Origin of the sequence: Pseudoalteromonas sp. Angola-4, from assembly GCF_028599265.1 — a bacterium.
In the GTDB taxonomy this organism is placed as follows: domain Bacteria; phylum Pseudomonadota; class Gammaproteobacteria; order Enterobacterales; family Alteromonadaceae; genus Pseudoalteromonas; species Pseudoalteromonas atlantica.
This window is the reverse complement of sequence record NZ_JAQREK010000008.1, coordinates 115,343-167,571: the sequence shown is the minus strand read 5'-3', so window position 1 is coordinate 167,571 and position 52,229 is coordinate 115,343. Positions and strand designations below refer to the sequence as shown.

The window sequence follows — 52,229 nt, the reverse complement described above, 5'->3', positions numbered from 1 at the left end:
TGGACAATGCCAATCCATAATTGGAATCTGACATTGTCGCAATTGGCCATCCACTTCGAAGGTAGGTTAGATGGTGTGCTAGATATTTAGCAACTTAGGCTGACACAGAATTCTGAACGCTCTCTTTACCTAAGTTTCCATTTCAAAATAATCAATTAACAAGTAAACCGGAAATGAGTATCTTTTCTGGTGACGACACTTATAGTCCAATACCCTTTGAATCAATTTATAATGAAAAATGGCTCTTTGTTATTCCTCCTATTAGAAATGATATACATATGGAAGAGAAGTAGTTTATAAATGCTCTCCTGAGGAATCTATTAGACCAATAGTGAAAAATGTAGACGGGGGCTTTGAATTTAATTATTTTGATTTAGCTGCTTTTAAAAATGTGGCATGGGGTTACCAAAAAGAGTTTCGATATATTTTCTTCATTATACCTTCAAGTCCCGATGTTATAGCAAATTGGAGAAAAACAGGAGAACATGCTATCTATAGGCACCTCTTAAGATGGACTTCCCAGCTTTCACTAGACAGTTTCTAACTCAGAAAAATACGCTTCCTCAAACTTAGCAGGTGAAACACCGCCTGTGTGTGAATGGCGTTTTTTTGGATTGTAGAACATTTCTATAAAATTGAATATCTCAGCTTTCGCATCTTCCCTTGTCGAATATATCTTACGCTTAACTATTCGCTTTTTAATCGTCGCAAAAAAGCTTTCAGCAACTGCATTATCGTGACAATTCCCAGCTCGACTCATTGAGGGTACAAGGTTATGTTCTTTCATAAAGGCTAAGTAATCAGCGCTACCATACTGGCTTCCTTGATCACTATGTACCATTACGTCAGCTTTGGGTTGGCGCTGATAAACTGCCATGAGCAATGCTTTAATTACTAAGTGCTTGTCCATGTTTTTATCCATCGACCAGCCTACGATGCGCCTAGAGAATAAATCCATGACAGTTGCTACATACAAGAAGCCTTTATAGGTTCTCACATAAGTAATATCACTTACCCAAGTTTGATTCGGCGCAGGAGGATTAAACTGACGAGCTAGCAAGTTATCTGCAATGCGCGATGTTTTATCGCCTTTAATATGGCGACGTTTATAGCCTATTTGCGCTTTGAGTTTATGTTGGCGCATGATCTTAGCTACGCGATTAACACTACATTGCTCACCAGCTTCACGTAAATCTGCGTGTATCCAAGGACTACCGTAAGTGCCACCACTGGCAACGTAAAACTCTCTAATAAGCTTAAGCAAACGATTATCTTAGATTTCTCTGTCACTCAATGGCTTCTTTAACCACGCATAAAAGCCACTGCGGTGTAGCTTAAATAGTTTACACATCACAACAATAGAAAACTCATTTTGATGCTCACGAATAAAAGCGTACTTTACTCGGGGGTGCTGGCAAAGTACCTTGCGGCCTTTTTTAGAATGTCGCGTTCCTCCGTGACACGTTTTAGCTCGGCCTCAAGTTTGGCAATCCTTAGTTGTTCATCTGATGATTTGGTTTGTTTGGGTTTCTCTGATAACTGGCTTCGCCAGTGATATAACGTTTTGGTACAAATATCTAATCGTTCTGATACTTCAGCAACTGAATAACCACGTTCAGTTATTTGTTTAACTGCTTCTATTTTAAATTCTTGGGTATACCGTTTGCCTTTGCTCATAAAACACCTCTAATTAGAAGTTACAATGTAACTCATTGGGTGTCTAGCAAACTATGGGAAGTCCAAGATGCCTTCAGGATAATGTAGACAATACACTTGAATACTTCGACATACCTCTTGGGGATGTAATAGACAGCGTTGAAATAACACTAGGTCCATGCTGTAGTGAATCTGAAGTTTTAAAATAAAAAAGCTGCTAGATGAATACACTTCAAATGCAAAGATAAAACGAAGTGTGTTGACTGGATATGTATAAAATATTGGTACAGTGAAAAAGTTAATTTATTGGAATACTTTCAAGATATAATAGGCAAGCCATAGGGCGGCTTGCCAAGGAGTGTAAATACTAACTTGCTGAGGATGTAACTAATTTAGTGTAGTAATTTCATATGGTTTATCTGCGGATTTCTTAGTAACCATAATAAGCTTAAACCCTTTACCAAATGCATCAATTACCTGCCAGTCAATACGAATTATTGCATCTTGAGCTTTATCTTCATTGAAATCGCCTGTGGCAACAACGTTGTAAAACATTTGTTCAGTTTCAGTCTCAACTTTTATTGCTCCACTTATGTCTAATGATGTATTAAATTTTTTATGATATTCACTTAGCGTTTTATCTTGCCTTTGGCTTTTATCATACTTATTAACATAAGGGTAAGCTGTAGCCGGAAGATTGCTAATATCATTTTTATCAAGAATTTCCTGTAAATAACTGACGTTTGAGCTTTTAACTTGAGAGTATTTTTTCAATGCGATACAGTTTGCTTTCAACATCTGTAACAAATGAAATTCGCTTACAGCTATATCATGAGAAGTGGTTTCTTCTACTTGTTTGCAGTTAGAAAAGTGTACATTTTTCTCTGAACGTAAAGTTAAATCATAATTTAATTTAATATTCCGGTAATCCACCACAACTTCTGATTCTAAACCTGTAAAATAATTAACAAATAATTTAGGTTTTATTTCATTAGCAGATAATTTTGAGCAGGCAATACAGATAAATATCAATAATATCAATGATAAGCTTTTCATGGTGTCATCACCTTTATGTTGCTTACCGCAGATAGTTTTGCTCTTACGTAGTTATTTCTTTCTGCACTGAGTTGAGGGCGGTAGCTTTCTTTAGCTGCTTTAATCCAATCCCCAGTTTTGATTGCTTTATCAAATTCAGTAAACTTTGTGACAATTTTTACTGCGCCTAAGTTAAAAATCATATCAAATAATGCGACTTGTATATTTTTGTCTAATTTATCAAAGTCATCGTAATAACCATTAGATTTTTTATATAGAGTAGAAAGCTCTTTGTAAAAAGAATCCATATGTTTGTTTAATTGACGTGTAATTTCTACATCTTTAATTGTGAGTGAAGTAAATTGCTTATACCATTCAGCTTTATAGTTTCTTCTTTGTTTAGCTATTGTTTCAAATTCTTTTTGTTTTTCTAGAGGAGTCGCAGGAGGACCAGGTTGATTGTTAACTACTTTATTCATTGGGAGCAGGACTGCAGCTTGTTTGTTTTTTATCATATGACCTACGCCTATGGTTACATAGCCCTGAGAGTCTAGATAAAAGTGATTAATTTTTTTCTCATATTTTATAATGTTTTTAATTACTTCTGATTTCACCTGTGCATTTAATGGCATTTTAAATTCCTTTTATTAATAGTAATTACCTAATTGGCATACAAGAATACTCAGAACTACCCTAAAAAACAACAATCATGAACATAAGTAGTGCATACTAGTTCACTTAAAAATAATGGGCAGGCTCAAATTTAACTTTTAAGCGATTTGTTTTTCGGCTAGGTTTAATTCCATAATGGCTTTTAATAAACGGTATAAGTTTATTGATGCGTCAATTTCTTCTTTACGGTTTGTTAAGCTTTCAATATTTAAGCCCAGTGGCACATCTAGGTGCGCACAGCTTTTGAGTATTAGGTCGAGATTTTCTCGGCAAATACGTACAGATTCACTTAAGGTATTGTCTGCATCAAGCATGCGCCATTTAGTGGCCTCTGGCACTGAGATACCCAACCATTGCATAAACTCTAAGGTTTTATCGCCACCGCATGGCGTAAACGTTAAAATAATCCGTTTTGGTGTAATACCTTGTGCTTTACAGGTACGCGCATAACTTGTTATTAGCTCTATAGTTGCTTGCGCGTCGTAAACCGCTTGCGATATAAAAAACTGACAACCTTGTGCTGTTTTTTCTATAAGGCGTTCGTGCTCATTTCGCTTACTTGAATGTCGCTCAGCAATGGTGACGCCCCCTAAAAAGAAGTCATCACTTTGCTCTGCAAGCGTTTTATAGGCATCGGGCAAGCTTAGTTTTATATCACCTACCGATGAGGGGCTACCCACTAAAACGACATTTTTTAAATCGTAGTCGTTTTTAGTTTCATCCAACCAGCCTTTAAATTCCTCTACACCACGTTGTGCCACACTTTTGTAAGTAATGACATCTGGAGCAGATAAATTACGTAGTAAGTGGCTGTATTCACGTGGGTCTACAGTTTGTTTAAACGGAAATGGGCGTGCTTTATCTGTACGGCTACTTTCATCTTGAATGTCGTAAATTATCACGCCGTCGTATTCAATTTCGTGTAAGCGAGCAAGTAGTTTTTCTGCAATGATTTTTAGTTGCGCTTTATCAGTACCAATTTTAGGTGGAGTAGTACCAATAAGATAAACACCTTGATTGGTGTCTTCTATTTTTTCTTGTAGTGATAAAGCCATAATCCTCATTCCAGCTTAGTCCAATGTATGTAATTCAATATAACAGCCATTTAGACGTCTAGATAGATTTATTTAATGAAAGTTTTTCAATCAACTTGAGTTTTTTTCATACTTAAATGTTTTTAAAATAGGGAATTGACACAGTTGTTTACATTATAAATAGCCGATGGGCTCTTATATTTAGTGGCTTTGGGGCATAATCTAAGCGAGTTAGCATTAAACCTAATAACAAATTTGCTCAATTTAAAAAGGGACAACAATGAAATTTAAATTACTAGCAACAAGCTTAGCGGTATCGCTGGCACTAACAGGCTGCGCAACACAGCAAAGCGAAAACACCCAAACGGCACAACAACAGCAAACAACAAAAGCTGACGAACGTGTATTTTCGCAAGAGTACTTAATCGAAGAGCTTGATAACGGCTTACGTGTAATGGTTGTTAAAACCGATTACCCCGATGTCGTCTCGCTGCAAATTCCGGTATCGGTTGGCTCACGTAATGAAGTAAAAGCAGGTAAAACCGGTTTTGCTCACTTTTTTGAGCACATGATGTTTAAAGGCTCTAAAAAATTTCCGCAAGAGGAATACACTGCCATATTTAAAAATGCAGGGGTCGATAACCGTGCTTACACCACTAACGATTACACAAACTACCATTTAAACTTTTCAAAGCAGCACCTTGATAAAGTACTTGAAATTGAAGCCGATATTTTTCAAAACTTAACCTACACCGAAGAGCAATTTAGAACCGAAGCGCTAACGGTTAAAGGGGAATATTTAAAAAATAACGCCAGCCCAATTCGTAAGTTATTGAGCGCAGTACGCGAAGAAGCGTTTGATACGCACACTTATAAACATACCACCATGGGCTTTTTTGAAGATATAGAAGCCATGCCAGATCAAATGGCTTACGGTAAAGAATTTTTTGATAAGTTTTATAAGCCTGAATATGTATCGCTAGTGATTGTGGGCGATGTTGACCCACAAGCTACAATGGCTATGGTTAAAAAACATTGGGGTGGCTGGAAAAAAGGCGATTACGTTGCTGATATAAAAGCCGAGCCTGCACAACAAGTGCCTAAATATGTACATGAGAAAAACGAAGGTTTGCCTGGTCATTGGTTGCTTGTATCTTACAAGGGGGCTGCATGGGAGCCTGCTAAAAAGGACAGAGCCGCACTTGATTTAATCTCACAGCTTTATTTTTCTAATAACTCCGATTTATACCAAGAGCTAGTCGTTGATAAACAAATAGCGAGTCAAATGTTTACCTACAATCCAGAGACAAAAGATCCTGGCTTACTGCATGTGTTTGTAAAAGTAGAAAACGAAGATGATTTAGCAAAAGCACGCGATGCTATTAACCGCACTTATGCAAAAGCACGTACCGAACTTGTTGATGAGCAAAAACTAAGTGATTTAAAGTCTAACCTTAAATACAGCTTTATTAACGGCTTAGACTCATCGCAAGCGATTGCATCAACCCTTGCAAGTTACATGCATTTTGAGCGCGACCCAGAGGTTATTAACCAGCTTTATAAATCGGCCGACAACATCACAGCCCAAGACATTAAAGCTGTGGCTAATAAATATTTTGTAGATGACGCGCGTACTACCGTAACTATGTCGGCACTTGATAAAGCGCCAGGCTTTGAACAAGAAACAAGCTTAAACGCATTAGTCGCTAAGCGTGATAAAGCGCCAGAGGCACCCGTATTTAAAGTGCTTGATAAAACGAATAGCTCACCGCTGATTGATGTAAACTTTCTATTCAATACAGGGGCTGCTGCAGACCCGCAAGGTAAAAAAGGGGTTGCTGCGCTCACAGCCGCTATGCTTGCTCAAGGTGGCTCGCAAAGTACGAGTTACAAAGACATACAAAAAGCGCTTTATCCGCTTGCTGGCAGCTTTGGTTATCAAATAGATAAAGAAATGCTGTCATTCCAAGGGCGTATTCATAAAGATAACGCTGCCACATGGTATGCGCTTGTAAGCGATCAATTACTTAACCCAGGTTTTAGAGACGATGACTTTAAACGCCTTAAAAAAGAAATGATCGACGGTATTAAGTCGGGATTAAAAGCCTCTAACGATGAAGAGCTAGGTAAAGAAGTGCTTTACAGCGCACTTTACAAAGGCCACCCATACGAAAGCTACAATTACGGTGATATTTCGGATTTAGAAGCACTAACGCTTGATGATGTAAAAGCATTTTACAATACAGAGCTTACCCAATCTAAACTAACACTGGGTTTAATTGGCGCTGTGCCAAAAGCGCTTAAAACCGAAATTATGAGCGACTTAGCAACCTTACCTAAAGGCGAGCAAAGCCGTTTAAGTATTCCTGATGCGCCAGAGCTCAAAGGTCACCATGCCACGATTGTAGAAAAGTCGGCGCAATCTACCGCGGTATCGTTTGGTTTCCCAATTGATACTATTCGCAGTAGTGAAGATTGGACAGCCCTTTGGCTGGTGCGTTCGTACTTTGGTGAGCACCGTAGTTCTAACTCATACCTGTATGAGCGAATTCGTCAAACACGTGGTATGAACTACGGCGATTACGCCTACATTGAGTACTTCCCACGTGGCATGTTTCAAACTAAGCCTGATGCCAACTTAGGGCGCTCTGAGCAAATATTCCAAATTTGGTTACGCCCGCTGCGCTCTAATAACGATGCACACTTTGCAACACGTACCGCTTTGTTTGAGCTGGATAAGCTTATTAAAAATGGCTTAACCGAAAAAGACTTTGAAGCAACACGTAACTTTTTAATTAACTACGTACCGCAGCTTGTCGCAAGTCAAAACCGCCAATTAGGTTATGCACTTGATAGTGAGTTTTATAACACAGAGTCGTTTGTAAAATACGTGACAAGTAAACTTGAAAAGCTAACGCTTGCTGATGTTAATCGCGTGATTAAAGATAATCTGCAAACAGATAACGTACAGTACGTGTTTATTACCGGTGACGGCGAAGACATGAAAAAACGTTTAGTGTCAGAGCAAACATCGCCAATGGTTTACAACACAGAAAAACCAGCAGCGCTTGTTGCTGAGGATAAAGTCATTGCCGATTATAAATTAGCTATTCCAGCTAACAACATTGAAGTAATAGCTGTTGAAAAAGTGTTTCAGTAATTAATCTCTTTTTCTAACATATAAAAAATGCCCCAGTGCTTATAGCCTGGGGCATTTTTATTTAATTAGTGCTATTAAAGCGTAATATTAGTTAGTCGCTAAAAGCACTGAGCCTGCGCCTAGAGCAAAGCTTATTAAGGAACTAATAACCACTCCCGCTAAAAAGCTTTTAGTTGGCGTACTTTTAACGTCATTATTTATAGGCTCATCAAGTTTAATTAGCTCGCCTTGGCGTACTTCAAGTACCGCGCAAAGCGCCATAGTGGTTTCTTTAGAAGCGGCGCCTTCTTTTTCGACCCGTTGAATGGTCCGCAAACTTACATCGCAGGCATCTGCGAGCTGTTGCTGCGTCCAATCTAACTTACTTCTAAGCGATTTAACTGTTGTAGGATTTAATTGCACGTTAAAGCTTCCCTACAAATAGTTCAACAATTGTTGCCGTTGTATAGCCAAACACCGCGCCACCTAATGTACAGCCAGCAAGAAAAAATGCTGCTTTTTTAGGATCGTCTGAAAGACTACTTTGAACTTGTTTGGCTATCACACTGCTATTTTTATAAAGAGTGCACTCCAGACGCCCCGTAAGTATATTAAGCATGTCAAATTTTACTTGGTACTGTGAGCCCTCAAAAGCAAAAGAGTGCGTGCTTGCACAGTAGATATTTCGTTTTTTACTGAATAGGTCATCGTTTACAAAGACTTCTTCTTTACCAGTAAAGTAGCTTCCAAAACAGGCTATTTGATTGTCGCCATCTTGAAAGTAAAATTTATAACCAAGCTTTTTTGTATTTAATATATCGTTTTTCATCATCGTTATCCTTGTTGAGTTGATGATGCTAATTTAGCGTTTGTTTTTATTTTTTACGCCGTCAGTAGTATGCCAGTAGCTAGTTTGGCATATGACAGTAACCCTGTCATGCTACTTTAGTATCTGATTTTTAATGTAAAAGTAAAATTTTTTATATTTTTTATAGACTACTTAGCTGTCATACGGAGTATTACTTCACATTGATAAATTATGCAACTAACGTGAAGTAAAGTAACAATGTTGTGTTAAAAAATTGTTATTGATTATACTGATTAACAACAAAGCTAAAATGGAAAGCTCGTGATTGACGATAAAGCGTTTTTTAAGTTGGTACTAGATACCACGCCCGACCAAGTAGTGGTTATTAATTCTAACGGCGACATAGTCTATATAAACCGAAGCTGGCAAAACTTTGGTGAGCAAAACGACTGTGCCTGCTGTGATATGTGGGAGCAGCAAAATTACTTAGCAGAGTGTGAAAAAGCTGCTAAAAAAGGAGATAGCTTTGGTTTAAAGGCATTTAACGGCATTAAATCAGTTATTTCGGGGGCTAATGACGACTTCTATTTAGAATATCCATGCCATAGTGAAGATGAAAAACGTTGGTTTATGATGCGAGTAGTGTCGTTTAGCCATACAGATAAAGCGTATTACGCTATTAGTCATCAAAATATTACCGAGCGTAAACTGGCTGAAGAACAAGTACAAAAACTTGCCGCTATTGATGGCTTAACTGATATTGCTAACCGAGGCTTTTTTGATACCTTTTTAGAGCAAGAGTGGAATCGTTGTCAGCGTTTAGGTATGCCGCTTTCGTTGGCTATTATTGATATAGATGATTTTAAATTACTCAATGATACTTACGGCCACCAACAAGGCGATACATGCTTAAAAAGGGTGGCAAAAGTACTCAATGAATTTACTAAACGCCCAGGTGATTTATGTGCCCGTTTTGGTGGTGAAGAGTTTGTATTAGTGTATGGAAATACAAATTCAGATCAGGCCTTGTTAGTATTGAACGATATTTTAGAAAAATTAAAACAGTTAAACATTGAAAATAAACATTCATTACCAAGCAGAACCCTTACAGTGAGTGTAGGCCTCACTACTATTACACCTAATAGTGACTTTACCTGTGCGTATTTAATCAAAGAAGCAGACTATTTACTTTATAAAGCAAAAGATAAAGGAAAAGATGCTTTGTGTGTGAGTGATTTAGCACTCATATAATTTTTTTACTCTTAGTTATACCTAATAACCAGAACAAATAACTAAGGCGTTAACACCTTAGGCTTTAAATCCGTTAAACTTAGGAAAAGGCTCTTTTTATATCAATTTAAGGCAGTGTAGTATTATGCGTCATGAAATTTGGCAACAGCTTCGTAGTGAAGCGAATGAAGTTGTAACTCGCGAACCACTTTTAGCAAGTCATGTGTATTCATGCATTTTAAATCATGAGTGTTTAGGTTCGGCGTTAAGCTTTATTGTTGCTAATAAGTTGGCAGATGCTGTTGTATCGGCTTTTACAATACGTGAGTTGTTTGACCAAGCGTTTGTAAAGTGCGACCGTATGCTTACCTATGTGGCCGAAGATATTAAAGCCGTTAAAGACAGAGACCCGGCAGCCGAAACCTACCTTACGGTTATTTTAAACCTAAAAGGGTTTCATGCTATTCAAGCGCATCGTTTAGCTAACTGCTTGTGGCAGCAAAACCGTAAAGAGCTTGCTCGTTTTATTCAAAGCCGAACCTCAGAAGTGTTTGGGGTTGATATTCACCCTGCGTGTCAGGTGGGTAAAGGGATAATGTTTGACCACGCCACCGGTATTGTTATTGGTGAAACGGCGGTAATTGAAGATAACGTATCAATACTGCAATCGGTCACGCTTGGTGGTACGGGTAACGAGCAGGGCGACCGTCATCCTAAAATTAGAGCCGGTGTGCTTATTGGTGCAGGCGCTAAAGTGCTGGGTAATATTGAAGTAGGCGAGGGCGCACGTATTGGCGCAGGTTCAGTCGTTTTAACTGCGGTACCGCCACATACCACCGCTGTAGGCGTACCGGCTAAAATTATTGGCAGACCGGATTGTCCGTGTCCGGCGCAAAGTATGAACCAAAACTTTTTAACCACTCCAGAGCCTGAAAACGAATCACACACCAGCGCCATGCTGTAATAGCAGCCTGTATAAATAAAAATAATTTTAAAAGGAATTAAAATGAACAAAAATAGCTTATTAACACTAGGGATAGGATTTATTGCGGGTGTAGGTTTAACGTGGAGCTACTTTAATTTATCTTCAAGTGACGCAAACCCCGCAAAGTTACAACATGCTGATACAAAGCAGCAGGCACCTTTTGTTCAGCCAGTTAAAAGCAGTGAAGCAACAGCAAAGCGTGTTATACCAGCAGCCCCTGAGCAAAGCGCTCGTATAGAGCAAAAAGATAATCCCCCTAAACCAGAACCACAACCGCTAGATGAGCTTCCTTTAGAAGAGCAAGTATCGCAGCTTAAACAGCAATTAGCAGCGCAAAAAGCCTTGATGAAAAACGCGGCGCAGCAGCTGCGTGACCCCTCTGATGCACAAGCCGTTTTGCAAGCGCAATTTGATGAGCAAATACGTAATGAAGAGTGGGCTTATCAAACAGAAGTAGCTTTACAAGATTTTTTACTTACCTCTGATCTAAGCTCTATCCCAGAGATTGTTAGTGCAGCGTGTAAAACCACCGTATGTAAATTTGAACTTGCTGCACCTACTGATAACGACTCGTTTGATCATACCCAATGGCGAGAGCTAAACGATAAGTTAATGAAGCAAGAGTTTTGGTTGCAATTTAAAAGAACAACCTCAACGTCAAGCGACACCGAACTAACCTTACTAATGGCCACAGAGCTTTAACTGAAAGAGCTTTACAACACCGTTGATTTTATAGCGCCATCGGCCAGCTCTGTAATTAGCACGTCACCCGTTTTAATGTGATCTACCGATTTAACCACTTTGCCTTGTTGGGTTTTGGTTATGCTGTAACCGCGCGCTAAAACATTAAGTGGACTTACCGAGTCGAGCCTACTCGCTTGCAGCGCTAAACTATTTTGCGCGTGTTGCAACTTGTGCTGCATTGCTTGCTCAAGCCGAGTTTGTATCTGCATAAGCTGATGGCTGGCCTGCGATAACTTTTTATCGGGCGATTGACGCATTAAACGCGGGGTTAAATTATTAAGCGTGCGCTCTTGTTGGTAAAGGCGATTGCGCATGCCTTGTTGTAAGGCAATAGTTAACTCGTCTAATCGCTGCGCTTTTTGATTAAGTTGATTGCGCGGATGACACAAGTTTAGCCGATGCTGTAACTGTGTTGCTAGTGCACGCTTATCGGCCATATCGTGTTTAAAGGCATTATTTAACCGGTTAATGAGCTCAATAACCTTGCCATGTAGCTCTTGCGTGTTGGGGCTGACAAGCTCAGCGGCTGCTGAGGGCGTTGCTGCGCGTACATCGGCAACGTAGTCGCTTATGGTTGTGTCTATTTCGTGGCCTACCGCACTGACTATGGGTAATTCACTTTGATAAATAGCACGCGCAAGCTGCTCATGGTTAAAGCACCATAAATCTTCTAACGAGCCACCGCCTCGCCCTAGAATAAGTACGTCGACCTCATTGCGTGCATTGGCTAACTGTATTTGGTTAATTAAGTGCACATGGGCTTCTTTGCCTTGCACCATGGCTGGGTAAATAATGACTTCTAATTGCGGCGCGCGGCGTTTAAGTACGGTTAATATATCTTTTATAGCAGCGCCCGTTGCTGAGGTTATTACACCTACACGGTTTATATTTTGCGGCAGTGGTTTTTTATAGGCTGAACTAAACAAGCCCTCAGCAGCTAGGCGCATTTTTAATGCATCAAACTCTTGCTTAAGCTGGCCTTCACCGGCAGGTTCCATATGCTCAACAATAAGCTGATAATCACCGCGTGGTTCGTAAAGTGAAACTCGGGCTCTTACTGTTACTTGTGCGCCGTTTTCGGGGCGGTAACTTTGAGAGCGGTTATTGCCGCGCCACATAGCCGCTTTAATTTGTGCTTTTTCATCTTTTAACGAAAAGTACCAATGCCCAGAAGCAGGGGTAATAAAGTTAGAAATTTCGCCTGTTAAAATTAGCGATGCAAAGCCCTGCTCAAGAACTGTACGAATCTCTCTGTTAAGGCGCGATACGGTGTAAACCGTTTGCGAAGGCTTCGAAAACATAAAAAACAACCTAAAACTATTATGAGGCAAGTTATAAGGCAAGTTTATCATAAATATTTGCGAAATATTATTTACGAATGCCCACAACGCTGTTAAAATTTGGCCGCAATTCCTTATCTTAGATCCACATGTGAGAAGTTGCCAAAATGCTTAGAATCGCTAAAGAAGCTCTTACCTTTGATGACGTACTTTTAGTACCTGGTCATTCTACTGTTTTGCCACACACGGCAAATATTTCAACTCGCTTAACGCGTGGTATCAAACTTAACTTGCCGCTTATTTCAGCATCTATGGATACTGTTACAGAAGCTCGTTTAGCTATTGCCCTCGCGCAGGAAGGTGGTCTTGGTTTTATTCATAAAAACATGACCATTGAAGAACAAGCGAGAAACGTACGTAAAGTTAAAACCTATGAAGCAGGTATTGTGTCATTCCCTGTTACTGTGTCTGCCGATTTAACCATTGCAGATGCGACGCTTCTTTCGCAAGAAAAAGGGTTCTCGGGTTTCCCGGTTACTGATAGCGAAAATAACCTACTAGGTATTGTTACTGGTCGTGACATGCGTTTTGAAACGAAGCTTGAACAGCCTGTTTCTAGCGTTATGACTCAAAAAGACAAACTGGTAACGGTTCAAGAAGGTGCATCGCGCGAAGAAATTTTAGGTTTAATGCACGAACACCGCATTGAAAAAATCTTAGTGGTTGATGATGCGTTTAAACTAAAAGGCATGATCACCGTAAAAGATTACCAAAAAGCGCAAGACAAACCACATGCATGTAAAGACGAGCTAGGTCGTTTACGTGTAGGTGCTGCAGTTGGTGTTGGCGCAGGTACTGATGAGCGAATTGCTGCATTAGTAGAGGCGGGTGTTGATGTTTTACTTATCGATACTTCACACGGCCACTCACAAGGTGTTATTGACCGTGTTTCTCAAACTCGTGAAACTTACCCAGATTTACAAATTATTGCCGGTAACGTTGCTACAGCCGAAGGCGCAATTGCCCTTGCTGATGCAGGTGTGGATGCGGTTAAAGTAGGTATTGGCCCAGGTTCAATTTGTACTACGCGTATTGTTACAGGTTGTGGTGTGCCACAAATTACGGCTATTTCTGATGCGGTAGATGGCTTACAAGGGCGTGACATTCCAGTAATTGCTGATGGCGGTATTCGTTTTTCTGGCGATATTGTTAAAGCATTGGTTGCGGGTGCATCGTGTGTAATGGTGGGCTCAATGCTTGCTGGTACAGAAGAAGCGCCAGGCGAAGTTGAACTTTACCAAGGCCGTTACTACAAATCTTACCGTGGTATGGGCTCATTGGGTGCGATGGATCAAAAAGAAGGTTCGTCAGATCGTTACTTCCAAAAATCTAACCAAGCTGACAAATTAGTACCTGAAGGTATTGAAGGTCGCGTCGCTTATAAAGGCCCAATTGCAACGATTATTCATCAGCAAGTGGGTGGCCTTCGTAGCGCAATGGGATTAACGGGTTGTGCCACCATTGAAGAGCTAAATACTAAACCGCAGTTTGTACGTGTTACATCTGCAGGTATGGGTGAGTCGCACGTTCACGATGTGCAAATTACCAAAGAAGCGCCTAACTACCGCTTAGGTTAAACAACACGTTTAAATTACGGGGCTGGAATTACCAGCCCTCTTTTATAGCCACTAAGCAAATTAGTGGAATCTAGCATCTACTTTACGAGATCCTTCATGAGCAAAGATATTCACGATTCACGAATTCTAATTTTAGATTTTGGTTCGCAATACACTCAATTAATCGCGCGTCGTATCCGCGAAATTGGCGTTTACTGTGAGCTGTGGGCATGGGATGTGACCGAAGAGCAAATTCGCGAATTTAATCCACAAGGTATTATTTTATCTGGTGGCCCTGAGTCAACCACACTAGAGAACAGCCCGCGTGCACCTGAATACGTGTTTAACGCTGGCGTGCCAGTGCTGGGTATTTGTTACGGCATGCAAACCATGGCAGCTCAACTTGGCGGTAGTGTACACAGCTCAGATAAAAAAGAGTTTGGTTATGCACAAGTAGAAAAAGTGGGTAACTGTGCATTATTCGATGCAATTGAAGATCATATTACCGATGGCGGCAACGGCGTTTTAGACGTGTGGATGAGCCACGGCGACAAAGTAATGGAAGTGCCGGCAAGCTTTAGCACCACAGCTAAAACACCAACGTGTCCGCATGCTGCTATGTCTAACGAAGAAAAACGTTTTTACGGCGTACAATTTCACCCAGAAGTAACGCACACTCATCAAGGACAACGTTTATTAGAGCGTTTTGCAATTGATATTTGTGGTTGTGAAAAGCTATGGACACCTGCCAAAATTATTGATGATGCTATTGAGCGCATTAAAGAAACCGTTGGCGATGACGAAGTTATTTTAGGCTTATCAGGAGGTGTTGATTCATCTGTTGTAGCAATGCTGATCCACCGTGCAATTGGCGAAAACCTAACATGTGTATTTGTTGATAATGGCTTACTTCGCTTAAACGAAGGCCAGCAAGTTATGGACATGTTTGGCAATAAATTTGGCTTAAACATTGTTAAAGTAGACGCTGAGGAGCAATTTTTAGCTGACCTTGCGGGCAAATCAGATCCAGAAGAAAAACGTAAAGCCATTGGCCATACGTTTATTAATGTATTTGATGAGCAAGCTAAAAAGCTTAAAAATGCGAAGTGGTTAGGTCAAGGGACTATTTACCCAGACGTAATAGAATCAGCCGCTTCAGCCACAGGTAAAGCACACGTAATTAAATCTCACCACAACGTGGGCGGCTTACCAGATGATATGAAAATGGGCTTAGTTGAGCCATTACGTGAATTATTTAAAGATGAAGTACGTAAAATTGGTTTAGAGCTTGGTTTACCGTACGACATGCTTTATCGCCACCCGTTCCCAGGGCCAGGTTTAGGTGTACGTGTACTTGGCGAAATTAAAAAAGAGTACTGTGATTTACTACGTCGTGCTGATGCTATCTTTATTGAAGAGCTACACAAAGCTGAGCTTTATCATAAAGTAAGCCAAGCGTTTACTGTATTCTTACCTGTTAAGTCGGTAGGGGTTATGGGCGATGCACGTAAATATGATTGGGTTGTATCACTACGTTGTGTTGAAACTATCGACTTTATGACGGCGCGTTGGTCACATTTACCGTATGAGTTTTTAGGTGTGGTTTCTAACCGTATTATTAACGAAATTGACGGTATCTCACGTGTTGTTTACGATATTTCTGGTAAACCACCGGCCACTATTGAGTGGGAATAACACCCGTTTTTACTAATGGTTAATGCCTTTTAGATAGCAAACATAGTTTTGTTATCTAAATAATAAAAAGTCCGCTTACACGGACTTTTTTTATGCCTAAAAACCGTTAGCTCTTGCCCACTAAACTCATTAAGTGAAGTGGGCTAGGTGGGTTTATTTTGCAGGGATTGGTGTAAGTTGCTCGGTTTCTGTAAGTAGCCCTTTAACTAGGCTAATACAGCCTAAAATTAAAATAATAGTAAAGGGCAGGGCGGCAATAATAGTAATGTATTGCAATGCTTGAATTGAATCGGTGCCACCAATCCACAGCATTAACATAGCAATAATACTGGCAATAACGGCCCATACTAGCTTTTGCTTTATAGGTACTTCTAGTTTTCCGCCTGATGTAAGGCTATCTATTACAATAGAGCCGGAGTCGAGGGTGGTAACAAAAAAGATAATTATTAGCGCCACAGCTAAAAGAGAGAGCAGCGTACCGAATGCATAAGCATCTAGCATATAAAACAAGCTAAGCGTTACATCTGTAATACCTTGGTTTGCGCCAAGTACACCAACTTCATTTATAATTTGATCAATCGCAACACCACCAAAAACCGACATCCAAGCAGTAGTCACAAGAGTAGGAATGAGTAATACATACACTAAAAATTCGCGTATGGTGCGCCCTTTTGAAATACGCGCTACAAACATACCAAAGCAAGGTGCGTATGCAACCCACCACGCCCAATAAAACACAGTCCAGCCATGTAGCCACTGCGTATCTTCTCGGCCTGTGCTTGAGCTTAGAGGAATGATATTTTTAACATAACCTATTACGGCTGTGTATGCAGAATCAAGTACCGTGGTAAAGTTTAAAATAAACACTAACCCCAGAAACACAAAGGCTATGCCCATATTTATATTACTTAGGAGTTTAACGCCGCCATCCATACCGCGTACAATAGAGAGGATAGCCAAGCTCATAATTAATAAAATAATGCCTTGTTGTAATAATAAAGAGCTTTTAAAGCCGAGCACGTGGCTAATACCACTGGCAGCTTGTGCCCCGCCTAGGCCTAACGACGTAGCAAGACCAAAAAGGGTTACTAATACCGCCATTACATCAATAACATCACCTAACTTGCCCCATACTCTATCTCCTAAAAGCGGATAAAATATTGAGCGCATAGAAAGCGGTAAGCCTTTGTTATAAACAAAATAGGCTAGGCACAAAGCGGTCATACCGTAAATTGCCCACGCGTGCAGACCCCAATGGAAAACAGTAGCCCCTAAAGCCATTTCTCGGCCTTGCTCACTAAAGGCTTCAGCGTTAAGCGGTGTGCCAAACCAGTCGGTGTAAAAGGCGCTGGGCTCTGCCACGCCCCAAAAAATAAGGCCAATACCCATGCCTGCAGCAAAGAGCATAGATACCCACGATAAGGTTGAATAGTCTGTAGTTGCTTTATCGCCGCCAAGGCGAATTTTACCCAGCGGTGAAGCGGCAATACCCACTGCAAACAGCAGTAATATATTGGCGCCCCACATAAATACGTAGTCAAAATTAGTTAGCGCTGCATTTTTTATTGAGTTAATCGCCTCTTTAGCTTCGTTAGGCGAGAGTGCAAGTAGAGTAATTATAAAAAGTAGAGATAGGCCAATAGAAACAGAAAATACATTAGTATGAATATCCATGCCCCATTTGCTAACGTTATCTTGTCCTACTTGGTAATCGGTTGAATCGATACTGTATTTTTTTGATTTAAACTTCATATAACACGGCGTGAACTACCAGCAACTGCTAATAGTAAAGCTCCTCCATATTTGCATTGTGAATGACCCGCGTAAGTAAGATACATGATGAAATATGCAATTAGGTGGTAATACCAATCGACTTAAATACTTAGTCTTTCTAGCGAGCTAAATAAAGCGCTAACAGCGTTATAAATTTCTCAGGTAGAGCAACTACATGTAAAAATTAATGCCTTGTAACCGCTCTATTTATCTGTCGCTATAAGCGACTAATAACTTAACACGATTGGTATAACGCGGATCCCCTAGACGCTAAACTGTATCATAAATGCTGCCAATGTTATTGATTTGTTTATGTATACAGCAACTCAACCAAGCTAAATCGCTATAAAAATAACTAGCAGCAAGTGTAAATACACCATGCTAGCTAAAGTATTTAACACTTAAGAAGGAATTTACAGCATAGCGTTTGGGCTAAGCGTAGGTAAAACAGTACCGCGGTTATTAAGCTCGCACGGTTTTAAAGCACATACTGCAGTTTTAATTACGCTAAGCTGAGCAGCATTTATTTTTTTAAAGGTGAGTGCTGCTAAAGCTAAAGTGGCTTTACAGCGCTATTTAGCTTGCTAATTCAGCGTTTTGTATAATTAAAAAGCAGTTAAACTAAAAAGTTAATTTTTTACTTTACCTTTTCTAAAAGGTCTCTATAATTCGTCGACATTGCAGGGGCGTAGTTCCAATTGGTAGAACAGCGGTCTCCAAAACCGACGGTTGGGAGTTCGAATCTCTCCGCCCCTGCCATTTCTTCTTTACATCGTTTTTATTACTTCATATATTGTTCTAGTGTTTAATCTACTGAGTTGTTATGCATCCACGTTACGCAGCTATTTTTGGTATAGAAAACCTTGAACTAAATCAGCATTATCGTCCTAAAAATACTGATCCTACTTTAGCCGTTTCACAAAGCACTCCAGCTGAGTCTTTAGCGCTGAGCAAACAGTTATTAAGTGATATACGTTTAAGTGCACCTTCTTTAACAATTAATCATGTTTTAAAAGGGCCAGACATACAGTTAACCGACGATAAACTTACACTACCAACCTCACAGCTCAGTGCTTCTGATAAGCGCGCTTTATGGGCTTTAATGAGCACACACCTTGATAAACTTTAAACCTGTAAACGAAAGCGCAATAGCACAATTAATGGCTATTGAAACTGCCTGCCACTCTCATCCTTGGTCTCTTAAAACAATGAGCTCTTGCATGGGTGGCCGTTACTTTAATTTAGCGGCGTTTGATGAAAACACCCTAGTAGGTTTTTATATAGGTGAAAAGGCAGGGCCTGACTTTACCCTTATGGATATATGTGTAACGCCCAGTGAGCAAGGTAAAGGCATTGCAAGGCAGTTACTTAGCCAGTTTATTGAATATGGCGAGCAGCAAAATGCTGAAAATCTTTTTTTAGAAGTACGCGAATCAAACGCGCGTGCAATAACGCTTTACGAACATGCTGGCTTTACGCAAATGTCGGTACGTAAAAACTATTACCCAAGCGATGAGTTCTCTAAGAATGGCTATGAAGACGCCATACTAATGGGTATGGCGCTTAACTTAGGGTTTAGTTAAAGGGTTAAATTAAGCGCTAAATAAACGTTTAAAGTAAAATACGCGCTTTTAGGCGGTTTCTTTACTTTTAGCTATGGTTTGCTCAATAGCATTAATTAAATTTACAATTAATGTGGGGCGCTGCGCTTGGTCATTACTAAGCAGGTTTTCTTCTAGTAGCGCTGCACTGTGGTAAATATCGTCAAAATTAAAACAACCAGCACTGCCTTTTAAGCTATGAGCTACGCTTCGAAGTGCTTCTGCATCGTTACTGGCTTTTAAGCTGTTTACCTTTTGTAAGTAACTTGGCAGGTTAGCCACATAGTTATCGTTAATTTGTTGAAACTTCTCACTTTTTAGTAAACTATCCCACTTGTTCTGATTATCTTTTTCAAGATTTAAGTAACTGACTAGCACGTTTTCAAGCGCGTCTTTATCAATGGGTTTTGCCAGTGCTTTATCGCAACCTGCCTCAATGTATGTGTCTATATCATGGTTCATTACATTGGCAGTAAGCGCGATAATGGGCCCATCGTAGGCTGCATGACGTAGCATCTTAGTTGCCTCAAGGCCGCCCATTACAGGCATTTGCATATCCATAATAATTAGCTGGTAGTCGTTTACTAACGCCATTTCTACTGCTTGTGCACCATTGTTAGCCATATCTGGCTCTAGGCCCCAGGTTTGTAATAGCAGTTTTATAAGTAGCTGGTTATCGGGGTTATCTTCGGCAACTAATATGTTGGCATCAAAACTAGAAGTGGCAAACGACAAGAAAGGGTCTTTTTCTGGAATAAGCTGTGCTTGCTCAGTTAAAAGCTCTAGTGACTGTTTAGGCTCGTTAATATGGCAATCAACGGTAATAGCAAAGCGACTGCCTATGCCAATTTCGCTTTTTAAAGTAACATCGCCACCCAATAACTGCGCTAAGTTTTTAGAAATACATAAACCTAATCCTGTGCCTCCAAAGCGGCGCGTGGTGGTGGCATCGGCTTGTTCAAAAGGTTTAAATATACGCTCTATTTGGTGCTCAGACATACCAATACCGGTGTCTTTAACCACAAATTCAAGCTGCTGCTTACTTTGCAAATAATGCACACAAATTGATACTTTGCCTTGTTCGGTAAATTTTACGGCATTGCTGGCTATGTTTATCAAAATTTGTTTTAAACGCGTCATATCACTATAAATAGTGCGCGGTAATGGCAGCTCGTAATGAATGCTAAACCCGAGTTGTTTTTCGTGTGCTAGCGGTTCAATAATTGATTCTATATCGTGAACCAGCTGCACTACATTAAGGGGTGCTTGCTCTACAGCGAGCTTTTCTGCTTCTATTTTAGATAAATCGAGTATGTTGTTTATTAGCTCTAGTAAGTGTTTAGAATTTCGTAAAATGGTATTTAAATGCTGTTTGTCGTTAACCACTTTATCGTTAATTAATAACTGCTCGGTAAAGCCCATAATGGCCGTAAGTGGGGTGCGAATCTCGTGACTCATATTTGCTAAAAAACGGCTTTTAAGCTGGTTAGCTTGCTCTGCTTGAGCTATGGCAAGTTCAAGCTGGCTGTTCATCGCTTCGAGCGCTTTAGTACGGCTTTCTACTTTGTCTTCTAGGTGGTGCTTATATTCTTCTAGCTGCTCTTGGTAGTGTCTAATTTGGTTGATCATGTGGTTAAAATCGTTAAACAACACGCCAACTTCATCATTTGTATGAGCAGGTAAATTTACCGATAAATCACCATCACCTACACGGTGGCTGGCGGCCCCTAAAAGCTCAATTGGGTTTAGCAGTAAATTGCGCACAACCACAAAAATAAGGATAGGCAGGGTGATCACCGAAATTATCACAATTAAGCCTGTGATTAAGCTAATTGCCTTACCCGATTGATAAAGCACGCCTTTTGGAATGGTTGATACAAAGTAATAACCGCCACTCATTTGTACGGCAAATATCATTCTTTCTATTTTATCTATGCTCGAAAGCTCAATAGTCGAAAGGGTGCCTACATCGGCTAAATCGTGAACCTGTTCAAGCTCGTGCTCGGTAATATATTGCCCACGTAAGCTGTAGTCTGAGCTAAATAAAATTTGCCCGTCGTTGGTTAGCAGTAAATTTAGGGTGTTGTTATAAGGCGCCTCTAAAATACTGGTGTTTAATATAGAGGGTTCAACTTGTAATACTATAAAGCCAAGTTGTTGTGGGCGTTTTAAATAGTAATCAACACTTTGTACGCGCTGTACAAAAAATAAGTTGGTGGTGCCGTCGTTGTTTTGCACCATAAATTGTTGTTGGCGCAAATTACTTTGCAGTACTTGCTTAAAAAATGGGTATGACTGCGGTGCGGTTGTTAAATTATTAGAATAATACGCGTCACTTTTACCACTGGCCGAGACTAAGTTAATACTAATTATGTCTGGGTAGGCTTCGCTGTAACTGGCAAAAACATCCATTAGTGCCCCTAAGCGGCGGGTATAGCTGCCATCAGCATGAATGTCGTTTGATAAAAAATCGTTTAAAACAGGCGAGGTAGACAGTAGTTTTGCTGTTGAATGAAACGAGTCTATGTAGTTGAAAACCTTTTGCTGTTGCTGCTCAACAAAGCGACTCATTATAAGATCAGCCTGCTTTTGTGTTGAGTTGGTTACGTTAGTTAATGTAAAACCACCTAAAAACAACAAGGGTAATATAACAAGCGGGGTTATATACCATAATAATCGAATACTTAACTTACTGGTTTTCATGACCAAACTACTTATCCTCCGTGCAATCTAGCAATGATATGCGTTACGACTTTATTACACAAGAAGCGTAAGCTGATTTGGGTTAATTTAGCGTAAAAAAAGTGTGTATATAATTGGTTTAAATACGGCTAGTGAGCACCGAGAGCGAGATTATATTTTAAGGCGCTATATTTAGCTTTGTTTTAAATAAGTTAGCGGCTGCGCTACTTGGTTTTTTAATTATATAGCTAACAGTGCAGTATCAATGCCTGTCATAAATTGAGCGCAAGGGGTAAACCCGTAGCGCTATTTTTATATTTATTAGTGTTTAGCACAATGCATTAAAATATGCGTTGTTAGGGCATTGGCATTAAGGGTAATTTAGCCACGCTTAAAATTAATGCGTGGCTTTAAAATGCTATTTATTTAAAGTATTACACATTTAAAAATTATTTCTTTTGAGTGTGAGCCGTACCGTAAGAGCGCACTAAAAAGTTTATTGCTACTTCTACCCAGCGGTCTATATCTTTTTTAAGCACCGGCTGATCGGGGTGAGTTAAGTACATTAAATGTAGCTCGCTGCGCATTAAGGCAACAAATAGGTTAGTGGCTTCTTCAATGTTTAACTCTTCAAAATCAAGCTCTTTAGATTCCACTGCCGCTTTTAAATAATTAGAGACCTTGTCTTTTACCACCCGCGGGCCAGAGTTATAAAACATATGACCTAGGGCGGGTAAGCGGGGGGCTTCAGCAACAACAATTCGGTATAGAGCCATGGCTGTCTCTGATAGAGCGATTTGTAAATAAGCATGCCCAAGGCGGCGTAAGTTTTCTGTTAAGTTGCCTGGCTTAAACGTTATATTATCGATTGATGCTGTAAATATTTCGCATTCACTTTTAATGACCGCTAAAAATAAAATTTCTTTATTTGCAAAGTGAGCGTAAACCGTCGATTTTGATACGCCTGCCTCACGTTGGATCATGTCGGTGGTTGCACCGTTAAAACCATGAATTAAAAATATTTTACGTGCAGCGTGTAATACCGTTCGTGCTTTTACGCCAAGCTCTAATTCACTTGGAGGCAGAGTGTTTTGGGCATTAGTAAGCGTTTTTGTCATTACATTTCACCTTGACATAATGTTAAATTACGCCTAGCATATCAAACCGAGCGGTACAGTTCAATTTGGGCTTTGAGTTAAGGGTGTTTTTAGCAGCTGTTAACTATCGGTATTACCCTGTTTAAATGTATTTAAGGTGTGACTAGGCAGCAATTAGCGTGCTTAGCTTTTTTTTGCCTATCACTCGAACCGAGCGGTACAGTACATAAATAATTGTGTTATTAATTTAGGATTTAAAAATGGCTAATCAGTGTCTTAATAAAAGACTTTTTAATTATTCGCGGCATTCAGCTATTGCGCTTACATTAGCTGCGGCTTTGTCGGGTTGTGTAGTGGGTCCTAACTTTGAAGAGCCTAATACAAATATAAACAACGATGCTATAAAGCCAACTCCCGAATTTACTCAGCTACAACGCGGTAATGCTGAATTGGCGTGGAATTGGTGGACAATTTTAAACGATCCTATTTTAACGGAGCTAGAGCGCAAAGCACAGTTAGGTAATCTTGACTTACAGCTAGCATCAAGCCGAATTGCCCAAAGCCGCGCGGCATTGGGTATTGCATCGGCAGACCGCTTACCCAGTGTATCTGCTGGGTTTGACTACAAGCGCGAAGGGCTGAGCGAGAATGGTAAATTTGTTGCACTCGGTGCGCCCTCAGACCCTGATAACTTTTGGCAGCTTGGTTTTGATGCCAGCTGGGAACTTGATTTATGGGGCCGTAATAAACGTGTTGAAGAAGGGGCCGTTGCTATGCTGGAGGCCTCTTTGTATGCGCGTGAAGCCGTGCGTGTTAGCTTAGCTGGCGAGGTGGCTAAAACGTATTTGTTACTGCGCAGTGCACAAACGCAGCTAAACATAACAAATGAAAACAAAACCATTGCAGAGCGTGTGTTAAAGCTTGCACAAAGCCGCGAAAAAAACGGTGTAAGTACACGTTTTGAAACAATTAGTGCAAAAGCAGAGCTGGCAACAATTAATGCTGCGCTACCAGAGCAAACGCAGCGCCGAAATGTGTTAATGAACGCGCTTGCGTTGCTAGTAGGTGAAAAGCCACGTGCCTTAAATACTTTGTTAGCCGAGCGTATTGCTGCGCCCGTTATGCCAAGCGAAATCCCTTCGGCTATTCCATCAGAGTTTGTGAAACGCCGCCCAGATATTTTACAAGCGCAAGCAAACTTACACAGTGCTGTTGCCGCTATTGGCGCGGCCGAAGCGAATTTTTACCCACGCATTACTTTAACGGGCTCATTAGGGGTTGAGGGGTATGCGCAGAGTGATTTATCAACCTGGGATTCACGTGTTTTTTCAGTGGGACCAAATGTTTATTTGCCTATTTTTCAGGGTGGGCGCTTAAAATCACAGCTTAAGCTGACTAAAGAGCGCGAGAAAAACGCGGCATTAACGTATCGTCAAACTGTACTAAAAGCGTGGCACGAAGTTGATAACGCAGTAGATGGCTGGGCTGCGCAGCAAAATCACCATCACAAAGTTGAAATTGCTCACGACTTTAATAAGCAGGCTTTACAAACCGTTGAAAGAGCCTACCAGCAAGGGGCAGCCGACTACCTTAGCGTTTTAACGGCGCAGCGTAATTTATTAGCAAGCCAAACTAAGTTAAATAACAGTGCAACCAATGCCTCGATTGCGGTTGTAAATTTGTATAAATCTCTCGGTGGTGGCTGGAACCCAGACGCGCTACCTGAAAGTGCGCTTGCGCCAATGTCAGCCAAGGCGGAGGGCGAGTAATGAATGCAGTCACGATTAATGTGCCTGTACAAAATGCAGCACCTGTTGCTAAGCCCGCAGGGCCATCAAAACAAGCACTGGCTGGGCTATTAGGCATTTTTATTGCCGCTATGATGGCGGGTTTAAATAACCGAGTAGGGGCACTTGGATTAGCAGATGTTAGGGGCGTAATAGGGGCTAGTTTAGATGATGCCTCTTGGCTTTCAAGCGCCTATACCGTTGGCGAGCTAATCGCTATGCCTTTTGCTTCTTGGTTTGCCATTACGTTATCGGTTAGACGCTTTCATATTTCTATGGTGACTATATGTGGCGTTATTGCGGCAATTTTGCCTTTTATTCATGATTTAAACTTATTAATTGCGCTGCGTTTTGTACAAGGGGTAAGTAGTGGCGCGCTCATTCCTATATTAATGATGGCTGCACTTAAATTTTTACCCCCTAACATACGTTTACACGGTTTAGCGCTTTACGCCATGACCGCTACATTCGCCCCAAATTTAGCTATTTGGCTAAGCGGGCAGTGGGCTGATGTGTTATCGGACTGGCGCTGGATTTACTGGCAAGTTATTCCGCTTTGTATTATTGCAGGTTCACTAACTGCGTGGGGGCTCCCAAAAGAGGGTGTTAAATATGCGCGCTTTAAAGAAGGAAACTGGTTAGGCCTAGTATGCGGCGTATCGTCTTTGACGTTAATTGCCATCGCGCTTGATCAAGGTGTGCGTTTAGATTGGTTTAATTCATCGCTTATTAGTGTGTGTTTTTTTGGTGGGCTAATTTTATTTGGCTGCTACGTATTAACCGAGTGGCATCACAAAGCGCCATTTATGAGACCGCAATTATTAGGCCGACGCAATTTAGGTATTGGTTCTGTACTGCTTACCATGTTGCTAGTGGTGTTGATGTCGGGCTCAATGTTGTCCTCAACCCATTTAGCCAGTTTGCATAGCTATAGAGCATTACAGCTAGCGCCAGTAGGGTTATTAATTGCGCTACCACAACTTGTACTTGGCTCGGTAGTGGCACTGCTTTTATACAAAAAATGGGTAGACGCCCGTATTGTGATGTCAATTGGATTATTTTTAATTGCGCTGGCCTGTTTTAGCGGCGCACAAATTACGCCTTTATGGCATCGGGATCAATTTATCACAGCGCAGCTGTTGCAAGCATTTGGCCAGCCCATGGCAGTGGTCTCTATTTTATTTTTAATGACCAGTGTACTAGACCCAAGCGAAGGGCCGTTTTTTTCGGGAACCATAAACACATTACGTGTGTTTGGCTCGCTTATTGGCGGGGCTGTTGTGGGGCAGCTATTAACGCTGCGCAGTCATTTTCATAACGAAATGCTATTAGATCGCGTCTCACTGGTCGGTAATTCATTGGCAAACACCATACCTAATGATCAATTAGGTGGCGTTATTGCCCAGCAATCGTTAGTGATGTCGGTAGGTGATGCCTACTTGGTGCTTGGTGTGTTAGCACTTGTATTAATTCCGCTGGCGCTATGTATGAACTTTGTACCAGCCCCGAATCTTAGTAAATCTTAAATTTTAATCGTTGAGTAATATATTATGGCCTTACCAAAAGTAGTTAAATTAACCGTTGCAGCAACTATACTTGCCGTTGTTGCAGGCAGTATTATTTATCTTAATAAACCGGAGTCGCAAAGTGCAACTCAAACAACTGACGATGCCTACGTGCAAGCCGACTTTACCTTTGTGGCGCCTCAGGTATCTGGCACGGTAGATCAAGTACTCATTAAAGATAACCAGCGAGTACAAAAAGGCGATTTAATTGCCACCATAGATAATCGCGATTTTGTAGTGGCCCTAGATTCCGCTAAAGCCCAAGCTAATAGTGCTAAAGCAAGTGTAGCTAGCTTGCAAGCTAAGTTAACTTATCAAGATTCGCTGGTACAACAAGCGCAAGCTGCGGTAGAAGCCGACACTGCATCACTTAAATTAGCGCAGTTAAATTTAAAGCGTTATACCAACTTAGCAACCGATGGCTCAGGCACTGTGCAAGCACGAGAAGAAGCACAAGCAAAGCTGGCTATTCAAAAAGCAAACTTGCATAAAAATCAGGCAGGCCTTGCAGCAGCAAAGCAGCAGATTGAAATTTTACGTGCCGATATTGAAAAAGCCAAAGCTGTGCTTGTACAAGCTAAAGCACGTGTAGTAGATGCCGAGCTTAAGTTATCGTATACCCAAATTACTGCGCCTATTGATGGCATAGTTGGCCAAAAATCGGTGCGTGTAGGGGCATATGTAAACCCAGGCAGCCCGCTATTGGTTGTTGTACCGCTTGATAAAGTGTTTGTTAGTGCAAACTACCGTGAAACTCAACTAGCTAATGTAAAAGTAGGCCAAGAAGTTGAAATAAAAGTTGATGCACTACCAGGGCAAATCTTACGTGGCCACGTTGATAGCCTAAGCCCTGCCAGTGGCGTGAGCTACTCAGCCATTGGTGCTCATAACGCCACGGGAAACTTCACCAAAATTGTGCAGCGTTTACCGGTTAAAATTAGCTTAGATGCAAACCAGCCGGCGCTTAAGCAGTTACGAGTAGGTATGTCGGTGGTGCCAAGTATTTCAATAACGCAGTAGCACATTGCGTTAATTACAAGGCCAGTAACCAGGTTGCTGGCCCTTAAAATTAGTTACTCCTTCCTTTTGCATATAAAGCCAAGATATTTTTGAGTTAGATAGCACACTTTTATACCGACTCCTGTTACAATTGCCACTATTAAAAAATTAGCTATATGGCGTTAATTGTTGTCAATTTATTCATACTAAATTGCTCAAAGCCCAGTTAATAACGATCAACTTAACGGGTTGCCTTGCATACACTCAATGTTATGCATGTAACTTGGCATCAAACTAAAAGAACTTATTAATGGCAGACCAGAATATTATCAACGAAATTAGCAAGCGAAGGACTTTTGCAATCATATCGCACCCGGATGCTGGTAAAACCACCATCACCGAAAAAGTACTTTTGTTCGGACAAGCGATTCAAAAAGCCGGTACTGTAAAAGGTCGTGGCTCTAATCAGCATGCAAAGTCTGACTGGATGGAAATGGAAAAAGAGCGTGGTATATCGGTTACTACCTCTGTAATGCAGTTTCCGTATAACAATGCGCTGGTTAATTTACTTGATACCCCTGGACACGAAGACTTCTCAGAAGATACTTACCGTACATTGACCGCGGTAGATTCGTGTTTAATGGTTATTGATGCCGCAAAAGGTGTAGAAGAACGTACCCGTAAGCTAATGGAAGTTACGCGCCTACGTACCACGCCTATTGTTACCTTTATGAATAAGTGTGACCGTGATATTCGTGACCCAATGGAACTACTTGATGAAGTAGAAACAGAGCTAAATATTGCCTGTGCGCCTATTACCTGGCCAATTGGTTGTGGTAAAGAGTTTAAAGGTGTTTATCACATTCATAACGACGAAGCGGTTTTATACAAAACAGGCCAAGGTCATACTATTCAAGAAGTTCGCACTGTAAAAGGCCTAGATAACCCTGAGCTTGATACCGCCATTGGTGAAGAACTCGCTGAGCAATTACGTGAAGAGTTAGAGCTGGTAATTGGTGCCTCAAATGAGTTTGATCTTGAATTGTTTTTAGCAGGTGAGCTTTCTCCGGTGTACTTTGGTACAGCCCTTGGTAACTTTGGTGTAGACCATGTACTTGATGGTTTAACGCAATGGGCACCAACGCCATTACCGCGCGAAACAGATGACCGCCAAGTAATCGCAACAGAAGAAAACTTTACCGGCTTTGTGTTTAAAATTCAGGCCAACATGGACCCTAAACACCGTGACCGCATTGCCTTTATGCGTATTGTGTCGGGTAAATACAGCCAAGGCATGAAAATGAACCACGTACGCCTTGGTAAGCAAATTAGTATTTCTGATGCGGTAACCTTTATGGCGGGCGATCGTGAGCGTGCAGCAGATGCGTATGCGGGCGATATTATTGGTTTGCATAACCACGGTACCATTCAAATTGGTGATACTTTTACGCAAGGCGAAAAGCTGAAATTTAGCGGTATTCCTAACTTTGCTCCTGAGCTGTTTCGTCGTATTCGTTTGCGCGATCCGCTTAAGCAAAAGCAATTATTAAAAGGCTTAGTACAACTTTCTGAAGAAGGTGCTGTACAGGTATTTAGACCGCTTACTAACAACGATTTAATTGTAGGCGCGGTAGGTGTACTACAGTTTGACGTAGTTGTAGCGCGCTTAAAAGCTGAGTACAACGTAGATGCAATTTACGAAGGCGTAAATGTAAATACGGCACGTTGGGTAAGCAGCGACGATGTTAAAAAGTTTGAAGAGTTTAAACGTAAGTGCGAAAGCAACTTAGCACTCGATGGTGGCGATAACTTAACTTACATAGCACCGAGCCGTGTAAACCTTAACTTATCGGTAGAGCGTTACCCAGAGGTAACCTTTAACCATACGCGCGAAAACTAGAATCGACTGACTAAAGTTAACTGAAAGCCTGCTATGGCGGGCTTACAAAGGTAAATAATATAATGAACATTCGTACTATTTTAGTAGAAAAAGCCATTGCCGCCATGACCGCAGCAGGCCTACCAGAAGAGACAAACCCAGCTGTTACACAAAGCACACGCCCACAGTTTGGTGATTACCAAATTAATGGTGCAATGGGCGCCGCTAAAAAAATGAAAAGCAACCCACGTGAGCTTGCGCAAAAAATTATTGATAACCTAGATGTAACCGACATCGCTGAAAAAACAGAAATTGCCGGCCCGGGTTTTATTAATATTCATTTAAAGCCTGAGTTTTTAGCCAACAGTGTAAAAGCAGCTAACAGCGATGCAAAACTGGCTGTAAACGAGCACGCAAATCCGCAAACTGTCGTGGTAGATTACTCATCACCTAACCTTGCAAAAGAAATGCACGTAGGCCATTTGCGTTCAACCATTATTGGTGATGCCATTGTACGTGCGCTTGAATTTAGAGGCGACAAAGTCATTCGTCAAAACCACATGGGCGATTGGGGCACACAGTTTGGTATGCTAATTGCGCATTTAGAAGATCAAATTAGTCAAGGCGTAGACTTAGAGTCGGTAGCGCTTGCTGATTTAGAAACGTTTTACCGCGATGCTAAAAAGCGCTTTGACGATGAAGAAGGCTTTGCCGATAAAGCCCGTGACTATGTAGTTAAACTACAAGGCGGCGACGCGCACTGTGAAAAGCTATGGAAGCTATTTATAGCGACCTCTGTTAAGCATTCTGAAGAAGTTTACAAACGTCTAAACGTAACGCTTACCCAAGACGATATTATGGCTGAAAGTGCTTACAACAGTGAGCTTAACGATATTATTAGCCTATTAAAAGATAAAAACATAGCGGTAGAGTCGCAAGGCGCACAAGTGGTGTTTTTAGATGAACTTGCCAATAAAGATGGTGAGCCATCGGCGTTTATTGTGCAAAAATCTGGCGGCGGCTTTTTATATGCAACCACCGATTTAGCCGCGTGTAACTACCGCTCAAATACCTTAGGCGCTGAGCGTATTTTAATATTTGTTGATGCACGCCAAAGCCTTCACTTTAATCAAGTAGAGCTTACCGCACGTAAAGCAGGCCTTTTACGCGATGAAACAAGCTATGAGTTTTGCCCGTTTGGCACCATGATGGGCGCCGATGGTAAACCATTTAAAACCCGTACTGGTGGTACAGTAAAACTTGCTGATTTACTTGAAGAATCAATTAGCCGTGCAGCAACAAAACTTGCTGAGCGTGAATCTGATTTATCAGATCATGATCGCAGCGAAATTGCGCGTAAAGTAGGTATTGGCGCTGTTAAATACGCTGATCTTTCTAAGCATCGTACCAGCGATTACATTTTCAACTGGGACACCATGTTAAGCTTTGAAGGCGCGACAGCACCTTACTTACAATATGCTTATACCCGTGTACGCAGTATTTTCCGTAAATCAGGTGTCGATGCCGCTACGCTAAATGCAGATGTTGCTATAGCTGAGCCGCAAGAAAAAGCACTCGCGCTTAAACTGTTACAGCTTGAAGAAGTCCTTGATTTAATGATCTCTGAGGCTACTCCGCACGTACTATGTAGCTACTTATACGAGCTAGCTAGCCTATACATGACATTCTACGAAGCCTGCCCAGTACTAAAAGAAGGCGTAGAGCCAAACGTACGTGACAGCCGTTTAGTGTTATGTAATTTAGTGGCAGATACACTAAAAACAGGATTGGATTTGTTAGGCATTGAAGTCATGGAGCAAATGTAATCACCTTCTGCTTCGTGTAATTCGCTTTAGCTGCGTTGGTAAAACTATTTAGCCTAAGTCACATACAAACCGTATGCTCCTTGGCATAAATAGTTTTACCGCCTTGCTAGCACTCCTACACTTGCAGATGATTTTAGGCTTTACTTGACGAACTTTTGTAAGTTAATCAATTTTGTAGCTGATAGCTGATAGCTGATAGCTGATAGCACCGTAGGTTGGGTTGAGTGAAACGAAACCCAACATTAACCAAGCACTAACCCAAAATATAAAATTGTTCTTATTACTGATTACTATTGATTGCCTGACCTTACTTACCCACATACGCTTTAATAAACAGAGAAGGATTTGTTTATGAAACTCGAAGACATCCGCCGTGAATACCTGCAAGACGCACTAAGCGAGGATAACTTGCAAAATGATCCATTCAAACAATTTGAAACGTGGCTTGAGCATGCTGTGGGCAGTAATATCCCAGATCCAACGGCCATGGTTGTGGCAACGGTTGATGAAACCGGGCAACCTTCACAGCGTATTGTATTGCTAAAACATTTAGATGATAACGGGTTTGTATTTTTTACTAATACCGGCTCACGTAAAGCGCAAGAGCTAAAAGGCAATAACAAAATATCGCTGCATTTTCCGTGGCATCATATGGAGCGCCAAGTGATTGTATACGGCGAGGCAAAACCATTACCGACGGCTGCAGTCGCTAAATATTTTTTATCGCGCCCTAAAGAAAGCCAATTAGCAGCATGGGCCTCAGCGCAAAGCAGGCCGGTCTCATCGCGCAAAGTGCTTATGGAAACCTTTGCCAATATGAAGAGTAAATTTGCTAATGGTGAAATTCCATTGCCTGATTTTTGGGGTGGTTACTGCGTACTCCCTTCTAAAATAGAGTTTTGGCAAGGTGGCGCACACCGTTTACATGACCGCTTTATATATCAGCGCCAAACCGATAATAGCTGGCAAATAACACGTTTAAACCCTTAACCGGTTTACGCTGTGAAGTTTATAGATTCCCACTGCCACCTCGATTTTACTGAGTTTGACGCAAACCGCGAAGCACTCATAAAAGAGTGTATGGCTAAAGGCGTTGAGCGCTTTGTTGTGCCAGGTATTAGCTTGGCGCAATCTCAGCAACTAATTGAATTTAAATCTAAATACCCACAAGTACATATTGCCGCAGGGCTTCACCCTTACTTTTTAGATGAGCATAAAGATGCTCACTTAGCGCAGTTATTCGATTTTGCAAAAGCCAATAAAAAGCAGCTGGTGGCAATAGGGGAGTGCGGGCTTGATAGAAGTATTGATGACCTTGAAAAACAAACCAGCCTATTTGAGCAACACATTACCCTTGCTAACGAGCTCCAGCTGCCGCTTATTGTGCATCACAGGCAAAGCCATGATTTAATTGCGCATGCGTTTAAGCGCTGCAAGCCAAAATATGGCGGCGTGATACATGCATACTCAGGCTCCATGCAACAAGCACAGTATTATATTAAACAGGGCTTTAAATTAGGTGTAGGTGGCGTTATTACTTATGAACGAGCAGCAAAAACCCGTGATGTAATTGCTCAAATAGAACCGCAGCATTTAGTGCTTGAGACGGATGCGCCCTCAATGCCATTAAGTGGCCATCAGGGAGAAATTAACACCCCTGCGCATATTCCTGCTGTATTTGAAGTTTTATGCAGCTTAAAGCCAAATACTAATAAAGCCGAACTTGCTCAGCAGCTTTACGATTCTTGCTCTGAGGTTTTTTGCATATAGCGATTTACCTGCCAACGTTTTAGGCCTCGCCCTAGCTGCCATGTAAAAATACAGGCTATTACTAGCATTAATAAAACTTGCCTGCCTAAATCATGAAAGTGATTGTGGCTGTCAGATATCGCCGCGCGGGTTAAATAAGTAATAGATACAAAGCCTAAAGGCTTATCTATGTCGCTTACAACAGGCTCAACAAATGGGGTTTTTAGTTTACTAATCCCTGGGGTAGACTCTGGTAATTGGCCAAATATGTGGTGCGATTGCCAGTGATCGCTGCTGGCTATAAGTACGCCTTGCTGATCGTAAATTGTGGCTGAAAGTACAAACTCGTCTTTGCTTATATCATTACACAAAGCTCTAAGCTGTGGCTTATTTTTAGCAAGCAATGGCTCTTTAGCATTAAGTGCCATAAATGAGGTTAAACTTTTGGCAGTATTATCGGCACTATTATAAAGTAGTTGGTGGCTTTCAAAGCTACTGTTAACACCTACAAAACTCAGTAATACAAAACAGCCCGCAGCCAATAACAAGCGAACGATTCGCTTTCTTTGTGATGCAGACAAAGGGCTTTTTATATGGTTATTTTTCATAGTCACCGTATATGCTACTGACAGCATTTTGATTTGATGTTACAACTACGCTAACTATAACCTTAAATCTACCCCGATGGCGAATTTAGCGTTATGAATACCCTAATTGATACGCCAAATTAGAAAAATAAATAACAAACACGGAGAACCCATGTCGCAAATGAACATGGCACAGCCAGCTGCTGAGCAAGCATTACATTCTTTAACGCTAAACACATGGTTTGATTACAAAGAAGGGAGTTTTACTCCTGCTCAAACAATACCAGATAAAACCGTTGGGTTATTTAGTATTGCGTTTGCGGGCGATTTCGAACTAAAGCATGTAACGAGCATTATCGACTTTTTAAAAACGCACGCGCTTAAAGTAACCGCTGTATGTCAATATCAGCCCGACTTAGGGTTAGCCCCAGCTCTGTGTTTTTATAGCCCAGAGGCAGAGCAAATAATTAACCCGCTTGCGCTAAGAGAGTTTGCAAACACGCTTGATTTTCAGCTAGTGCAAGTTACAACGCCACCCAACCTATATGAGCCAGGGCTGCTGGTTATGGATATGGACTCTACCGCCATCACCATAGAGTGCATTGATGAAATTGCACGTTTAGCAGATGTATATGACGATGTGGCTTCTGTGACCGCGCTTGCAATGGCGGGCAAACTAGATTTTAGCGAAAGTTTAAATCAGCGTGTAGCAAAGTTAGCCGGCATAGAGCAAAGCTTAATTGAAGACTTAAAAAACACCTTACCATTAATGCCAGGTATTAAAGCGTTATGCCAAATATTAAAGCAGCATAATTGGTATCTTGCTATAGCGTCAGGCGGGTTTGTACCCTTTGCCGAGCGTGTGCAGCAGCTGATTAATTTAGATGAAGTACATGCTAATGTGCTTGAATTTGCAAACGATAAACTCACAGGAAAAGTCTCTGGTACCATTGTTGATGCGCAGCAAAAAGCGGTTGTTTTAGAAACACTGCAGCAAAAGCTGGGCTTAGCAAATACGCAAACGGTAGCCATTGGCGATGGTGCAAACGATTTGCTCATGATGGAAAAAGCAGGGTTAGGCGTTGCCGTACACGGTAAACCAAAAGTAGTGGAGCAAGCGCAAGCGGCTATATGTCAGGGCTCGTTACTGCAATTGTTGTATATGTTGGCTATTCCCTTAAATAAGTAACCTGAGAATATCCACCAAAATAAGTTATACCAATCGGGTTAAGTTATTTAGACATTTATAGCGACAGATAAATAGCGTGATAACAAGGCATAAATTTCGACATGTAGTTGTTCTATTTGAGAAGTTTATAACGGCGCTAACGCTTTATTTAGCACGCTATAAACGTTTAAGTCGATTGGTATTAAGCCGCTTAGCGCAAGCGGTTTAACCATAACAGCTTTCTGCGGCCCATTTGAGCGACCTGCTTTTGATCTAACTCTAAATGGCTAAGCGCTTCGTCGGTTATATCTACAATATCACCCACCCCAGATACTGCCCACAGCGCTTCTTCTATGTCTTTTGCTTTGTGCATTGCATATTGGCTTACATATTTAAGTTCGTTTGATAGGTAATCTGTATCTGGGCGACCCGTTCGCGATAAGTACAAGCGCATAACAAATACCAGCTCAGATTTAACGCCTGCGCTAATTTGCTCACTAAAGCTTGAATAGTTTTCCCCTAGTACGCATTGGCTCGTCACAGCCTTTTCAATGTTTTCTTGTTTAGGGTCAAAATTAATTGCGAGTGTAAACGGCAAAGGCGGGTCTTGTCGGCTACGATCTTTAATGCTTGGGGTGATCACATCAATAATTTGTTGCTGCGTTAAAATATGGCTTAGGTCAGTTTTATTATTTAATAAGCCAAAATTTTGTAAAATCACGTGAATTGGGCTGGCATATAAACCAAAACCTATGGCACCTGGAATAAAGTGGCTTGCTTCTTTATGTAAATAAAGCGGGAATTGGCACACACTTTTGGTCACCATATTTCTCAGTGCGGTAGAAAGGCCTTCTATTTTAGGGGCTTCTTCAGACACTTTTAATTTATCTTTATTACTTTGAATTAATTGGGTAAAAAAGTTAACCCCTGCATGTGGTAAGTCAGCAACTCTGTTGGCTTTTAAATTAATGGTCGTTAACGACTTACTAATTGCCATCACTTCGTATTTAAGCTCACTTAAATTATGCTTTTTAGTTATTTTTTGTAAATCGGGGAAAGACAGTAAAACAATATCACCTTTTTTAAAGCTAACCGGCGAGGCTGACTCTAATTGCAAACCCATAACCGAAAAATCCCGAGTATGAGCCTGATACTGCTTATCCTCAAACGTAAGCTCGGCAGGTGTTTTATATAAGTATCGTTTGTGAGAGCGTAAATTTACATACTCTAGTGGCACAATATCTAAATAAGGAGGCTTATTATGCTTAGCGTGGCCAAAATGTTTAAGCTGGTTAACTAACGCCTTATCGTAGGGCTGCTTCTTATAATGCGCTTGTTCTTCACTGTTGCCAATGGTGGTTAAAACCGCAATATATTTTACATCTTTTATAAGGCCTGCCACTCTTGGAGAAGGTGGCTTATTTAGCTTTTCTATGTTTTTACCCGCCGAATTAGGCAACGATAATGGAATAAACGAATCATCTGGGTGGCTTGGCATAACTTGTAATTTAAAGCATTGCCAGCTGTCTTTTTGGCTACCAAACCCTAAAAATAGGTTTCTTAATTTAGGGTTGTTATTAAGCTCTGTACGCGTGGCTGAGTAGTAATAGATTTTTCCTGCAGAAACATGAGTAAACGTATATAAGTAATCTTCTTTTACTGCGTTTACTTGGGTAAGCATTTGGCTAATACGTTGATTATTTAAAATGCTATATAAGCAGGGCACTTTTCGTTCATCAGTAAAATAGCGCTGAATAAAAATATTATTTTCAGTGGTTAGGCTTAAACTAGGAACAATTTGTTCGCCTTTTTTACTTAAAAATACGTATAAAGAGGTAACGCGCGGAATATAATATTGCTCATAACCCTTTGAAACCAAAGCATCTAGGGTGTTATCTAAGTTCACTTTATAGCGGCGTTTATTACCGTTTATAAAGCTATCTAAAAAATTATCGAATGCTTCATTTTTTTCTATAAAAGTACGCTTTAAACGAATGTGGTTATATTCACGAGATATGTTTTCAACTGCAACTACTTCATATTGAATGCCATTTTTAAGGCCTAGCTCAAAATCTTGCTCAAGCCCTACTAGCCGCATGGCAATTAGCTGCCCTTTTTTTATAATTTGGCGGGTAGGAAGCTTAATTTTACAACCACTCAAAGAAATATCTGAGGTACTCGCGGCAATGTTTTTCTTATCGTTGTACTCAATTTTAACTTTAATCGAGTAGTTCATTCGCTCCTCAGAGCGGCTTTCATAAGAGGCAAATTTTATTACGCTGGTAGTCAGAGTGTCGTTTTCAACTTGTGTATCACTTTGCTCTTGTGCTTGTTTTTGTAGTACGCGATGGTTGTTTTCGGTATTCATTACCGCTTCGTATACCGCTAAAGTATAGCCGCCGTGTTGTTTTAAGGCTGCCTCAAATACTTCTATGGCGGTGTCATCCATAAAGTGTTGTTTACCATTGTGCTCATACGGGCGAACTTGGCCTGTTACTAAGCCTCGCAGGTCAACAAAACGGGCAACTGGCTGAGATAGGCGCGACATTTCCATTTTCATTAAAAACTGCTCAGGCTTTGTTAAACCTGCCGTTTTAGATTTGAAAATTAGGTCGAACTTTGCGTTACCTAAATAGGTTTTTAGCTCATTTACGAGGTCTTCGTGTTTGAGCAGTATGTCTTCAGCCATTTATAAATCGTCACCGTCTAATTGAAAAGTAGGTATACTGTAAAGTCCATTTATTTGAAAAATTCAATAAACGTAACATCGTGCTATGTTATTAATATAGGTACGATTTTTCGTGTAAGTACAGTTTAACTCTTGTTATTATGTGTTAAATGCCAATTTGTTGGCAAGTTACTTTAAAGTATTTAAAAGCAATAAGTATGCCCTAACTTAAAGTAAAAGAGAAAATTACATGTGTTTGTTTCTAATATAGATCCTAGAGTGGCTTTAGCAATGTAGCGCTGCTATGTCGTTCTCCCCATGATAAAATAAACAACTAAATGTATGCATTTTAAATTAAAGAATAGTAGGTAAGGTTATAAATGGCTAAGGCGGCAAAAGTAGAATTTGTTTGTACAGAGTGTGGTATGAACTACCAACGTTGGCAAGGTCAGTGTCGCTGTGGTGCATGGAACACGTTGGCAGAATTTAAACCCTCTGCAGGGCAAAGTAAAAAAGCCGCTGCGCGAGCAACCGTTGGTGGTTATGCAGGTGGCATTGGTGGCGGCTCTAAAAAAATTGATGATGTAGCCACCACCGAGGCCGAAAAGCAGCTAACAGAAATAGGCGAGCTTGACCGTGTACTAAGCGGCGGCGTAACCACGGGCTCGGTTAATATTATATCGGGCGACCCAGGGGCAGGTAAAACAACGCTGTTATCTGATTTAGTAGCCAGAATGTCGCAGCGTATGCCATCACTTTACTGTACTGCTGAGGAGTCGTTGTCGCAGTTTAAAAACCGTGTAAACCGCTTAAAGCTTAACTATAACGCCGATGAGCTTTATTTACTTTCTGAAACTAGCGTAGAAACCATTATTGAAGAGCTTGATAAAAATAAAATTAAGTTTGCTGTTATCGACTCTATTCAAGCTGTTGTAACCGACACTGCAAATGGCAGCCCCGGTTCGCCTTCGCAAGTAAAAAGTGCCGCGCAAGCGCTCACTCAGTATTGTAAGCAAAACGATGTCACTATGTTTATTATTGCCCATGTTAATAAAAACAACGAAATTGCAGGGCCGCAAACATTAGTGCATATAGTGGATGCCTTATTGCACATTGACACGAATGATGGACAGGTACGTACGCTTAGAGCTAACAAAAACCGTTTTGGTGATATTGATACCGTAGGCATTTTTAAAATGTGCGAACGCGGCATGCTAAGTGTTGATAACCCCAGCGAGATTTTTTTATCGGGATCAAGTACTGAATCACCAGGCTCTACTATTACGTGTATCCGAAAAGGTAACCGTAACTTATTGCTCGAAATACAATGTTTAACCACCGAAACCGAAGCCGAATTTCCGCAGCGTGTGTGCGTGGGTTTAAACATGAACCGAATAAAAATGCTCACTGGTATTTTACGCAAACACACCAAAACTAAAATATTTCACGATACGTTTTTTAATATTGTGGGCGGCTTACGAATCGATGAAACCGAAACCTGTATTGATTTAGCGTTAGTAACCGCGCTTTTAAGCAGCTTAAACGAGTTTGTTGTACCGCGTACAACCTGCATTATGGGAGAGCTTAGTTTAAACGGCGATGTGCGCCCAATCGACAGCGGTGTACCACGGGTTAAAGAAGCTGCACAGCATGGGTTTACTGAAATATTTATTCCGTTTCGTAATTACCATAAATCGATGGAAGGACTAGGGGCTAAAATTACGCCAGTAAAAACCGTGCACGAGTTACTGAGTTTAATTAATTAACGCTTACAGCGGCTGCTGTGCAATGTTACTCTTGAGCAAACACAATTTATATACAGAACAGAATAAGGAAATAGCATGAAAAAACTCGTAATAACCATAGCCATTGTTGCAGCCGGCGTAGGCGGTGTTAGCTACGCAAACTATGTAGCAACTCAAGAAGTACGTACCGAAGTAGACAAGCAGCTTGCTTTAGTGAGCGATCAAACCGGTGCAACATTTAAATACGCGGGTTTATCGGCAAGTGTTATTTCTAAAAGTGTTGAAATTACTAACATGGAAGTAATTAGCCCTGAAGGTGATAACGTAGCGCATATTCAAAGTATTGAAGTAACCGGTTATGAAACCGATAAAATATCGCCACATACATCGTTTATAGTAAAAAGCTTTCAGTTCGATAAAGACTTTGTAGCAAAACTACCTGCAGATACAAACGAAATGCTTGCCTCTGCAAGTTACGACTTAAGCTCATCGCTCGATTACGATGAACAATCTGGCGACAGCGACGTAGTTTTAAAACTAGATGCAAAAGATATTGCTAGTTTTAATATGGATGTAGGCCTTGCCAATTCTAAAGCATTAATGGACGCATCCCTTGCGATAAGCAAAGCACAGCAAGAAGCAGGTGACACGCCGCTCACGTACGAGCAAGAGTTACAACAGCAAACCTTAGTTATGCAAGCTATGAGTAAGCTTGAGCCACGAAATATTAATTTAGTACTTAATAACCAAGGCAAATTAAAAGAGCTATTTGTGAGCGAGCTTGAAAAACAAGGTATGACGCTTGAGCAAATGCAAATGACGCTACAGCAACAGTTACAGCAAGCTCCCGTAACTGAAGAAATAGCACAGGCGCTGACTGATTTTGCCAAAGGTTTAAACTCATTAAGCATATCGGCAAAATTGCCTGAAGGTAAAACCATGATGGAAGTAAACCAGCAAATAATGATGTTAGCTGGCCAGCCAGAAGAGCTAGTTAAATTCGTTAACTTAGAAGTTAAAGGCGAGTAATAGCGAACAGCTCTCAGCAGCCTGTTTAATACAAAAAAGCCGTACTTGATTAATCAAGTACGGCTTTTATTATTTTAGCTGATAGCTTAGTGAAGAATACGCGCTCTAATTGTACCTTCTACTGCACTTAGCTCTTTAAGTGCAACTTCTGACTGATCGGTATCTACGTCAATAACTACATAACCAATTGATTCATCAGTTTGTAAATATTGAGCGGCAATGTTAATACCGTGCTGGGCAAACGCTTGGTTAATTTGCGTAAGTACGCCAGGGCGGTTGTGGTGTACGTGCAATAAGCGGCTACGGTTAGCAAGCTCTGGTAGCGAAACCTCAGGGAAGTTAACCGCTGTAATAGTTGAACCATTATCTGAGTATTTAGCTAATTTACCGGCTACTTCAATACCAATGTTTTCTTGCGCTTCTTGGGTTGAACCACCAATGTGCGGCGTTAAAATAACGTTGTCGAATTCACGCAGTGGCGATACAAATTCTTCTTCGTTAGATTTTGGCTCAACAGGGAATACATCAATAGCTGCGCCGCTTAGCTTTTTCTCGCTAAGTGCTTCGGCAAGTGCATCAATATCCACTACAGTACCGCGTGAAGCGTTAATTAGTATTGATCCTTGCTTCATTACGGCAAGTTCTGCTGTGCCAATTAGGTTTTTAGTTTGCGGTGTTTCTGGTACGTGTAAACTAATAATATCAGCGCGCTGTAAAAGCTGTGTTAGGTTATGAATTTGTGTTGCATTACCTAAAGAGAGCTTATCTTCAATGTCGTAATACTCTACGTTCATACCTATGTTTTCAGCCATAATACCAAGCTGTGTACCTATGTGGCCGTAACCAATAATCCCGAGCGTTTTACCACGCGCTTCAAACGAGCCAGTTGCTGTTTTTAACCAGCCGCCACGGTGCGCTGCTGCATTACGCTCTGGAATACCACGTAATAGTAATAGTATTTCGCCAAGTACAAGTTCAGCCACTGAACGAGTGTTTGAAAACGGTGCATTAAATACTGCAATACCGCGCTCGCGAGCTGAGTTTAAGTCAACTTGGTTAGTACCAATACAAAAACAACCAATGGCTACTAGCTTTTCAGCTGAGTCTAAAACTGCTTGGTTAATATGAGTACGAGAACGAAGCCCTACAAAGTGCACATCTTTAATACGCTCTTTAAGTTCGTCCTCAGGTAGCGATGTTTTTACGTAGTCGATGTTGCTGTAACCATTACGTTTAAGCGTTTCTACTGCGCTTTGGTGAACACCTTCAAGCAAGAGAATTTTAATTTTGTCTTTTGCTAACGATACCTTACTCATAACCTCATCCTATTTAATTTGTGGCCCATTTTTAGTGCCGATAATCACTTTATCAGCGCCGCGCATCGCAAATAGGCCGTTGGTAACTACGCCAACAATTGAATTAATTTGTGTTTCAAGTTGTTTGGCATTACTAATACTTAAATTGTGTACATCTAAAATAACGTTACCGTTATCGGTTACTACGCCTTGGCGGTACACAGGGTCGCCACCAAGTTTTAATAATTCACGCGCTACGTAGCTGCGTGCCATGGGTATAACTTCTACCGGAAGCGGAAAATCGCCCAATGTATCTACTAATTTTGTGTCATCAACAATACAGACAAATTGTTTTGCAACGGCTGCGACTATTTTTTCGCGGGTAAGTGCTGCGCCGCCGCCTTTGATCATTTCGTTTTGGGCATTAATTTCATCTGCGCCGTCTACGTATACATCAAGAGCATCTACATCGTTTAGCTCAAACACTTCAATACCTAACGCGTGTAAACGCGCTGTTGAAGCCTCAGAGCTAGATACCGCACCCGTTATGGTGTCTTTTACTGTGCCTAGGGCATCAATAAAATGATTTACGGTAGAGCCTGTCCCTACACCAACAATGGTGTTTTCTTTTACAAACTCGAGTGCAGCCCACGCAGCTGCTTTTTTTAATTCGTCTTGCGTCATTGTTATGCTCATATTTCAAATGTGTAGTGGGTGTTTATTACCAGTGATAAATTTTATCGGGAGTAATAATGGTTTTAAGTGGAACATCCCACGATTCAATTGGCAGTGCATCTACTTTTTGGCAGCTATGTGCTAAGCCTATAAGTTGCGGTTTTTGCCAATTGTAAGCGTGTAATTGCGCCAGTGTTTTATCGTAAAATCCACCCCCCATACCTAATCTGTTACCTTGATTATCAAATGCTACAAGTGGCATCAGTAAGTAATCTAAATCAGTTAATGGGCATATTTGAGAGCAGTTCAGCTTAGGCTCCAAGATACCATAGCGATTTGCCCTCATGGGTGAGTTTTTTTCATAGCGTTGAAACAGCAAAGTAGCCCCATTAAATGGGTGTATAACGGGTAAGTAAAGGGTATGGCCTTGTTGCCATAACTCATTAATTAACAATGATGTATCTAATTCTCCATCGTTACTAAAGTAAATGGCTATATGTTTTTTTGAGGCTGTTTTATCGCTATTTAGCTGTTGAGTAAAATTCAACTTTAGCTGTGCCGCGGCTTTTTCTTGCTGTTTTTTTGATAGATTATTGCGTAATTGGCGAATAGATTGGCGTATGTGTGTACGTTTATTGCTCATTGTAATTACGCACCTTTGATTAAATAGACACTAAATCAGGAAAAGCTAAGTAAACAGCAAGCACAATAAGTAGTAAAACGGCAGTGGCAATCAGTGAATATAACAAAGTATTGCTACGCGTTTTAACGGGTTCATCGAGCTGCTCGTCAAGCATTAGATCATCTTCTTGCCACTCATCACTTTCGTCTGTAGGGCTTTTTAGCTCATTGGTTGGAAGTCTTTGTTCTAGCTCTTCTAGCTTTTCTTCTAGGCGGATCAGGCTGCTCGTTATGTAATCAAGGGCATCAAAAATCCGTTCATCACGCTGACTAGCTGCGCTAGGGCTTTGAGTGGGTAGTTCACCTGTGGCTTGTAACTTACTTTTAATGCCTAGGCTTGCCAGTAATTTGGCCTGCTTTAAGGCTTTGTCTTTATTGCTAGGTGCAAAGAGTGCTTTGCCATTAAAAAACTGAGTTACTTTATCTTCAGACGTTTTTAGCTTACTTGCTAAATTTACGCAGGCCGTTTTAGCCTCAGTGCCCTCGGCGAGCCCTACAAACATAACGCGAAAATTATTGGCCATTTACTTATCCCTTAAGCTTTTATTATGCAAAGAGTATATACCTAAAACCGTACGAAATTCGAGGGCTAGCTAATACCAATTTAATTCAAAACACGATTAGTTTAGCGTATTAAATAGCGCACTGACTGCGTTAAAATTATTTATATAAAATAACTGTACGCCGTAAATTCCTTTGTTATTGCACTATTTACTGGGTGCTATGATAAATAACTAAATTAATGCAATTGATATAAAGCGCATAATTAGCCTTTGCTTTAGATATAAAAACGGCCCTTAAAAGGGCCGTTTATTATTTAATGCATTTTGGCTTAAAGGCCTGCAGCTGCGCGAAGTGCGTCTGCTTTATCTGTACGTTCCCATGGGAATTCGTCACGACCAAAGTGACCGTATGCCGCTGTTGGTTGGTAAATTGGGCGCTCTAAATCAAGCATTTGAATTAAGCCGTAAGGGCGTAGGTCAAAGTGCTCACGAATAAGCTCAATTAAACGACCTTCTTCAAGCTTGCTTGTACCAAAGGTTTCAACGCTGATAGAGGTAGGCTCTGCTACACCAATTGCGTAAGATACTTGTAGCTCACACTTATCAGCAAGGCCTGCAGCCACTACGTTTTTAGCTACGTAACGTGCGGCGTATGCAGCTGAGCGGTCAACTTTTGATGGATCTTTACCTGAGAAAGCACCACCACCGTGACGTGCCATACCACCGTATGTATCTACGATGATTTTACGACCTGTTAAACCACAGTCGCCCATAGGTCCGCCAATTACAAAACGACCCGTTGGGTTAATGAAAAATTTAGTCGCGCTAGTAATAAGCTCGGCAGGAAGTACCGGCTTAATGATGGTTTCCATCACGGCTTCTACTAAGTCATTTTGCGAAATTTCTTCAGCGTGCTGAGTAGAAAGTACAACTGCATCAATACCTACTGGCTTGCCGTTTTCGTATGCAAAAGTTACTTGAGATTTTGCATCTGGACGTAACCAGTTAAGCTCGCCGCTTTTACGTACTTGCGCTTGGCGCTGTACTAAACGGTGTGAGTAAGTAATTGGCGCAGGCATTAGTACTTCTGTTTCGTTACATGCATAACCAAACATTAAGCCTTGGTCGCCAGCACCTTGTTCTTCTGGGCTAGTACGGTCAACACCTTGGTTAATATCAGGAGACTGCTTACCAATAGTGTTTAAAATTGCACACGAGTCTGCATCGAAACCCATGTCTGAATGCGTGTAGCCAATTTCACGTACTGTTTTACGTGTAATTTCTTCAATATCAACCCATGCGCTAGTGGTAATTTCACCACCAACCATAACCATACCGGTTTTTACGTAAGTTTCGCACGCAACACGGGCATGAGAGTCTTGCTCTAGGATAGCATCAAGTACCGCATCAGAGATTTGATCGGCGATTTTATCCGGATGACCTTCAGAAACAGATTCAGAAGTAAATAAATGTTTTGCCATTGTATTTCTGCTCACAAATATTGCGCTTCACAAACGTCGGTATTAGCGCTAAAAAATTAAGGGGCGTATTTTATCTAAAACAAAACACCTTGCATAGTGTTTTTACGCCTAGACGTCTAAATAAAATGAGTAATAACTTTTTGGTCTTAAAAAATATTCATAATAGCCCATTTTTATGGGGTTTTTAATTGCACACTGCACCCACATTAAGTAAGAATGGTTGCTATAACAGCTCTTAAGTTACTTAAGGGTATTAACGAACACATAAGTACCCGCGCAAATACACATAAAGGTAGGAGAATTCATGCCATCTCGCAAAGAACTTGCAAATGCTATTCGCGTCTTGTCAATGGACGCAGTACAAAAGGCCAAATCTGGCCACCCTGGAGCCCCTATGGGCATGGCCGATATCGCAGAAGTATTATGGCGCGATTATCTAAAGCATAATCCAACTAATCCAGAGTGGGCTGACCGTGACAGATTTATTCTTTCAAATGGCCACGGTTCAATGCTTATCTATTCTCTATTGCACCTAACTGGTTACGACTTACCACTTGATGAAATTAAAAACTTCCGTCAAATGCATTCTAAAACGCCAGGCCACCCTGAGTACGGTTATGCACCGGGAATTGAAACTACTACGGGTCCACTAGGTCAGGGGATCACAAACGCGGTAGGTATGGCGATTGCTGAAAAAGCGCTTGCTGCACAATTTAACCGTGAAGGCCACGACATTGTTGATCACTACACATATGCATTTATGGGTGACGGTTGTTTAATGGAAGGTATTTCTCATGAAGCATGTTCACTTGCTGGCACATTAGGCCTTGGCAAGTTAGTGGCTTTTTGGGATGACAACGGTATTTCAATCGATGGTGAAGTTGAAGGTTGGTTTAGCGACGATACACCAGCACGCTTTAAAGCGTACGGCTGGCATGTAATAAGTGACGTTGATGGCCACGACAGCGATGCTGTTAGTGCTGCAATAGCAGAGGCTCAAAGTGTTACCGACAAACCATCACTAATTTGTTGTAAAACAGTGATTGGTTACGGTTCACCTAACAAATCTGGTAGCCACGATTGTCACGGCGCGCCATTAGGTGATGACGAAATTACAGCGTCTCGCGAATTTTTAGGCTGGTCTGGTGGTGCATTTGAAATCCCTGATGATATTTACGCACAGTGGGATAGCAAAGAAAAAGGTCAACAGCTTGAATCTAGCTGGGACGAAAAATTTGCAGCATACGCAAAAGCATACCCAGAGCTTGCAGCTGAATATAAGCGCCGTATTAACAACGAACTTCCAGGCGATTGGGCTGAAAAATCTCAAGCATACATAGAGCAACTACAAGCAAACCCTGCAAATCCTGCATCTCGTAAAGCGTCGCAAAATGCATTAAATGCATTTGGCCCGTTATTACCAGAATTCATGGGTGGCTCAGCCGATTTAGCTGGCTCAAACTTAACAATTTGGGATGGCTCTAAAGGGCTAACTGCAGACGATGCAAGCGGTAACTACGTTTACTACGGTGTACGTGAGTTTGGTATGTCGGCAATTATGAATGGTATTGCCCTTCATAAAGGCTTTATTCCTTACGGTGCAACGTTCTTAATGTTTGTTGAATACGCAAAAAATGCGGTACGTATGGCTGCACTAATGAAGCAACCAAGCATTTTTGTTTACACGCACGATTCAATCGGCCTAGGTGAAGATGGTCCAACTCACCAACCGGTAGAGCAAATTGCTAGCATGCGTTTAACGCCAAACTTATACAACTGGCGCCCGTGTGACCAAGTTGAGTCGGCAATTGCATGGCAACAAGCTATTGAGCGTAAAGATGGTCCTACATCACTTATCTTTACTCGCCAAGGCCTTGAGCAACAAGCGCGTGACGCTCAGCAATTAGCAGATGTTAAAAAGGGTGGTTACATCCTTAGCTGTGACGGCGAGCCAGAGCTAATTATTATTGCAACAGGTTCTGAGGTGCAACTAGCACAAGACTCTGCAACAGAGCTACGCAGCCAAGGTAAAAAGGTACGTGTTGTATCTATGCCATGTACTGATGTATTTGAAGAGCAAAGCGCACAGTACAAAGAAAGCGTACTACCGGCAGCCGTTACACGCCGCGTAGCAGTAGAAGCAGGTATTGCTGATTACTGGTACAAGTACGTAGGCCTAAATGGTGCAGTAGTAGGTATGACTACCTTTGGTGAGTCGGCACCTGCTGGTGAGCTGTTTGAGTACTTTGGCTTTACAGTAGAGAACATTGTAAATAAAGCAAACGCGTTGTTTTAACCGTTAGCTTTAATATTTAAAAGCCCGCCCTGTGTAAAACAGGGCGGGCTTTTTTGTTTGCTGACTGAGTTATAAAGTGGCGTAGTAGCCTTAAGATACTTCAATCACACTGCTTGTAATACGTAGTACTTTTTTGGCTTAAAGCCTTTTGTGTTTTAATTTCAGATGAGTAATTTTCACAGCGCTTTTCTTGCAAGGCTATGACCTATCAGGCAAGGTGGTGGCCGATTAAATAAAATAATACAACAGGAGTGAGGATGTCTCAGTTTGAAAATGTAAGCGTAATTAAAAAAGCGAACGTGTATTTTGACGGTAAAGTATCAAGCCGTACCGTGGTATTTAACGATGGCACAACCAAAACGCTAGGCTTTATGCAACCAGGCGAATTTGTATTTGATACAAGCAAAAAAGAACTCATGGAGCTGTTAGGCGGCCAATGGGATATTTTATTACCTGGCGAAACGCAGTGGAAAACATTTATCGCGGGCGAATCATTTAACGTTGATGCCAATGTTAGCTTTAAAGTAAAAGTGAGTGATTTTGCTGACTATTGTTGTTCGTACACAGACTAAACGCTAAAGGCTAGACGTCTGAAAGCCCATACCCTATGGGCTTTGCATAAACTTTGCACAACTTATAATTTAAATCAGTTTAAGTAACAAATTAATTTCAAAAATCAGTGCTTTTTCCTTGTGTTAATCTAAATAGCCCCCAATACTATTTATGAGGTAACAAATAAAAGGATACCCTATGAAAATTAATCTTTCTGGTCACCATGTAGACGTTACTAACTCTATTAGAGAGCATATCAACGAAAAGTTTTCAAAAATCGAGAGCCACTTTCCATCACTTATCGCACTCGACATTATATTGTCTAAAGAGCATCACAAAATCCAAGCAGAAATTAGCACAAATTACGAAGGTGCGCGTATATCGGTAAAAGGGGAAAACGAAGTTATGTACCCGGCGATTGCAAGCGCAGCTAAAAAACTCGATGCAGCACTAAAACATCGAAAAGGGCAAATAAAAGCAAATTTACACGAAAAGCCTGTAAGCACAACGCCAGAAATAGCGCACGAAATCATCCAAGAGATGGAACTAAAATAAGATTTAGTCCCAAAGTACTATAAAAAAGAGCCTTACGGCTCTTTTTTATTGCCTTTAATTTAGGTAAGTTATTCAGCCTTCGGTGTTATTAATTATGAAAATTAATAACCAGAGCGAATAACACACATAATTTGAGAAATTAATGCAGCAAACACACACCTCTTGGAAATCTCGATTGGGCGCACTAGGCCCTGGTATCTTAATGGCAACCGCAGCAATTGGCGGCTCTCACTTAGTTGCATCTACTCAAGCTGGCGCGCTATTTGGCTGGCAACTGTTTTGGCTAATTCTCGTTGTTAACGTATTAAAGTACCCGTTTTTTCGCTTTGGTATGGAATACACCCTAGCAACCAAAAACAGTTTAGTAGAAGGCTATAAAAATAAAGGCCCTGTCTATTTTTATAGCTTTATTGGCTTAAATATATTGGCCGCCATAGTTAATACCGCAGGGGTGTTATTACTGACTGCAAGCTTGCTGCATTATGCACTGCCAATAGTGATAGAAGTCACGCTACTGTGTTGGATATTATTGGCCGTGTGTTTAGCTATTTTATTACTTGGGCACTTTAAAGCGCTCGACAGCGTTGCTAAAGGCATTATGGGGCTATTAACGTTAGCTACTGTTATTGCACTGGTTATCGCGTTTAGTAACGGCCCAATGGCTCCTGCTGACTATATTGGCCCATCACCTTACGAGTTGGCTATGCTGAGCTTTATGGTCGCGTTAATGGGCTGGATGCCAGCACCCATAGAAATATCAGCGCTTAGTTCGCTTTGGCTCAAAGAAAAACAAACTCAGCAAACGGTTACTAAAAGCCAAGGCTTATTCGATTTTAACGTAGGCTATTGGCTAACAGCCTGTTTAGCATTGGTATTTTTTAGCTTAGGTGTGCTGGTGCAATATGGGCAAAGCAGCAGTATTGAGCTTGGCGGTGTTGCCTTTGCTAAACAGCTTATTGATATGTACGCACTGACTATTGGCGAGTGGGCAAGGCCACTTGTATCAGCCATTGCTTTTTTATGTATGTTTGGCACTACACTCACCGTGCTTGATGGCTACGCCCGTACACTTAACGAGTCACATAAATTACTTGGTTTTAAGCAATCTAAACACAGTTTAAATATTTGGTTAGTACTGCAGGCCTTTGCCGGTATGGCCGTTATTTTATTTTTTAAATCGGCCCTGGGGCCAATGCTTACCTTTGCCATGACACTTGCTTTTGTCACTACCCCCGTTTTTGCATGGCTTAACTTTAGTTTAGTGCGCTCAGAGCCCGCCATTAAACACAGCGTACTATTGCGCAGCTTAACCTGGTTAGGCTTAGTGTACTTGGTTGGTTTTGCTGTTGCGTTTGTGGTGTGGAAGCTAGCAGCTTAAAAATAGCTATTTACTTTAGGGTTTTAATTAAAGCCCTAAAGCATTAAATTCAAGGGTTAAATGGGGTGTAAATGGATATTAGAACAGACGAGCTTTCAAACCCACACATTATAAAGTTACTACAAGCGCATCATAACGATATGCTAAAACACTCACCTGTTGAAAGCGTACATGCGCTGGATGTAACTAAACTCACTCAGCCCGATATAATTTTTTATAGCTTATGGATTGATAATAATTTAGCGGGTGTTGGTGCTTTAAAAGCACTAAATACAACGCATGGCGAAATTAAATCAATGCGCACCTCAAGCAACTATTTACGCCAAGGCATAGCCGCTAAGTTACTCACGCATATTATTGAGCAAGCAACACTGCGAGGGTATAAAAAGTTAAGCCTAGAAACTGGAACAGCAAAAGCATTTTTACCTGCGCAAAAGCTTTACACTCAATTTGGTTTTAAAGAGTGCGAGCCGTTCGGTGATTATCAGCTAGATCCGTATAGCTTGTTTATGAGTAAAGTGCTTTAGCTAAAGCAAAAGATACCAGCTGCCGCCCATTTAAAATCTTTAATTGAATTTGTACGCTATCTGCGTATACTTCTATGTATGAAAAGCCTATTTGTTGAATCAAGCATATTTGAAAAGTACCGAGAGCTGTACTTGAGTGATGACGAATATCGTTTATTTCAAGCAGACCTCATGGTTAACCCAAAACAGGGCGATGTGATTCAAGGAACAGGCGGCTTACGTAAAGTTCGAGTTGCGAGCAAAGGAAAAGGTAAGCGTGGCGGTTCAAGAGTTATATATTATTACTTGGACGACAAAAGACGTTTTTATCTACTCACTATTTACAGTAAAAACGAAGTAACCGATTTAACAGCAGATCAGAAAAAGCAATTAAAAGAATTCTTAGAGGTATGGCGCAATGAGCAAACGTGATTTATTTTCAGAATTAACGACAGCACTTGATGATGCTAAAGCGCATTCACAAGGAAAGCTAACGTTACGTACTCATGCAGTAAATGATATTAACGATCTTGCTATCTCACCCGATGAAATAGTAAATATTCGAGAAACATTTAATATGTCGCGCGGTGTATTTGCAAACATTCTACATACATCAGCAAGAACACTCGAAAACTGGGAGCAAGGGCGTAGTGCACCGAATGGGCAAGCAATTACCTTGTTAAAGCTTGTGCAGCGACATCCTGAAACATTGAATCATATAGCTGAATTGTAGGGCTTTGACACTGTAATACGATTTTTATTATGTTTTAAAATGAATAAAGCGCAGTTGAGCTACAAGGTATAATGTTGAAATATAAAAAGAATCCTTTCTTTTTATCAGTTAAATAATTGTCACATAAAGTTATTGATGATTAACAAGATTGGAGAAACTGAAGTAACTAACCTTACTAAATCAGCTAAAAACTTCTCACTAATTTTAATCGTGATTTGCATGATGCACCTCTCGGTCAAATGGTTTAAATTAATTGACCATTTTACCGTGCTAATGCTAACCTTTAGTTCTCACGCAAAAGGGTATGGCATTAGCAATTTACAAATGGTCAATACCTAAAGAAAGCCTAAGTTGATTTATAATCGCTTAGGCTTTTTTGTTATAACCATATTCCTTTTGGTTATATGTTTATATTATAACCTTATATAGAAGAGTGCAAATAATAATTTATAGGATAAGGGTAGGTATCATTATTTAGCCTTTCCTTGCTTGAAATTTCAACAGCTCATATTTAGCGCAGTAAGTCGGGTTGTTTCTAGTTAATTCATCATTATCGTCGGATGGCGCGGCTTCGCCACTTATCCGACCTACGTCTAAAGGTAGGTTGGTTAAGCCAAAGGCGCCACCCAACAACGTTATAGGTTCACGCCTGAAGCTCCACTGCTAGTTCTGAGCCTTCGTAAATTAACATTCTAACTCAGCTCTTTTATTGCATTACTTATTCCATCTAAACTCAGCGGGTACATTCTGTTATCCATCAGTTGCTTAATAAAATCAATCGATTGATAGTACGGCCAATGTTCAACAGGTTGTGGGTTGAGCCAGGCGACTTTATCAAAGTGATTTGTTATACGTTGCAACCATGCACTGCCGGGCTCTTCATTGTAGTGCTCTACCGAGCCGCCAGGGTAGGCTATTTCGTATGGGCCCATAGTGGCATCACCTACAAATATAACTTTGTAATCACTGGTAAATTTATTAATCAGTGTCATGGTGTCGATGATGTTTGAATGGCGCCGCGCATTGTCTTGCCAAACGTGCTCGTATAAACAGTTATGAAAGTAGTAAAACTCTAAATGTTTAAACTCGCTGTGGGCTGCGCTAAATAGCTCTTCGCAGGTATGAATGTAGTCATCCATTGAGCCGCCAATATCAAACAGCATTAATACTTTAACGGCATTGTGGCGCTCGGGTGCCATTTTTACATCCAGCATGCCGCCTTGTTTGGCGGTAGCGCGAATGGTCTCGTTTAAATCAAGGGTGTCACTTGCGCCTGTGCGGGCAAATTTACGTAATTTTTTAAGGGCGAGTTTAATAGTACGAGAGCCAATTTCGCGATCAGAGTCTAAATTGCGGTATTCGCGCTTATCCCACACTTTTACCGCTTGGCGATTACGGTTACCGTCTTGCCCTATACGCACGCCTTCTGGGTTATAGCCGTAAGCACCAAAAGGTGATGTACCACCAGTGCCCACCCATTTATTGCCGCCTGCGTGGCGTTTTTGTTGCTCTTCTAAACGCTCTT

At 41.0% G+C, this 52,229-nt stretch carries 42 protein-coding genes, 1 tRNA gene and 1 pseudogene (1 of these 44 cut by a window edge); 26 read left to right on the top strand and 18 right to left on the bottom strand.

The window, feature by feature from the left end; genetic code table 11:
* Nucleotides 1-529: 529 nt before the first annotated feature.
* The 4 genes and pseudogenes from PSH48_RS11560 to PSH48_RS11545 all read right to left on the bottom strand — a co-directional run bounded on the left by PSH48_RS11560 (nucleotide 530) and on the right by PSH48_RS11545 (nucleotide 4,418).
* Nucleotides 530-1,677, bottom strand: a pseudogene (locus tag PSH48_RS11560) (IS3 family transposase).
* 366 nt (nucleotides 1,678-2,043) lie between these two features.
* On the bottom strand, nucleotides 2,044-2,712 hold the full coding sequence (locus PSH48_RS11555) for a hypothetical protein (RefSeq protein ID WP_273611612.1): 669 nt from the start codon (nucleotides 2,710-2,712) through the stop codon (nucleotides 2,044-2,046).
* The gene (locus PSH48_RS11550; RefSeq protein WP_273607679.1) at nucleotides 2,709-3,323 is read right to left on the bottom strand and encodes a hypothetical protein; all 615 of its coding nucleotides are present in this window, start codon (nucleotides 3,321-3,323) and stop codon (nucleotides 2,709-2,711) included. Before PSH48_RS11550 ends, PSH48_RS11555 begins: the two co-directional genes overlap by 4 nt.
* A gap of 138 nt (nucleotides 3,324-3,461) precedes the next feature.
* Complete coding sequence (locus PSH48_RS11545) at nucleotides 3,462-4,418, bottom strand: methylenetetrahydrofolate reductase (protein ID WP_024033159.1); 957 nt, start codon at nucleotides 4,416-4,418, stop codon at nucleotides 3,462-3,464.
* Between the two features lie 259 nt (nucleotides 4,419-4,677).
* Between PSH48_RS11545 and PSH48_RS11540 the strand changes: the two genes are divergently transcribed.
* A complete protein-coding gene (locus PSH48_RS11540; RefSeq protein WP_273611611.1) occupies nucleotides 4,678-7,557 on the top strand; it encodes a M16 family metallopeptidase in 2,880 nt (959 codons plus the stop codon).
* Nucleotides 7,558-7,644: 87 nt separating this feature from the next.
* Here PSH48_RS11540 and PSH48_RS11535 read toward each other — a convergent pair whose 3' ends face one another.
* Nucleotides 7,645-7,959, bottom strand: a complete 315-nt coding sequence (locus tag PSH48_RS11535; protein ID WP_054982750.1) for a helix-turn-helix transcriptional regulator — start codon at nucleotides 7,957-7,959, stop codon at nucleotides 7,645-7,647.
* A 1-nt stretch (nucleotide 7,960) separates the two neighbouring features.
* On the bottom strand, nucleotides 7,961-8,368 hold the full coding sequence (locus tag PSH48_RS11530; protein ID WP_054982749.1) for a hypothetical protein: 408 nt from the start codon (nucleotides 8,366-8,368) through the stop codon (nucleotides 7,961-7,963).
* A gap of 297 nt (nucleotides 8,369-8,665) precedes the next feature.
* Here PSH48_RS11530 and PSH48_RS11525 point away from each other — a divergent pair, with 297 nt between their 5' ends.
* From PSH48_RS11525 to PSH48_RS11515, 3 genes are all read left to right on the top strand, one after another.
* Nucleotides 8,666-9,595, top strand: a complete 930-nt coding sequence (locus tag PSH48_RS11525; protein ID WP_273611610.1) for a sensor domain-containing diguanylate cyclase — start codon at nucleotides 8,666-8,668, stop codon at nucleotides 9,593-9,595.
* Nucleotides 9,596-9,719: 124 nt separating this feature from the next.
* Entirely contained in the window at nucleotides 9,720-10,538 is an 819-nt protein-coding gene (cysE, locus tag PSH48_RS11520) for a serine O-acetyltransferase (RefSeq protein WP_004586131.1), read from the top strand.
* 42 nt (nucleotides 10,539-10,580) lie between these two features.
* Nucleotides 10,581-11,261 (top strand): hypothetical protein, encoded by a 681-nt coding sequence (locus tag PSH48_RS11515; RefSeq protein WP_273611609.1) that lies wholly within the window; start codon nucleotides 10,581-10,583, stop codon nucleotides 11,259-11,261.
* An 11-nt stretch (nucleotides 11,262-11,272) separates the two neighbouring features.
* Here the strand turns inward: PSH48_RS11515 and xseA are convergent, their stop codons facing one another.
* Entirely contained in the window at nucleotides 11,273-12,604 is a 1,332-nt protein-coding gene (gene xseA / locus PSH48_RS11510) for an exodeoxyribonuclease VII large subunit (RefSeq protein ID WP_273611608.1), read from the bottom strand.
* Between the two features lie 146 nt (nucleotides 12,605-12,750).
* Here xseA and guaB point away from each other — a divergent pair, with 146 nt between their 5' ends.
* Both guaB and guaA read left to right on the top strand, forming a co-directional pair.
* A complete protein-coding gene (gene guaB / locus PSH48_RS11505; RefSeq protein ID WP_273588741.1) occupies nucleotides 12,751-14,220 on the top strand; it encodes an IMP dehydrogenase in 1,470 nt (489 codons plus the stop codon).
* Between the two features lie 96 nt (nucleotides 14,221-14,316).
* Nucleotides 14,317-15,894, top strand: coding sequence for a glutamine-hydrolyzing GMP synthase (gene guaA / locus PSH48_RS11500; RefSeq protein WP_024033152.1), 1,578 nt, complete (start codon nucleotides 14,317-14,319; stop codon nucleotides 15,892-15,894).
* A 153-nt stretch (nucleotides 15,895-16,047) separates the two neighbouring features.
* Here guaA and PSH48_RS11495 read toward each other — a convergent pair whose 3' ends face one another.
* Complete coding sequence (locus PSH48_RS11495) at nucleotides 16,048-17,646, bottom strand: BCCT family transporter (protein WP_273611607.1); 1,599 nt, start codon at nucleotides 17,644-17,646, stop codon at nucleotides 16,048-16,050.
* 703 nt (nucleotides 17,647-18,349) lie between these two features.
* Between PSH48_RS11495 and PSH48_RS11490 the strand changes: the two genes are divergently transcribed.
* The 3 genes from PSH48_RS11490 (at nucleotide 18,350) to rimI (ending at nucleotide 19,250) form a co-directional block, all read left to right on the top strand.
* Nucleotides 18,350-18,426, top strand: a tRNA-Trp gene (locus PSH48_RS11490).
* Nucleotides 18,427-18,490: 64 nt separating this feature from the next.
* The gene (locus PSH48_RS11485) at nucleotides 18,491-18,796 is read left to right on the top strand and encodes a hypothetical protein (protein WP_273611606.1); all 306 of its coding nucleotides are present in this window, start codon (nucleotides 18,491-18,493) and stop codon (nucleotides 18,794-18,796) included.
* Complete coding sequence (gene rimI / locus PSH48_RS11480; protein WP_273611605.1) at nucleotides 18,783-19,250, top strand: ribosomal protein S18-alanine N-acetyltransferase; 468 nt, start codon at nucleotides 18,783-18,785, stop codon at nucleotides 19,248-19,250. Before PSH48_RS11485 ends, rimI begins: the two co-directional genes overlap by 14 nt.
* A 48-nt stretch (nucleotides 19,251-19,298) precedes the next feature.
* Here the strand turns inward: rimI and PSH48_RS11475 are convergent, their stop codons facing one another.
* Nucleotides 19,299-21,971, bottom strand: a complete 2,673-nt coding sequence (locus PSH48_RS11475; RefSeq protein ID WP_054982743.1) for an ATP-binding protein — start codon at nucleotides 21,969-21,971, stop codon at nucleotides 19,299-19,301.
* Between the two features lie 428 nt (nucleotides 21,972-22,399).
* Nucleotides 22,400-23,068, bottom strand: coding sequence for a TetR/AcrR family transcriptional regulator (locus PSH48_RS11470; RefSeq protein ID WP_273611604.1), 669 nt, complete (start codon nucleotides 23,066-23,068; stop codon nucleotides 22,400-22,402).
* A gap of 239 nt (nucleotides 23,069-23,307) precedes the next feature.
* On the opposite strand from PSH48_RS11470, the gene PSH48_RS11465 reads away from it, so the two are divergent.
* The 7 genes from PSH48_RS11465 to PSH48_RS11435 all read left to right on the top strand — a co-directional run bounded on the left by PSH48_RS11465 (nucleotide 23,308) and on the right by PSH48_RS11435 (nucleotide 32,873).
* Nucleotides 23,308-24,816, top strand: coding sequence for an efflux transporter outer membrane subunit (locus PSH48_RS11465; RefSeq protein ID WP_273611603.1), 1,509 nt, complete (start codon nucleotides 23,308-23,310; stop codon nucleotides 24,814-24,816).
* Nucleotides 24,816-26,360 carry an MFS transporter gene (locus tag PSH48_RS11460; RefSeq protein WP_273611602.1) on the top strand — a complete coding sequence of 515 codons (1,545 nt, stop codon included), beginning with the start codon at nucleotides 24,816-24,818 and terminating at the stop codon, nucleotides 26,358-26,360. Before PSH48_RS11465 ends, PSH48_RS11460 begins: the two co-directional genes overlap by 1 nt.
* A 24-nt stretch (nucleotides 26,361-26,384) precedes the next feature.
* Complete coding sequence (locus PSH48_RS11455) at nucleotides 26,385-27,419, top strand: HlyD family secretion protein (protein ID WP_054982739.1); 1,035 nt, start codon at nucleotides 26,385-26,387, stop codon at nucleotides 27,417-27,419.
* A 289-nt stretch (nucleotides 27,420-27,708) separates the two neighbouring features.
* A complete protein-coding gene (gene prfC, locus PSH48_RS11450; protein ID WP_004586154.1) occupies nucleotides 27,709-29,298 on the top strand; it encodes a peptide chain release factor 3 in 1,590 nt (529 codons plus the stop codon).
* 62 nt (nucleotides 29,299-29,360) lie between these two features.
* Nucleotides 29,361-31,103: an arginine--tRNA ligase gene (gene argS / locus PSH48_RS11445; protein WP_273611601.1), complete on the top strand. Its 1,743-nt coding sequence runs from the start codon at nucleotides 29,361-29,363 to the stop codon at nucleotides 31,101-31,103.
* Nucleotides 31,104-31,454: 351 nt separating this feature from the next.
* Nucleotides 31,455-32,093 carry a pyridoxamine 5'-phosphate oxidase gene (gene pdxH / locus PSH48_RS11440; RefSeq protein WP_273611600.1) on the top strand — a complete coding sequence of 213 codons (639 nt, stop codon included), beginning with the start codon at nucleotides 31,455-31,457 and terminating at the stop codon, nucleotides 32,091-32,093.
* A 12-nt stretch (nucleotides 32,094-32,105) separates the two neighbouring features.
* Nucleotides 32,106-32,873: a TatD family hydrolase gene (locus PSH48_RS11435; RefSeq protein WP_273611599.1), complete on the top strand. Its 768-nt coding sequence runs from the start codon at nucleotides 32,106-32,108 to the stop codon at nucleotides 32,871-32,873.
* On the opposite strand, the gene PSH48_RS11430 is transcribed toward PSH48_RS11435, so the two are convergent.
* Entirely contained in the window at nucleotides 32,840-33,460 is a 621-nt protein-coding gene (locus tag PSH48_RS11430) for an AhpA/YtjB family protein (RefSeq protein ID WP_004586158.1), read from the bottom strand. The two genes, PSH48_RS11435 and PSH48_RS11430, sit on opposite strands and share 34 nt — an antisense overlap.
* Before the next feature lie 151 nt (nucleotides 33,461-33,611).
* Here PSH48_RS11430 and serB point away from each other — a divergent pair, with 151 nt between their 5' ends.
* Nucleotides 33,612-34,628 carry a phosphoserine phosphatase SerB gene (gene serB, locus PSH48_RS11425; RefSeq protein WP_273611598.1) on the top strand — a complete coding sequence of 339 codons (1,017 nt, stop codon included), beginning with the start codon at nucleotides 33,612-33,614 and terminating at the stop codon, nucleotides 34,626-34,628.
* Between the two features lie 190 nt (nucleotides 34,629-34,818).
* Here serB and PSH48_RS11420 read toward each other — a convergent pair whose 3' ends face one another.
* Complete coding sequence (locus tag PSH48_RS11420) at nucleotides 34,819-37,296, bottom strand: PilZ domain-containing protein (RefSeq protein WP_273611597.1); 2,478 nt, start codon at nucleotides 37,294-37,296, stop codon at nucleotides 34,819-34,821.
* A 359-nt stretch (nucleotides 37,297-37,655) separates the two neighbouring features.
* On the opposite strand from PSH48_RS11420, the gene radA reads away from it, so the two are divergent.
* Both radA and PSH48_RS11410 read left to right on the top strand, forming a co-directional pair.
* Nucleotides 37,656-39,041: a DNA repair protein RadA gene (gene radA / locus PSH48_RS11415; RefSeq protein ID WP_004586161.1), complete on the top strand. Its 1,386-nt coding sequence runs from the start codon at nucleotides 37,656-37,658 to the stop codon at nucleotides 39,039-39,041.
* Nucleotides 39,042-39,116: 75 nt separating this feature from the next.
* Nucleotides 39,117-40,049, top strand: a complete 933-nt coding sequence (locus PSH48_RS11410; protein WP_273611596.1) for a hypothetical protein — start codon at nucleotides 39,117-39,119, stop codon at nucleotides 40,047-40,049.
* Between the two features lie 86 nt (nucleotides 40,050-40,135).
* Here the strand turns inward: PSH48_RS11410 and serA are convergent, their stop codons facing one another.
* The 5 genes from serA to metK form a co-directional block, all read right to left on the bottom strand.
* Nucleotides 40,136-41,365, bottom strand: coding sequence for a phosphoglycerate dehydrogenase (serA, locus tag PSH48_RS11405; RefSeq protein WP_004586164.1), 1,230 nt, complete (start codon nucleotides 41,363-41,365; stop codon nucleotides 40,136-40,138).
* A gap of 9 nt (nucleotides 41,366-41,374) precedes the next feature.
* Entirely contained in the window at nucleotides 41,375-42,028 is a 654-nt protein-coding gene (gene rpiA, locus PSH48_RS11400) for a ribose-5-phosphate isomerase RpiA (RefSeq protein WP_004586165.1), read from the bottom strand.
* Between the two features lie 37 nt (nucleotides 42,029-42,065).
* Nucleotides 42,066-42,662, bottom strand: coding sequence for a 5-formyltetrahydrofolate cyclo-ligase (locus PSH48_RS11395; RefSeq protein WP_004586166.1), 597 nt, complete (start codon nucleotides 42,660-42,662; stop codon nucleotides 42,066-42,068).
* Nucleotides 42,663-42,681: 19 nt separating this feature from the next.
* Nucleotides 42,682-43,224: a hypothetical protein gene (locus tag PSH48_RS11390; RefSeq protein WP_029774274.1), complete on the bottom strand. Its 543-nt coding sequence runs from the start codon at nucleotides 43,222-43,224 to the stop codon at nucleotides 42,682-42,684.
* 308 nt (nucleotides 43,225-43,532) lie between these two features.
* On the bottom strand, nucleotides 43,533-44,684 hold the full coding sequence (gene metK / locus PSH48_RS11385; RefSeq protein WP_004586168.1) for a methionine adenosyltransferase: 1,152 nt from the start codon (nucleotides 44,682-44,684) through the stop codon (nucleotides 43,533-43,535).
* Nucleotides 44,685-44,988: 304 nt separating this feature from the next.
* On the opposite strand from metK, the gene tkt reads away from it, so the two are divergent.
* The 7 genes from tkt (at nucleotide 44,989) to PSH48_RS11350 (ending at nucleotide 50,704) form a co-directional block, all read left to right on the top strand.
* Nucleotides 44,989-46,980, top strand: coding sequence for a transketolase (tkt, locus tag PSH48_RS11380; RefSeq protein WP_029774273.1), 1,992 nt, complete (start codon nucleotides 44,989-44,991; stop codon nucleotides 46,978-46,980).
* Between the two features lie 257 nt (nucleotides 46,981-47,237).
* A complete protein-coding gene (gene ppnP / locus PSH48_RS11375; RefSeq protein WP_024033130.1) occupies nucleotides 47,238-47,552 on the top strand; it encodes a pyrimidine/purine nucleoside phosphorylase in 315 nt (104 codons plus the stop codon).
* Nucleotides 47,553-47,730: 178 nt separating this feature from the next.
* The gene (hpf, locus tag PSH48_RS11370) at nucleotides 47,731-48,087 is read left to right on the top strand and encodes a ribosome hibernation-promoting factor, HPF/YfiA family (protein WP_024033129.1); all 357 of its coding nucleotides are present in this window, start codon (nucleotides 47,731-47,733) and stop codon (nucleotides 48,085-48,087) included.
* 142 nt (nucleotides 48,088-48,229) lie between these two features.
* On the top strand, nucleotides 48,230-49,465 hold the full coding sequence (locus tag PSH48_RS11365; protein WP_064385273.1) for an NRAMP family divalent metal transporter: 1,236 nt from the start codon (nucleotides 48,230-48,232) through the stop codon (nucleotides 49,463-49,465).
* A gap of 71 nt (nucleotides 49,466-49,536) precedes the next feature.
* Entirely contained in the window at nucleotides 49,537-49,992 is a 456-nt protein-coding gene (locus tag PSH48_RS11360; RefSeq protein WP_064385272.1) for a GNAT family N-acetyltransferase, read from the top strand.
* A 78-nt stretch (nucleotides 49,993-50,070) separates the two neighbouring features.
* Nucleotides 50,071-50,403 (top strand): type II toxin-antitoxin system RelE/ParE family toxin, encoded by a 333-nt coding sequence (locus PSH48_RS11355; RefSeq protein WP_054982728.1) that lies wholly within the window; start codon nucleotides 50,071-50,073, stop codon nucleotides 50,401-50,403.
* Nucleotides 50,390-50,704 carry a helix-turn-helix domain-containing protein gene (locus PSH48_RS11350; RefSeq protein ID WP_004586175.1) on the top strand — a complete coding sequence of 105 codons (315 nt, stop codon included), beginning with the start codon at nucleotides 50,390-50,392 and terminating at the stop codon, nucleotides 50,702-50,704. Before PSH48_RS11355 ends, PSH48_RS11350 begins: the two co-directional genes overlap by 14 nt.
* Before the next feature lie 692 nt (nucleotides 50,705-51,396).
* Here the strand turns inward: PSH48_RS11350 and PSH48_RS11345 are convergent.
* A protein-coding gene (locus PSH48_RS11345; protein WP_273611595.1) for a vWA domain-containing protein crosses the window boundary here: on the bottom strand, nucleotides 51,397-52,229 show its 3' portion. Its footprint extends 355 nt past the window's final position; the window shows 833 of its 1,188 coding nt (coding positions 356-1,188); its start codon lies off the right edge, out of view; the stop codon is at nucleotides 51,397-51,399.

Excerpts from the sequence above, each read along its gene's own strand:
- PSH48_RS11555 (WP_273611612.1), bottom strand. The coding sequence starts at position 2,712 with ATGAAAAGCTTATCATTGATATTATTGATATTTATCTGTATTGCCTGC.
- PSH48_RS11550 (WP_273607679.1), bottom strand. The coding sequence starts at position 3,323 with ATGCCATTAAATGCACAGGTGAAATCAGAAGTAATTAAAAACATTATA.
- PSH48_RS11545 (WP_024033159.1), bottom strand. The coding sequence starts at position 4,418 with ATGGCTTTATCACTACAAGAAAAAATAGAAGACACCAATCAAGGTGTT.
- PSH48_RS11540 (WP_273611611.1), top strand. The coding sequence starts at position 4,678 with ATGAAATTTAAATTACTAGCAACAAGCTTAGCGGTATCGCTGGCACTA.
- PSH48_RS11530 (WP_054982749.1), bottom strand. The coding sequence starts at position 8,368 with ATGATGAAAAACGATATATTAAATACAAAAAAGCTTGGTTATAAATTT.
- cysE (WP_004586131.1), top strand. The coding sequence starts at position 9,720 with ATGCGTCATGAAATTTGGCAACAGCTTCGTAGTGAAGCGAATGAAGTT.
- PSH48_RS11515 (WP_273611609.1), top strand. The coding sequence starts at position 10,581 with ATGAACAAAAATAGCTTATTAACACTAGGGATAGGATTTATTGCGGGT.
- xseA (WP_273611608.1), bottom strand. The coding sequence starts at position 12,604 with ATGTTTTCGAAGCCTTCGCAAACGGTTTACACCGTATCGCGCCTTAAC.
- guaB (WP_273588741.1), top strand. The coding sequence starts at position 12,751 with ATGCTTAGAATCGCTAAAGAAGCTCTTACCTTTGATGACGTACTTTTA.
- guaA (WP_024033152.1), top strand. The coding sequence starts at position 14,317 with ATGAGCAAAGATATTCACGATTCACGAATTCTAATTTTAGATTTTGGT.
- PSH48_RS11495 (WP_273611607.1), bottom strand. The coding sequence starts at position 17,646 with ATGAAGTTTAAATCAAAAAAATACAGTATCGATTCAACCGATTACCAA.
- PSH48_RS11485 (WP_273611606.1), top strand. The coding sequence starts at position 18,491 with ATGCATCCACGTTACGCAGCTATTTTTGGTATAGAAAACCTTGAACTA.
- PSH48_RS11475 (WP_054982743.1), bottom strand. The coding sequence starts at position 21,971 with ATGAAAACCAGTAAGTTAAGTATTCGATTATTATGGTATATAACCCCG.
- PSH48_RS11470 (WP_273611604.1), bottom strand. The coding sequence starts at position 23,068 with ATGACAAAAACGCTTACTAATGCCCAAAACACTCTGCCTCCAAGTGAA.
- PSH48_RS11465 (WP_273611603.1), top strand. The coding sequence starts at position 23,308 with ATGGCTAATCAGTGTCTTAATAAAAGACTTTTTAATTATTCGCGGCAT.
- PSH48_RS11460 (WP_273611602.1), top strand. The coding sequence starts at position 24,816 with ATGAATGCAGTCACGATTAATGTGCCTGTACAAAATGCAGCACCTGTT.
- PSH48_RS11455 (WP_054982739.1), top strand. The coding sequence starts at position 26,385 with ATGGCCTTACCAAAAGTAGTTAAATTAACCGTTGCAGCAACTATACTT.
- prfC (WP_004586154.1), top strand. The coding sequence starts at position 27,709 with ATGGCAGACCAGAATATTATCAACGAAATTAGCAAGCGAAGGACTTTT.
- argS (WP_273611601.1), top strand. The coding sequence starts at position 29,361 with ATGAACATTCGTACTATTTTAGTAGAAAAAGCCATTGCCGCCATGACC.
- pdxH (WP_273611600.1), top strand. The coding sequence starts at position 31,455 with ATGAAACTCGAAGACATCCGCCGTGAATACCTGCAAGACGCACTAAGC.
- PSH48_RS11430 (WP_004586158.1), bottom strand. The coding sequence starts at position 33,460 with ATGAAAAATAACCATATAAAAAGCCCTTTGTCTGCATCACAAAGAAAG.
- serB (WP_273611598.1), top strand. The coding sequence starts at position 33,612 with ATGTCGCAAATGAACATGGCACAGCCAGCTGCTGAGCAAGCATTACAT.
- PSH48_RS11420 (WP_273611597.1), bottom strand. The coding sequence starts at position 37,296 with ATGGCTGAAGACATACTGCTCAAACACGAAGACCTCGTAAATGAGCTA.
- radA (WP_004586161.1), top strand. The coding sequence starts at position 37,656 with ATGGCTAAGGCGGCAAAAGTAGAATTTGTTTGTACAGAGTGTGGTATG.
- PSH48_RS11410 (WP_273611596.1), top strand. The coding sequence starts at position 39,117 with ATGAAAAAACTCGTAATAACCATAGCCATTGTTGCAGCCGGCGTAGGC.
- serA (WP_004586164.1), bottom strand. The coding sequence starts at position 41,365 with ATGAGTAAGGTATCGTTAGCAAAAGACAAAATTAAAATTCTCTTGCTT.
- rpiA (WP_004586165.1), bottom strand. The coding sequence starts at position 42,028 with ATGACGCAAGACGAATTAAAAAAAGCAGCTGCGTGGGCTGCACTCGAG.
- PSH48_RS11395 (WP_004586166.1), bottom strand. The coding sequence starts at position 42,662 with ATGAGCAATAAACGTACACACATACGCCAATCTATTCGCCAATTACGC.
- PSH48_RS11390 (WP_029774274.1), bottom strand. The coding sequence starts at position 43,224 with ATGGCCAATAATTTTCGCGTTATGTTTGTAGGGCTCGCCGAGGGCACT.
- metK (WP_004586168.1), bottom strand. The coding sequence starts at position 44,684 with ATGGCAAAACATTTATTTACTTCTGAATCTGTTTCTGAAGGTCATCCG.
- tkt (WP_029774273.1), top strand. The coding sequence starts at position 44,989 with ATGCCATCTCGCAAAGAACTTGCAAATGCTATTCGCGTCTTGTCAATG.
- ppnP (WP_024033130.1), top strand. The coding sequence starts at position 47,238 with ATGTCTCAGTTTGAAAATGTAAGCGTAATTAAAAAAGCGAACGTGTAT.
- hpf (WP_024033129.1), top strand. The coding sequence starts at position 47,731 with ATGAAAATTAATCTTTCTGGTCACCATGTAGACGTTACTAACTCTATT.
- PSH48_RS11365 (WP_064385273.1), top strand. The coding sequence starts at position 48,230 with ATGCAGCAAACACACACCTCTTGGAAATCTCGATTGGGCGCACTAGGC.
- PSH48_RS11360 (WP_064385272.1), top strand. The coding sequence starts at position 49,537 with ATGGATATTAGAACAGACGAGCTTTCAAACCCACACATTATAAAGTTA.
- PSH48_RS11355 (WP_054982728.1), top strand. The coding sequence starts at position 50,071 with ATGAAAAGCCTATTTGTTGAATCAAGCATATTTGAAAAGTACCGAGAG.
- PSH48_RS11350 (WP_004586175.1), top strand. The coding sequence starts at position 50,390 with ATGAGCAAACGTGATTTATTTTCAGAATTAACGACAGCACTTGATGAT.